This is a genomic window from Streptomyces sp. NPDC006235 (assembly GCF_040613735.1).
Taxonomy (GTDB): domain Bacteria; phylum Actinomycetota; class Actinomycetes; order Streptomycetales; family Streptomycetaceae; genus Streptomyces.
In genome coordinates this window covers 56905-113323 of sequence record NZ_JBEXSR010000012.1, presented here as the reverse complement: position 1 = coordinate 113323, position 56419 = coordinate 56905, and the positions used below count along the sequence as shown (strand labels likewise).

The 56419-nt window shown below is 68.9% G+C and carries 56 protein-coding genes and 1 pseudogene (2 of these 57 running past the window's edge); 32 read left to right on the top strand and 25 right to left on the bottom strand.

From position 1 onward, the window contains the following. Positions 1 to 96: the 5' end (the start) of a hypothetical protein gene (locus ABZ192_RS17040; RefSeq protein WP_356925280.1), read on the bottom strand. It extends 570 nt beyond the left edge of the window; 96 of the gene's 666 nt are visible here — the first part of the coding sequence; the start codon lies at positions 94 to 96; its stop codon lies beyond the left edge, outside the window. Between the two features lie 108 nt (positions 97 to 204). Between ABZ192_RS17040 and ABZ192_RS17035 the strand changes: the two genes are divergently transcribed. Together ABZ192_RS17035 and ABZ192_RS17030 are read left to right on the top strand one after the other, a co-directional pair. Further along, positions 205 to 2556: a PQQ-binding-like beta-propeller repeat protein gene (locus ABZ192_RS17035; protein ID WP_356925279.1), complete on the top strand. Its 2352-nt coding sequence runs from the start codon at positions 205 to 207 to the stop codon at positions 2554 to 2556. 98 nt (positions 2557 to 2654) lie between these two features. Next, on the top strand, positions 2655 to 7136 hold the full coding sequence (locus ABZ192_RS17030) for an FtsK/SpoIIIE domain-containing protein (RefSeq protein ID WP_356925339.1): 4482 nt from the start codon (positions 2655 to 2657) through the stop codon (positions 7134 to 7136). Between the two features lie 93 nt (positions 7137 to 7229). Here the strand turns inward: ABZ192_RS17030 and ABZ192_RS17025 are convergent, their stop codons facing one another. Together ABZ192_RS17025 and ABZ192_RS17020 are read right to left on the bottom strand one after the other, a co-directional pair. Further along, positions 7230 to 7775: a hypothetical protein gene (locus ABZ192_RS17025; protein ID WP_356925278.1), complete on the bottom strand. Its 546-nt coding sequence runs from the start codon at positions 7773 to 7775 to the stop codon at positions 7230 to 7232. Between the two features lie 140 nt (positions 7776 to 7915). Further along, positions 7916 to 8176 (bottom strand): WXG100 family type VII secretion target, encoded by a 261-nt coding sequence (locus ABZ192_RS17020; protein ID WP_031141039.1) that lies wholly within the window; start codon positions 8174 to 8176, stop codon positions 7916 to 7918. Between the two features lie 204 nt (positions 8177 to 8380). On the opposite strand from ABZ192_RS17020, the gene ABZ192_RS17015 reads away from it, so the two are divergent. The 3 genes from ABZ192_RS17015 (at position 8381) to ABZ192_RS17005 (ending at position 10139) form a co-directional block, all read left to right on the top strand. Continuing rightward, positions 8381 to 8641: a hypothetical protein gene (locus tag ABZ192_RS17015; protein WP_356925277.1), complete on the top strand. Its 261-nt coding sequence runs from the start codon at positions 8381 to 8383 to the stop codon at positions 8639 to 8641. Between the two features lie 39 nt (positions 8642 to 8680). After that, a complete protein-coding gene (locus ABZ192_RS17010; RefSeq protein WP_356925276.1) occupies positions 8681 to 9520 on the top strand; it encodes a hypothetical protein in 840 nt (279 codons plus the stop codon). A 169-nt stretch (positions 9521 to 9689) separates the two neighbouring features. Next, on the top strand, positions 9690 to 10139 hold the full coding sequence (locus ABZ192_RS17005; protein WP_356925275.1) for a hypothetical protein: 450 nt from the start codon (positions 9690 to 9692) through the stop codon (positions 10137 to 10139). Positions 10140 to 10161: 22 nt separating this feature from the next. Here the strand turns inward: ABZ192_RS17005 and ABZ192_RS17000 are convergent, their stop codons facing one another. From ABZ192_RS17000 to ABZ192_RS16960, 9 genes are all read right to left on the bottom strand, one after another. Next, positions 10162 to 11598 (bottom strand): PE-PGRS family protein, encoded by a 1437-nt coding sequence (locus tag ABZ192_RS17000; protein ID WP_356925274.1) that lies wholly within the window; start codon positions 11596 to 11598, stop codon positions 10162 to 10164. Between the two features lie 176 nt (positions 11599 to 11774). Beyond that, on the bottom strand, positions 11775 to 12452 hold the full coding sequence (locus ABZ192_RS16995; protein WP_356925273.1) for a hypothetical protein: 678 nt from the start codon (positions 12450 to 12452) through the stop codon (positions 11775 to 11777). A 287-nt stretch (positions 12453 to 12739) separates the two neighbouring features. Continuing rightward, positions 12740 to 13342, bottom strand: a complete 603-nt coding sequence (locus ABZ192_RS16990) for a hypothetical protein (protein WP_356925271.1) — start codon at positions 13340 to 13342, stop codon at positions 12740 to 12742. A gap of 74 nt (positions 13343 to 13416) precedes the next feature. Further along, the gene (locus tag ABZ192_RS16985; RefSeq protein WP_356925270.1) at positions 13417 to 14808 is read right to left on the bottom strand and encodes a PE-PGRS family protein; all 1392 of its coding nucleotides are present in this window, start codon (positions 14806 to 14808) and stop codon (positions 13417 to 13419) included. A gap of 125 nt (positions 14809 to 14933) precedes the next feature. Then, on the bottom strand, positions 14934 to 15719 hold the full coding sequence (locus tag ABZ192_RS16980) for a hypothetical protein (RefSeq protein WP_356925269.1): 786 nt from the start codon (positions 15717 to 15719) through the stop codon (positions 14934 to 14936). After that, a complete protein-coding gene (locus ABZ192_RS16975) occupies positions 15700 to 16008 on the bottom strand; it encodes a hypothetical protein (RefSeq protein ID WP_356925268.1) in 309 nt (102 codons plus the stop codon). The genes ABZ192_RS16980 and ABZ192_RS16975 overlap by 20 nt, the downstream gene beginning before the upstream one ends. A gap of 64 nt (positions 16009 to 16072) precedes the next feature. Further along, entirely contained in the window at positions 16073 to 17566 is a 1494-nt protein-coding gene (locus ABZ192_RS16970; RefSeq protein ID WP_356925267.1) for a C2 family cysteine protease, read from the bottom strand. Further along, positions 17566 to 17916: a hypothetical protein gene (locus ABZ192_RS16965; RefSeq protein WP_356925266.1), complete on the bottom strand. Its 351-nt coding sequence runs from the start codon at positions 17914 to 17916 to the stop codon at positions 17566 to 17568. The genes ABZ192_RS16970 and ABZ192_RS16965 overlap by 1 nt, the downstream gene beginning before the upstream one ends. A gap of 286 nt (positions 17917 to 18202) precedes the next feature. After that, complete coding sequence (locus tag ABZ192_RS16960; RefSeq protein ID WP_356925265.1) at positions 18203 to 18334, bottom strand: hypothetical protein; 132 nt, start codon at positions 18332 to 18334, stop codon at positions 18203 to 18205. 209 nt (positions 18335 to 18543) lie between these two features. On the opposite strand from ABZ192_RS16960, the gene ABZ192_RS16955 reads away from it, so the two are divergent. The 8 genes from ABZ192_RS16955 to ABZ192_RS16920 all read left to right on the top strand — a co-directional run bounded on the left by ABZ192_RS16955 (position 18544) and on the right by ABZ192_RS16920 (position 25155). Continuing rightward, positions 18544 to 18930, top strand: a complete 387-nt coding sequence (locus ABZ192_RS16955; RefSeq protein WP_356925264.1) for a hypothetical protein — start codon at positions 18544 to 18546, stop codon at positions 18928 to 18930. A gap of 184 nt (positions 18931 to 19114) precedes the next feature. Further along, complete coding sequence (locus ABZ192_RS16950; protein ID WP_356925263.1) at positions 19115 to 19690, top strand: hypothetical protein; 576 nt, start codon at positions 19115 to 19117, stop codon at positions 19688 to 19690. A 125-nt stretch (positions 19691 to 19815) separates the two neighbouring features. After that, the gene (locus ABZ192_RS16945) at positions 19816 to 20604 is read left to right on the top strand and encodes a hypothetical protein (protein WP_356925262.1); all 789 of its coding nucleotides are present in this window, start codon (positions 19816 to 19818) and stop codon (positions 20602 to 20604) included. A 120-nt stretch (positions 20605 to 20724) separates the two neighbouring features. Continuing rightward, positions 20725 to 21981 carry a mucin-2 gene (locus ABZ192_RS16940; protein WP_356925261.1) on the top strand — a complete coding sequence of 419 codons (1257 nt, stop codon included), beginning with the start codon at positions 20725 to 20727 and terminating at the stop codon, positions 21979 to 21981. A 33-nt stretch (positions 21982 to 22014) separates the two neighbouring features. Further along, a complete protein-coding gene (locus ABZ192_RS16935) occupies positions 22015 to 22611 on the top strand; it encodes a hypothetical protein (RefSeq protein ID WP_356925260.1) in 597 nt (198 codons plus the stop codon). A gap of 179 nt (positions 22612 to 22790) precedes the next feature. Further along, on the top strand, positions 22791 to 23453 hold the full coding sequence (locus ABZ192_RS16930) for a hypothetical protein (RefSeq protein ID WP_356925259.1): 663 nt from the start codon (positions 22791 to 22793) through the stop codon (positions 23451 to 23453). Between the two features lie 53 nt (positions 23454 to 23506). Further along, entirely contained in the window at positions 23507 to 24493 is a 987-nt protein-coding gene (locus ABZ192_RS16925; protein WP_356925258.1) for a hypothetical protein, read from the top strand. A 377-nt stretch (positions 24494 to 24870) separates the two neighbouring features. Then, positions 24871 to 25155: a hypothetical protein gene (locus ABZ192_RS16920; RefSeq protein WP_356925257.1), complete on the top strand. Its 285-nt coding sequence runs from the start codon at positions 24871 to 24873 to the stop codon at positions 25153 to 25155. Positions 25156 to 25247: 92 nt separating this feature from the next. Here the strand turns inward: ABZ192_RS16920 and ABZ192_RS16915 are convergent, their stop codons facing one another. Both ABZ192_RS16915 and ABZ192_RS16910 read right to left on the bottom strand, forming a co-directional pair. After that, entirely contained in the window at positions 25248 to 25709 is a 462-nt protein-coding gene (locus tag ABZ192_RS16915; RefSeq protein WP_356925256.1) for a hypothetical protein, read from the bottom strand. Positions 25710 to 25759: 50 nt separating this feature from the next. Next, the gene (locus ABZ192_RS16910; protein ID WP_356925255.1) at positions 25760 to 26119 is read right to left on the bottom strand and encodes a hypothetical protein; all 360 of its coding nucleotides are present in this window, start codon (positions 26117 to 26119) and stop codon (positions 25760 to 25762) included. A 363-nt stretch (positions 26120 to 26482) separates the two neighbouring features. Between ABZ192_RS16910 and ABZ192_RS16905 the strand changes: the two genes are divergently transcribed. Together ABZ192_RS16905 and ABZ192_RS16900 are read left to right on the top strand one after the other, a co-directional pair. After that, the gene (locus tag ABZ192_RS16905; protein WP_356925254.1) at positions 26483 to 28408 is read left to right on the top strand and encodes a glycosyltransferase; all 1926 of its coding nucleotides are present in this window, start codon (positions 26483 to 26485) and stop codon (positions 28406 to 28408) included. A 27-nt stretch (positions 28409 to 28435) separates the two neighbouring features. Continuing rightward, positions 28436 to 29620: an LCP family protein gene (locus tag ABZ192_RS16900; protein WP_356925253.1), complete on the top strand. Its 1185-nt coding sequence runs from the start codon at positions 28436 to 28438 to the stop codon at positions 29618 to 29620. On the opposite strand, the gene ABZ192_RS16895 is transcribed toward ABZ192_RS16900, so the two are convergent. The 3 genes from ABZ192_RS16895 to ABZ192_RS16885 all read right to left on the bottom strand — a co-directional run bounded on the left by ABZ192_RS16895 (position 29621) and on the right by ABZ192_RS16885 (position 33776). Next, positions 29621 to 30871, bottom strand: coding sequence for a hypothetical protein (locus ABZ192_RS16895; protein WP_356925252.1), 1251 nt, complete (start codon positions 30869 to 30871; stop codon positions 29621 to 29623). Continuing rightward, on the bottom strand, positions 30861 to 32915 hold the full coding sequence (locus ABZ192_RS16890) for a hypothetical protein (protein WP_356925250.1): 2055 nt from the start codon (positions 32913 to 32915) through the stop codon (positions 30861 to 30863). The genes ABZ192_RS16895 and ABZ192_RS16890 overlap by 11 nt, the downstream gene beginning before the upstream one ends. 159 nt (positions 32916 to 33074) lie before the next feature. After that, positions 33075 to 33776, bottom strand: a complete 702-nt coding sequence (locus tag ABZ192_RS16885; protein ID WP_356925249.1) for a hypothetical protein — start codon at positions 33774 to 33776, stop codon at positions 33075 to 33077. Positions 33777 to 34215: 439 nt separating this feature from the next. Here ABZ192_RS16885 and ABZ192_RS16880 point away from each other — a divergent pair, with 439 nt between their 5' ends. The 10 genes from ABZ192_RS16880 (at position 34216) to ABZ192_RS16835 (ending at position 41503) form a co-directional block, all read left to right on the top strand. Next, a complete protein-coding gene (locus ABZ192_RS16880; protein ID WP_356925248.1) occupies positions 34216 to 34938 on the top strand; it encodes a hypothetical protein in 723 nt (240 codons plus the stop codon). Positions 34939 to 34955: 17 nt separating this feature from the next. Then, complete coding sequence (locus ABZ192_RS16875) at positions 34956 to 35858, top strand: hypothetical protein (protein WP_356925247.1); 903 nt, start codon at positions 34956 to 34958, stop codon at positions 35856 to 35858. After that, complete coding sequence (locus ABZ192_RS16870; protein ID WP_356925246.1) at positions 35855 to 37162, top strand: ATPase, T2SS/T4P/T4SS family; 1308 nt, start codon at positions 35855 to 35857, stop codon at positions 37160 to 37162. The genes ABZ192_RS16875 and ABZ192_RS16870 overlap by 4 nt, the downstream gene beginning before the upstream one ends. Positions 37163 to 37208: 46 nt before the next feature. Beyond that, positions 37209 to 38159: a type II secretion system F family protein gene (locus tag ABZ192_RS16865; protein ID WP_356925338.1), complete on the top strand. Its 951-nt coding sequence runs from the start codon at positions 37209 to 37211 to the stop codon at positions 38157 to 38159. Beyond that, on the top strand, positions 38156 to 39079 hold the full coding sequence (locus ABZ192_RS16860) for a type II secretion system F family protein (protein WP_356925245.1): 924 nt from the start codon (positions 38156 to 38158) through the stop codon (positions 39077 to 39079). Before ABZ192_RS16865 ends, ABZ192_RS16860 begins: the two co-directional genes overlap by 4 nt. A 93-nt stretch (positions 39080 to 39172) precedes the next feature. Continuing rightward, complete coding sequence (locus tag ABZ192_RS16855) at positions 39173 to 39424, top strand: hypothetical protein (RefSeq protein ID WP_020272654.1); 252 nt, start codon at positions 39173 to 39175, stop codon at positions 39422 to 39424. Positions 39425 to 39488: 64 nt separating this feature from the next. Next, a complete protein-coding gene (locus tag ABZ192_RS16850; RefSeq protein WP_356925244.1) occupies positions 39489 to 39947 on the top strand; it encodes a TadE family protein in 459 nt (152 codons plus the stop codon). Beyond that, positions 39947 to 40381, top strand: a complete 435-nt coding sequence (locus tag ABZ192_RS16845; RefSeq protein ID WP_356925243.1) for a TadE/TadG family type IV pilus assembly protein — start codon at positions 39947 to 39949, stop codon at positions 40379 to 40381. Before ABZ192_RS16850 ends, ABZ192_RS16845 begins: the two co-directional genes overlap by 1 nt. Further along, entirely contained in the window at positions 40378 to 40848 is a 471-nt protein-coding gene (locus ABZ192_RS16840; protein ID WP_356925242.1) for a pilus assembly protein TadG-related protein, read from the top strand. Before ABZ192_RS16845 ends, ABZ192_RS16840 begins: the two co-directional genes overlap by 4 nt. Positions 40849 to 41275: 427 nt before the next feature. Beyond that, positions 41276 to 41503 carry a hypothetical protein gene (locus ABZ192_RS16835; protein WP_356925241.1) on the top strand — a complete coding sequence of 76 codons (228 nt, stop codon included), beginning with the start codon at positions 41276 to 41278 and terminating at the stop codon, positions 41501 to 41503. Positions 41504 to 41553: 50 nt separating this feature from the next. On the opposite strand, the pseudogene ABZ192_RS16830 reads toward ABZ192_RS16835, so the two are convergent. The 4 genes and pseudogenes from ABZ192_RS16830 to ABZ192_RS16815 form a co-directional block, all read right to left on the bottom strand. After that, a pseudogene (locus ABZ192_RS16830) lies at positions 41554 to 41858 on the bottom strand (hypothetical protein). A gap of 112 nt (positions 41859 to 41970) precedes the next feature. After that, positions 41971 to 42621: a hypothetical protein gene (locus tag ABZ192_RS16825; RefSeq protein WP_356925240.1), complete on the bottom strand. Its 651-nt coding sequence runs from the start codon at positions 42619 to 42621 to the stop codon at positions 41971 to 41973. A gap of 59 nt (positions 42622 to 42680) precedes the next feature. Continuing rightward, positions 42681 to 43562 (bottom strand): hypothetical protein, encoded by an 882-nt coding sequence (locus ABZ192_RS16820; RefSeq protein ID WP_356925239.1) that lies wholly within the window; start codon positions 43560 to 43562, stop codon positions 42681 to 42683. 221 nt (positions 43563 to 43783) lie between these two features. After that, positions 43784 to 44440 carry a hypothetical protein gene (locus tag ABZ192_RS16815; RefSeq protein WP_356925238.1) on the bottom strand — a complete coding sequence of 219 codons (657 nt, stop codon included), beginning with the start codon at positions 44438 to 44440 and terminating at the stop codon, positions 43784 to 43786. 152 nt (positions 44441 to 44592) lie between these two features. Between ABZ192_RS16815 and ABZ192_RS16810 the strand changes: the two genes are divergently transcribed. From ABZ192_RS16810 to ABZ192_RS16790, 5 genes are all read left to right on the top strand, one after another. Next, positions 44593 to 45240, top strand: coding sequence for a hypothetical protein (locus ABZ192_RS16810; protein WP_356925237.1), 648 nt, complete (start codon positions 44593 to 44595; stop codon positions 45238 to 45240). A gap of 624 nt (positions 45241 to 45864) precedes the next feature. Further along, positions 45865 to 48861, top strand: coding sequence for a BTAD domain-containing putative transcriptional regulator (locus tag ABZ192_RS16805; protein ID WP_356925236.1), 2997 nt, complete (start codon positions 45865 to 45867; stop codon positions 48859 to 48861). Beyond that, positions 48858 to 49595, top strand: coding sequence for an A24 family peptidase (locus ABZ192_RS16800; protein WP_356925235.1), 738 nt, complete (start codon positions 48858 to 48860; stop codon positions 49593 to 49595). Before ABZ192_RS16805 ends, ABZ192_RS16800 begins: the two co-directional genes overlap by 4 nt. Before the next feature lie 70 nt (positions 49596 to 49665). Next, complete coding sequence (mqnC, locus tag ABZ192_RS16795) at positions 49666 to 50865, top strand: cyclic dehypoxanthinyl futalosine synthase (protein ID WP_356925234.1); 1200 nt, start codon at positions 49666 to 49668, stop codon at positions 50863 to 50865. Positions 50866 to 50883: 18 nt separating this feature from the next. After that, positions 50884 to 51330, top strand: a complete 447-nt coding sequence (locus ABZ192_RS16790) for a hypothetical protein (protein WP_356925233.1) — start codon at positions 50884 to 50886, stop codon at positions 51328 to 51330. Positions 51331 to 51349: 19 nt separating this feature from the next. Here ABZ192_RS16790 and ABZ192_RS16785 read toward each other — a convergent pair whose 3' ends face one another. Continuing rightward, complete coding sequence (locus ABZ192_RS16785; protein WP_356925232.1) at positions 51350 to 52387, bottom strand: chitinase; 1038 nt, start codon at positions 52385 to 52387, stop codon at positions 51350 to 51352. Positions 52388 to 52546: 159 nt separating this feature from the next. Here ABZ192_RS16785 and ABZ192_RS16780 point away from each other — a divergent pair, with 159 nt between their 5' ends. Further along, a complete protein-coding gene (locus ABZ192_RS16780; RefSeq protein ID WP_356925231.1) occupies positions 52547 to 53242 on the top strand; it encodes a demethylmenaquinone methyltransferase in 696 nt (231 codons plus the stop codon). 3 nt (positions 53243 to 53245) lie between these two features. Here ABZ192_RS16780 and ABZ192_RS16775 read toward each other — a convergent pair whose 3' ends face one another. Then, entirely contained in the window at positions 53246 to 53557 is a 312-nt protein-coding gene (locus ABZ192_RS16775; protein ID WP_356925230.1) for a PASTA domain-containing protein, read from the bottom strand. A 236-nt stretch (positions 53558 to 53793) separates the two neighbouring features. Here ABZ192_RS16775 and ABZ192_RS16770 point away from each other — a divergent pair, with 236 nt between their 5' ends. Continuing rightward, positions 53794 to 55077, top strand: coding sequence for a geranylgeranyl reductase family protein (locus ABZ192_RS16770; RefSeq protein ID WP_356925229.1), 1284 nt, complete (start codon positions 53794 to 53796; stop codon positions 55075 to 55077). Between the two features lie 66 nt (positions 55078 to 55143). On the opposite strand, the gene def is transcribed toward ABZ192_RS16770, so the two are convergent. Both def and ABZ192_RS16760 read right to left on the bottom strand, forming a co-directional pair. Beyond that, positions 55144 to 55770 (bottom strand): peptide deformylase, encoded by a 627-nt coding sequence (gene def / locus ABZ192_RS16765; protein WP_356925228.1) that lies wholly within the window; start codon positions 55768 to 55770, stop codon positions 55144 to 55146. A gap of 263 nt (positions 55771 to 56033) precedes the next feature. Continuing rightward, positions 56034 to 56419, bottom strand: the end of a protein-coding gene (locus tag ABZ192_RS16760; protein WP_356925227.1) for a C40 family peptidase. The gene runs 454 nt beyond the window's last position; 386 of the gene's 840 nt are visible here — the last part of the coding sequence; the start codon falls outside the window, past its right edge — the gene reads right to left on this strand; its stop codon occupies positions 56034 to 56036.

Genomic DNA, 56419 nt, shown 5'->3' with positions numbered 1-56419 from the left:
CGGCCGCCCGGCGGCGGGTCGGCCGCGCCGATGCTCGTACCGCAGGGCGGCCTTGACCGCCTTCCTCCGCTTCGGCTTCGCCGAACTTCCGCTCATGGCCCCTGACTCTCACCTTGCTCAAGCGGTCACTACTGTGTCTGCGATAGCGAACACCATGAGATGCGATGAGCACACCACAACGCGTGACACGGGGAAGGCCCACAAATGGAGACGCTGCAGCCGGACGATCCGACGGAGTTGGGCACCTACCGTCTCCTGCGAAGACTCGGCGCCGGCGGCATGGGTCGCGTCTACCTGGCCCGTTCGCCCGGTGGCCGTACCGTCGCCGTGAAGGTCGTACGGCCGGACCTGGCAGCGGATGGCGACTTCCGTGACCGCTTCCGGCACGAGGTCGAGATTGCCAAGGCCGTCTCCGGCCGCTTCACCGCCCCTGTCGTGGACGCCGCCCCGGACGCGCCGTTGCCGTGGCTGGCGACGTCGTACGTGCTCGGTCCGGATCTCACGGACGTGGTCGCCGTGCACGGTGCACTGCCGGAGCGGACCGTGCGGGCACTGGCCGCGGGCCTTGCCGCTGCCCTCCAGGAGGTTCATGCGGCGGGACTGATCCACCGGGACCTGAAACCGTCGAACGTCCTGCTGGCGGCAGACGGCCCGCGCGTCATCGACTTCGGAATCGCGCGTGCGGTGGACGGAAACCGTATGACACAGACGGGAGTCGTGGTCGGCTCACCCGGTTACATGTCACCGGAGCAGGCGCTCGGTCAGGATGTCGGTGCGGCGAGCGATGTCTTCTCGCTGGGTGCCGTGCTCGCGTTTGCGGCGACCGGCAGGGGCACGTTCGGTCACGGAGCCGTCTCGCACGCCTCGTTGCTCTATCAGGTCGTGCACGGCGAGCCCGACCTGGAGGGCGTACCGCAGCAACTGCTGGGCCTGGTGCGCGCTTGTCTCGCGAAGGATCCCGCGCATCGCCCGGCGCCGTCGGAGATCGTCACGGCACTCGCACCACAGGGTGTCGAAGGTGTCCTCAGCGACTGGCTCCCGTCGGCGGTGGCATCGACGATCGCCACGCATGCGGCCGGAATCCTGGACTTGGAGGCACCGCAGCAGCCCCAGGCTCCGGCCGCTGCGTCCTTCGGGCCCGCACCGGCGATGGCGGGTGGGACCGCTGCGCCGGCGAGCACACGAACGCCGGGGTACGGGTACCCGCCGGCCTCTGGACAGGCCGGCACCCCTGCGGCTGCCTACGGCACCCCGATGCCCGGGTACGCCACACCGCCGGGTGACGCGCAGACCCCGGGACACGGGGCGACCACGCCGGCCTTCGCCACCGCCTCCACCGCTCCCTCCCGCCGCCGCGTCCTTGGCCTTGCGCTCGGCGGTGCCGCCGCCGTGGCTGCGGCGGGCGGGGCCGCCACTTGGTGGCTCGGCCAGGACGGTGCCCCCTCCGGCACGGCGACCGGCACGAGTGGCGTCGGTGGTTCCGCGCAGCCGGTCGAGGAGAACTTCACCACCCCGCCGGCCGGAGTCGCCCCCCAGCCTCTGTGGCACGAGCAGGCGGCGGAGGACAGCACCACCACGGACGTACCGCTCCTCATTCATGACGGCCTGCTCCTGGTCAGCGGCGACCCCCTGGTGGCATACGACGTGAAGACCGGGAAGGCCCGTTGGTCGAAGCCCGACGTCTGTGCTCCCGGCTCCCAGCTCCTGTTCCGTGACGGCAAGGTGTTCCTGACCGATGGCGGCGCCGAGGGAGTCCTCGTCGCGCGTGATGTGAAGACCGGCCAGGAGGTGTGGCGCAGCCGCCTCGGCAAGCAACTCGGCATCGAGGGCACCATCGCCATCGACGACAAGAACGTGTACGTCACGGTGACCGACTACGCCCGCGCCGCGAGCGCCACCGAGTACCGCACTGCGGTCGCCGCGGTCAGCCACAGCACCGGCAGAAAGGTGTGGCTGCAGCACCGCGACTGGGGCACGAAGGACTACGACGTCCAGGGCACCGTCTCCGGCAAGTACCTCGTCTACACGGACTCCAACTACAACCTCACCGTGCGCGACACCGCGACCGGTGACCAGCTGTGGACCCAGAAGATCGGCGACGACTGGGCCTGGCAGCCGACGGTCGCGAACGGCCTCGTCTTTCTTCCCGGTGAGGAGCTCACGGCGGTCGACGCGGAGACAGGCAGTACACGGTGGACGCTCTCACCCAAGGGACGCCGTGGCTTCAACAACCCCGCCGTCATCGACGGAGTGCTGTATGTCAGCGACTACGACCGCGGCGTATGGGCCGTCGACGTCAAGAGCGTCAAGCGGCTCTGGCTGTGTGAGGACCAGGATCGCGGCGGGCCCGAGAGCTTCGTGAGAGTCGGCACGACGCTGTACTGCGCCTCCGGGCCCCTGTCGGGGGGTGTGATCGCCCTTGCGGCCAAGAGCGGCAAGGTGCGTTGGACCTGGACCGACGACAAGGACTCCGGCGCTCCGTGGCAGATGGCCCACGCCGGAAACCGGCTGTTGGTGACGAACGGGCCGGAGATATACGCCATGCCGGCAGTCTGACGCCGGGGCGCTGGGGAGCCAATCCGGGGACTGCCATAGTCTCCGTTAGCTGAAGTTAACGAACGTGGCCAGAGGGGCCGACGGGGAGGATGACCACCATGCGGATGCTGGTCACGGTCGTACGCGAAGGCGGTGAGCCGGAGGACGTCGTCATCACAGCAGATGACACCGCCACGGCAGGCGATGTCGCGGAGGTACTGGCGCAGGCCGTCGGACAAGGCGTCGCCCCGCATGGCGGTGGGAGGGGGAACGTCGTCGCCATGCCCGGCACCTCACTGGCTTCGCTGCCCGGCTACGGGACAGCGGTGACCGGAGCGCCGGCGCTGTGGGCCGATGGCGTGCTGTGCGACCCGGCGGCACCGGCGGCCGGCGTCCTGCGGGACGGCATGCGCGTCTCCGTAGAAGGCTCGATAGGCCCGCTACTGCGCAAGGGCGAGCCCGTCGGACAGTACGAGTTGCGGGTGACCGGCGGCCCCGGTTCCGGGCGGGTGGTCCGGATGGGTGTCGGCGCGGCCACGGCGGGATCGGCGCCCACCTGTTCGTTGCCGTTGCCGGATTCCTCACTGCCGCCGGTCGCCCTCCGGCTGACGATCGACCTCCAGGGCAACGTCGTGCTCACGCCGGAGGCCGGCGCCTACATCAGGCTGAACGACGACCCGGTGGCGGCCGGGACTCCTTGGCCGCTCGGCGGTGTCGTACGGGTCGGCGACTCGCTGCTCGTGCTCGACAAGGTGGCCGAGCCGGACGCGCACCTGTCTCCGATGAGCGAGGGCGGTCTCGCCTACAACCGCCCTCCTCGGCTGTCGCCGCTGCGGCCTCGGCGGCGGCTGGCCGTGCCGGTGCCCCCCACCAAGGGAGACCGCGCGCGTTTCCAGTTCATCATGGCCTTCATGCCCATGCTGTTCGGGCTGGCCATGTACTTCTTCACCAAGCAGATCTACATGCTGCTGTTCTGTCTGATGAGCCCGCTCATGATGCTGGGCCAGTGGATCAGTGAGAACCGCGAGGGCAAGAAGAAGCACAAGACGTCCCTCAAGCAGTACAAGAAGGACCTCGCGGCCTATGAGGCCGAACTCGTCAACCTCAGCAAGGAAGAACAGCGCGCCCGGCGCGAGGACAACCCCGACCCGGCCGAGGTCCTCCTCTACGCGACCGGCCCCCGCCGCCGTCTGTGGGAGCGCCGCCTCACCGACCCGGACGCGATGCAACTGCGCATCGGGGTCGGCGCTCTGCCTTCCGACGTGGAACTCGTCTTCGCACGCGGCGGCTCGTCGCACGACGAGGAGCCCCCTGAGCCCCCGCTCCTTCCGGATGTCCCGGTCACCCTGCCCTTTGCCCGGCTCGGCGTGGTCGGTATCGCGGGCGACCGCGCCCGCGCCCTCGCCACCGCGCGCTGGCTGAGCGTGCAGGCCGCCGTGCTGCACAGCCCCCGAGATCTGTCACTGGTGTCACTGGCTGCGACACCCGCCGCCGGCGCCGAGTGGCACTGGGCACACTGGCTGCCCCACACCAACCCCGACGAGGGACAGGACTGCGTCGCTCTGGTCGGCTTCGACTCGGAGGGCATCAGCCGCCGAGTCAACGAACTTCTCAACGAGCTGGCTCGACGCAAGGCGGCCCGCGAGCAGCACAACATGACAGGCCAGCTGTATCCGGACGCCAACGTGCTCCTGATACTCGACGGGGCACGGTTGCTGCGGCGCGTACCCGGCGTCCCCCAACTCCTGGCGGAGGGCCCGCAGTACGGGATCTTCGCCCTCTGCATCGACGAGGACGAGCGGCTGCTTCCCGAGGAGTGCAAGGCTGTCGTGGCGTGGTCGCCCGACGCGGCCCACCACGTCCGGGTGCGCGGCTACGGCCTGGAGGCCGTCGGTGACGTCCTCGCCGACCAGGTGCCTTACGAGTGGTGTGAACTCCTGGCCCGGTCTCTCGCCCCCATCCGGGATGTCAGTCGTGACGACGCGGATTCCGCTCTGCCCACCTCGGCCCGACTGCTGAACCTGCTGAACATGCCCAACCCGGCGGGCGTCGACGTGGAGCGCATCTGGCAGGCCGGTGGTTCGACGACATCCGCACCCATTGGTATCGCCGCCGACGGCGTATTCGTCCTGGACATCCGCCGCGACGGGCCGCATGCCCTGGTCGCCGGTACGACGGGTGCCGGTAAGTCCGAGCTCTTGCAGACGATCATCGCCTCGCTGGCGGTGGCGAATCGCCCCGACGCCCTGAACTACGTCCTCATCGACTACAAGGGCGGCAGTGCCTTCATGGACTGCGCCCGCCTGCCGCACACCGTCGGCATGGTCAGCGACCTCGACGCCCACTTGACCGAGCGGGCCCTCGCGTCGCTCGCCGCCGAGCTGCATCGCCGGGAGCGGATCCTCTTCGACGCCGCCGCCAAGGACATCGAGGACTACAACGACACCCGCAAGCTCCGCCCCGAACTGGAGCCGATGCCCCGGCTCGTCCTGGTCATCGACGAGTTCGCGTCCCTGGTCGCGGAATTGCCCGACTTCATCGCGGGACTGGTCGACATCGCACGCCGAGGCCGCTCTCTCGGCGTGCACCTGATCCTCGCGACGCAGCGTCCCGCGGGTGTGGTGAGCGCCGACATCCGGGCCAACACCAACCTCCGCATCGCCCTGCGGGTGACCGACGCCGCCGAGTCGATGGACGTCATCGACGCACCCGACTCGGGCGCGATTTCGAAGTCGACGCCAGGCCGTATGTACGTCCGTTCCGGAGCCCAGTCGCTCGTAGGCGTGCAGTCGGCCCGTATCGGTGGCCGTCGCCCGGCCACGGGGCAGACGGGGCCGAAGGCCACGCTCGTGCCCTTGCCCTGGAACGCCTACGCTCGCCCGCTGCCCAAGCGGGAAGAAGCCGAGGACGACGGCACGATGGTCACCGACCTGGCCGTCCTCGTGGACGCGGTGCGCGACGGTGCGGAGCGGATGGGCTTCGGCGAACAGCGCAGCCCGTGGCTTCCGCCACTGGCGGAGTCCGTCACGCTGGACGAACTGTCCACTTACGGTGGCGCACCGGCCACCACGCCCGCCGACGACGTGGCTCCCATCCCGTACGGCCTGATCGACCTGCCGGCGAAGCAGACTCGCATGCCGGTGTCCTTGGACCTGGTGCACGGTGAGCACACCCTGCTGCTCGGTGGCGCTCGTTCCGGCCGTTCGACCGCACTGCGCACGCTCGCCGGCTCGCTGGCCCGCAACACATCCCCGCACGATGTGCACGTCTATGCCATCGACTGCGGCTCCAACGCACTACTGCCCCTGGTGCGTGTGCCGCACGTCGGCGCCGTCGTGACCCGCGATGAGCCGGACCGGGTGCGCAGGCTGATCCAGCGCCTCCAGGTGGAGATCGCCCGCCGTCAGCAACTACTGGCGATGGAGGGCGCCTCGAGCGCGGCGGAGCAGCGCGCGGGAGCCTCCCCGGAGGAGCGCCTTCCCTGGATGGTTCTGCTCCTGGACAGTTGGGAAGGTTTCGCGTCGACCTTCGAGAACTACAACTACGGCCAGTTGCTGGAAGCGGCCCAGAGGCTCTTCCGTGAGGGATCCGCAGCGGGACTGAAGGTCGTCATGACGGCCGACCGCAGTGGTCTGAGCGGTCACGTCTCCTCGGCCTTCGCCGACCGACTCGTCATGCGCTTCGCCGACCCGAACGACTATTCAACGGCCGGTCTCCAGGCCCGCGAGGTCCCGAAGAACATGCCGCCCGGGCGCGCCCTTCGTATCACGGACACGGGCGTAAACGAGACACAGATCGGTTTGCTGGCGCCGGACCCGGCCGGCCAGGCCCAGGTCCGCGCGCTCCGCGAGATCGCGGAGGAGGCGCGAACGCGCTACGGCCGCGTCCCGGCGGGCCGCCGCCCCCTGCGCGTGGACGCTCTGCCGACGCGCATCACAGCGTCGGAGGCGATGGCCCTGGACCCGGACTTCGTGCCGCCGTCGCCGCTGTGGGCCTTGGTCGCCGTGGGAGGCGACGAACTCCACCCCATCGGCATCGACTTGGAGGAGAACGGACCCGGATTTGTCATTGCCGGCCCACCGAAGTCCGGCCGTTCGACGGCACTGCTGTGCGCCGCCGAGTCTCTTCTACGAGCAGGCACCCGCCTGGTGGTCGTGACACCTCGCCGGTCCCCGCTGCGGGAGCTCGAGGGCCGAGAAGGGGTACTCGGCGTGCTCAACGCGGAGAGCTCGGGTGACGACCTGGAAGAGCTCCAGGACCAACTCGACGGGCGTCCGTACGTCGTCGTGGTCGACGACGCCGAACTCCTCTATGACGCGCCGCTGGACGAGCCTCTGGAAGGTGTCATCCGCAAGGGAGCCGATGGCGGCGTGGGCCTGCTCGCCGCCGGCACGACGGACTCACTGTCCAGCCAGTACCGAGGCTTCGCAGTCGAGGCCCGCAAGTCCCGCAACGGCATGCTGCTGACACCGCAAAGCACGTCGGACGGCGAACTGTTCGGCATCCGGCTGCCTGCGAACAGTGGGGGCGGGGCAGCCGGCAGTGGGTTGTTCGTGGCTGGGGGGGCGTTCGTGCCGGTTCAGGCTGTGATGAACGGGTAAATCGTGAGGGGCTCCCGCTCACTGAGCGGGAGCCCCCCCTCGGCGCTGCTTGGGTGTCACTGAGACTAGGACTCCGTGTTGCGAACGCTCTTGTCACTTGGTTTCTCGCCACGTGCGAAGAATCCAGAGACGACGCCAGATCACTGCCGTGGTGAGGCCGAGGCAAATGACCGCCAGAGCCGAAGCGCCGTAGCCTGGCAGGTTTGCCGGCGGGTCCTCTACCCAACCCTGAGTGAGGATCCGGGAGGGGACCTCGGGATCGTACGTGACGATCATGGAAGCGTCAGTTTGCGTTTCGGGAAGCATCCCGGCGTACTCCGAGAGCTTGACCTCGGTGCCTGCCTCGGGGCCGCTCACGAGACGGACCTTGACGTACTTCGGCTTCGAGTCGACACCAACGACAGTGGAAGCGGCACTCACCCCGCGGGAACGCAGGTCCTGAACCAAGGAATGTGACGGGAGGAAGAAGGCAAGAGCCATCCCGGCACACAACAGAAACAGGCCGGACCCGGCAAGAATCACGCGGAGTTGCGGGAGCGGTGGCCGCGGTTTCCATCCAGCCGCTCCGGCGGCCGCTTTGCGTGCCGCTTCCACATGAGGTGGAAGCTGATACCGGCCCGTGTGGCGGTTGCTGCTCACCTTGGCCATAGTCATCGCAGGGACGCGGACGCCGTAGCTTTGTTCTTCTGCTCAAATGCCGCCGGGGGCACCCCGTACGAGGATCGATGACCTCGAAGGAATGCCCCGGCAGGCTGTGGCATCGGCGCGGCCGCGTCGGCTCAGGTGGCGCGCTCGATGTTGTCGGCGCTGGTGTTGGCCGACTTGCTTGCTTCGTTCAGCGTGTCGACCCACTTGTCGAACGTCGGCTTGATGTCGTGCCAGTCGTTCCGGAAGCGGTCGGCCTTGGGACCCTTCCAATAACCCGAGCTGTGGCTGGTGGCAGACTCCAGCGCCTTGATGAGGCCCTGGAGGTCGGTGGCCTTCTTGCCGAAGAGCTTGGACAGCTCCCGAAGCTGAGTGAGATCTGCACCGCGATCCATGGCGTTCCTCCCCGTGTCACATACGTCAACGGACTATCCGTTTGCAACAAGGGACGCTACCGCACCACACGTAGTTGCAGTCCAGCGCCTTGGGACATGGGAGTCTCGTGTGAACAAGTGGTGTTGGCCTGGGTCGGGAGCCCGACGAAGGTCTACACGGAGCCCCAGTATGCTGAGGCTCCAGGGACAGCGGGGGAGGCTGCTATGGCAAATCCTGACATTCAGGAACTCAACCAGCGGGCCGGCCAGCTGAGGTCGCTGGCCGACCACATTGACTCACTTGTCGATGCCGCCAAGAAACACAGCACCATCGGGATGAAGACCTGGTCGGGCCCCAACGCGGACGACGTGCGCGGGCGGCTCAAGGGCTGGCAGACGACGTGCGGCACGGTCGCCAAGGCGCTGCGCGACGAAGCGCACAAGTGCGCGCAGGACGCCAAGGATCTGAAGGACGAGAAGAAGTAGCGGGCGCTGCCCCCGCTACGGCGAGAGGAACCTGTACCAGTGCCCTCGTACGACAGCTCCCGGGCCCGTTTCCGGCTGGCCGACCGCCACATCGCTGTGTTCGCACACCTCCTGGACGGTGAGACGCCGCCTGAGGAGCTGTGGGAGTCGCTGGTCGAGCTCCAGCGCATCGGCCTGGTCGGCGAGGAGGGAGAACTGGCTCCGGTTCTCCGCGAGCCGCTCGGCGCCCTGGCCGACCCGATGGTCATGATCCATGTGGAGATCACGGGCGAGCACGGCGTGGTCAACCACGGTGTGGTCGTGGGCCAGGAGGCCGTGATCTCACACGACGGCTGGCCGGGCGAGGAAGAGTCCGAGTACGTCTCCATCGAGCCGAACACCCTCGTGTGGGAACTGGCCCGCAAGGTCAACCTGCATCGCGGCGAAAAGCCGGTGGAAGGCGCTCCCGAGGTGCGAGTCGAGACGACCATGGGCGCTTTGGACGCCGCGTTCGTCACTCTTGATGAGCCTGGCGCCGACGAGGACACGACCCGCGACCTCGTTCGCAAGGCACTCATCGAGGCGGACCCCAAGCTAAAGGACCCGGTCCTGGGCCAATTCCTCGACTTGGTCGTCTCCTTGAACGCCACTTGGCGCATCACCACCGCCTGGGACGGCGAACACGAGGGCCAGCGCTCCACCATGGTCCGCGCGCTGTCCGTCTGGGACTGCGGCCCTCTCGGCTACTGGATCCGCGAGCAGCCCGAAGAACCCATCATGCCGGGCCAGGTTGGCCCGGACAGCGCGCTTGTTCTGGTGAAGTCCGACTCCGCCGAGGTGTGGGAGAAACTGACGGATCTGTTGCCGGACAAGGAAGAACTGCTGATTGCGGCCGAGTGATACCGGAGTCTCGGGCAGGACCGAGGCGCATCCGCGTGCGAGCCGACAGGAACTGCGGCGTCGGCTCGGCACGCTGGGGGTCCTCGTCTTTCTGCCCCTGGCGCTGACCGGCTGTGCGTGGCTGGCTCAGCACCAAGGTCCACTGATGTTGACGGGTGCGATCCTGGCAATGCTCTCGCTGGTAGTTGCCTGGGCCATGTGTGGTGCCGGACCGGGTGCGTGCGTAGCAGTCTTCGGGTTTGCCTTCATGCTCTTTGTGGGGCCGGCCATGGGTGACTACCTCCTCAACGACCGTGGCGTGCGACACGGCGCAGTGATCGGCGACGTCAGCAGGTACTGGAAGAAACACGGGGACGGCCGGGCCTGCACGGTCGTGACAACTGATACCGGCAGGCCCGACGCCTACGAAGTGGACGACCCCGACGGCTGTGACGACGACCTAAGGGAAGGGCAGAACGTAACTCTGGTGGTCGATCCGGAAGGCTGGCTGAAGCCACGGCTGAGCAGTCACGTCAATGGCGTTGCGCCATACCTGGTCTGGACGTCCGCAGGGCTGCTCACCGCGACAGAGAGTCTTGTACTGTACGGGCGGCTTCGGCGGCGGGGGCTGCGGGTTTAGCCCTCAGTCCCTGAGCGGGACGTCAAAACCAGTTCATCGGGTTCGCCTTGGACTTGGCGATGCTCTTCCCCAGGTCTTTCGCCTTGTCACCGACCCAGTCGGCCGCCTTGCCCGCGCCCTCCTTGATGTCGTCCCAGTGCTGGACGACCTTCGCGCCGCCGTAGATGAGGCCCGTCCCCACTGCGAGACCGATGGTGACCGGATTGGGGGCGACCATGGCCGCCGTGAGGGAGGCGTTGAAGCCGACCTCGGCGACATCGGCGACGTACGCGGCGCCCTTCTTTTTGAAGGCGTCGACGGGGTTGCCTTGAGAAATCACGTTTGCGGCACTGAAGCCGGTCGACATGACACCGCCCACGATGCCGGCGCCGCGCAGGAACCCGGCAGTCTTCGCGGCGGCCCCGAGGCCAGTGCGCAGGGCCCCTGCGCCTCGTGCGGCATTTGTAGCCTCCGCCACGGAGTTGGCGAACCGCTGGCTGTTCGCGGCCTTGGTGAACACTTTGATCAGGCTCGCGTTGCCAGCGCGGGCGACAGCCTGACCGGAGTGTGTGAAACCGCCGTACATCTTGGCCGCCTGGTCGGAACCGACCAGAAAGTCGATGACGCCGTTGGCGCGGAGCGTGTTCATCAAGGGCGTGGCGCGCACCCAGTTGTAGCCCTGGCCAATCAGATCTCCGCGAATGCCGCTGGTGAGAGGGATGCGGGAGAGGCTCTGATAAGTGGTGCTCCTGCCGAAGAGCGAACCGAGCTGACCGGGAAGCCAACTGCCCGGCGCGCTCAGCGAACGGAGCTTCGGGGTCCACTTGATCAGGCCGTTGCCCGCGGACCGTATAAGTCCGCTCTCGGAGCCTCGCAGGACCACGCCCAGTCGCGTCTTCCAGCTCCGAAGGGCGCCCGCCTTCAGCGAGTTACCGAGCAGCACCTTGGTCAGAGACGTGCCCTGAAGGGTGACGACGGCCGTGGCGGCGGTCACCGAGCCCCAGTCGCCGTACAGGCCGATCATGGAGGCGATGGTCTCTTCGTGCGGCTGCAGCCCGGGGATCTGGGCTATGGCGTGAGCCTCCAGCCGCTGGATCCAGTCCGCCAGCGACTCGTCGGGCTGTCGCTTGAACCTGTAGGCGTTCGGATCATCGCTGGCCGCGACGGAGTTGGCGAGGAGGAGAGCGTCGGGGCCGAGACCCTTGCTCCTGTACTTCTCGATCTCCTTGGGGCTGAACCCAGCCCACATGAGTCCGGCTTGGGGGTCACCGCTTTCCAACCGGGCGAAGACGGCCCGCTTGCGCAAATCCGGTGCCGTGTCCTTGGCCCAGCCGCGCAGGGGCTTCAGTGAAGTCAACTTGCTCGTGACACCCAGCCTGGAGGCTCTGGTGAATGCTTCATCCAGTCTGTCCTGCACCCCGCCGCGCCCGTCGAGCAGCTTCGCGAGCTGGTCCAGGTCGTCCGGATTGACCGTTCTCATGCCCACGTTTCATATCCCCAGAGCGTGTGTGCCGGAACCACACCGGTCAAGGCTGTGGAGTCGCTGCTCCAGGGTAGGAACGAGGTTTCCCGCAAGATCGTTCGATCACCATCTCTTTACTGTATGCAAACGCACTCTTAAGAGAAGCCCTGACTCGGCACGCTCTTCGGCTGTGCTCAGCCGGTACGCAGGAGCGCATATGCGAAGACGAGGCGCCGGTCCAGCCACGCCGCGCGGACCAGGAACCTGCGGTCGCCCTCGGAGGTCAGGACGAGTTCGTCGTCGGCCTTCCACTCGAGGACTCGCGACTTGGCCGGCTGGTCACCGCCCTCCGCCCCCATGTCGGCGACGGCTTGGACGACGCCCAGCAGCATCTTGCCCGCGCCTCGCTGGACCATCTCCTTGGGGCCGCCCTTCGCCCACTCCGCGCTGGTCACGATCTCGGGGTGCCCTGGCTGGGCGATGCGCCAGGTCGGCTTCAAGGCGTGCTTCAGCGGAGCGATGCGCTGAATCGTCCCGATGACCTGCCCCTGCGCGTCACGCACCGCGTAGTGGCGCCGGCCCTCGATGTCCTGTGGCTCGTCGAGGGAGCAGAGCAGCCTGCCGCCTTCCACGTCCTCGTACAGCCGCCGATCCGCCGCAGTCGACGACTGCGGCGGAAAGAAGGCACAGGGCGCGTTGACGCGTTGGCCACCGGAGCCCTGCGGAACCCTGAAGGCGCGGACGCCGAGCACGGCTCGCTTGCGCTGCCCCGTGGCGGGCCGTTCCTCGTCGGTGATGGCGAACTCCCAGGCGTCCGTCCAGGGGACGACGTGAATGGGAGGTTCGTCGACGTGCCTGCTCTTGCCGAACACGGTGCCTCTCCGGGTGACTTTGAGGATGGGTTCCGACCATAACCCCGGCTGGTGAGGTCAGGTCCCGGACGGCCGGGCATCCGGAGGCCGAGGTCGAGCTGCACACTCCAGTGCGCTACGCGCTTGTCCGCTTCATCCATATGACGTCGTCGGACAACTCGGACGCCTGGGACAAGACGCCCGCGAGCTCAATCGCGTCACCTGTCCGTAGGTCCTCGCAACCGGCCACCCTGATTCCCGAATAACTCGCGCCGATTCCGCCGGTCCCCCTCTGATTTGAGCGTTCGCTACTCCGCCGTGTCCGAGAATCTTTGCATCAGGGCGAATGGGGACGACATCACGGCGCCGCCCAGGGTGAGGACATCGGTGTCCACCTCCTCCAGCACGATGGCGATCGCCAGGTCCACGGCGTCGACCGGGCCGGTGGCTGTGCCCGCCCGGACGGTCCCGGTCGACGGGATGTACTGACCGGGCTCGATGGTGACCCGGACACCCTCTCTCTCCAGAACATTCGCCGCGCCCAGGCCCTCCACGGAGTAGACGTACTCCCGGCCCTCGTATGCGATGCGCAACGCCCGGTCTTCCTTTCGCAGGGCCCGCGCGTTGAACCGCAGCTCCGCGTTCCTGCCGTCAAGGGTCAGCTCGGCCTTGAACAGCGAAGGCTGTCCCGACCTGCGCTTCCCGCGGAAGGTCGTCTCCGGGAAGGCGGGACCGCTCAGCCGAGCGGTGTCCATTCCCTTTTCGAGCGGCCGATAGAGCGGGCAGCGCTCCACTGTGAAGGATCCGAAGTGCCCCACCTCTCCCTTGATTCCGGCCTTGGGCAGCTCTTTCTTGGAGCTGACTCTGTACGGCGTCAGCTCGAACTTCAGGGACTCAGTACTCGTTTCCATGGCGACACCTGCTCATTTCATGCGGACGTTTTTCCTGGAGCTCTGAATCTCGCTGCCCTGCGGCCCCCGTGTTGCTAGTCGAACGGGTTGAGTGCACTGCCCAGCTTCTTGGCGCCGCCGGCGATGTCGTTCCCGATGTCGCTCGCCTTGTCGCCCACCCAGTCAGCTGCCTTGCCGGCACCTTCCGTGATGTCGTCCCAGTGCTCGACGACCTTCAGTCCTCCGTAGACGATGCCGGTCCCTACGGCGAGACCGACCGTGACCGGATTGGGTGCGACCATCGCCGCGGTCAAGGAGGCGTTGAACCCGGCCTCCGCGTAATTGGCCAGGTAGCCGGCCTTGCTCTTCTTCCACTCCTTCGCGTGGTCCATGGTGGCGATGTTGGCCACGGAGAATACCGTCGCGCCCGCCGAACCGACGATGCCCGCCCCTCGCCACAGCCCCGCGGTCTTCGCTGCCGCGCGGAACCCGCCGGCCTTCCCGACTTTCCACAGGCTGGCCTGCCCTGCGCGGGTGACTTGCTGCCCGGAGTGGGTCAGCCCGCCGTACATGCGCGCCATGTCGTCCGACCCGGCGAAGAAGTTGATGGCCTGGTTGGGAGTGAATCCCAGCAGTTTGGAATTCATGAAGCCGCGTGCTCGCAGCTTGTCCCACCCGTCGCCCCAACGGTCGCTCAGCCAACCAGAACTGAAGGGCACGTTGGCAACTCTTTGGTACGTCTGGCTCCGAGAGGCCATGTTGCCAAGCTGTCCGGGAAGCCAGCTCCCGGGGGCGGACAAGGAGCGTATCGGTGGGTTGTAGTTTCCCAGCTTCCCGCCCGCCCAACGCAGGATGCGGTTGTTGCCGGGCGCGGACCACCGTTCCGACAGGGCATCCTTCATCGGCCCCAGCCTGCCGGTCTTCACCGCATTACCCAACAGCACCTTGGTCCCCGAGAAGCCGCTCGCCGCGACAACCTGCGTTGCGGCCGCAACGTTGAACACGTCCGCTCCGAACTTGATCATCTCGGTGAGGGTCTCTTCATGCGGCTCCAGACCAGGGACCTTCGAGAGTGCATGCGCCTCCAGCCGTGCGACCCAGTCGCCGAGCTTCTCACCCGGCTGCCGTGACAATTCCTTCGCATTCGGGTCGTCACTCGCTGCCACCGAATTGGCTAGCAGCAGCGTCTCCGGCTTGATCCCTTCGCCTTTGTATTGCTCCAGGTCCTTTGGCGTGAACCCAGCCCACAACAGTCCGGCGATCGGGTCGCCGTTCTCCAGGCGCAGGATGACGGCGCGCTTACGCAGATCCCGGGCCTCGCTCTGAGTCCACGATCTCATCGGTTTCAGGGGCGACAGATGCCCGCTCACCCCTAGCCGGGCGGCGCGGGTGAAGGCCTCGTCAAGGCGGTCCTCCAAGCCACCCCGCCCGTCCAGGAGTTTCGCCAACTGCTCCAGGTCTTCGGGATTCGCCGCCCGAAACGACATTCCTGCCCCCGTCCCTCAACAGCCCATGGTCTTTGCCGCTGCGGCTCAGAATAGGCTGTCAGGGCGGGGCGCGGCTGCTGGATGAGCATCGAGCCGGGCCGAACGCAGACGGTGTAATCCCGCCCCTACGCGCTCGTCCGCGTCAGCCGTACGGCCTGCTCCGTGAGCTGCGACACCTTGAACAGCACCCCCGCGAACTCCACCGAGTCGCCGACGCGAACGTTCTTGTAGACGGCGACCGGAATCGCGGCGCAGTTCGCGCCTAGGCCGGCCGTGCCCGCCGTGGTGTCGATGTACGACACGGTGAGGGACAGACCGATGGGGAACTGCTGTACGCCGCTGTTGCCGAGCAGGGAGAGCGTCTGGCCCTTGGCCGGGAAACCCTTCGCGGCAGCGGCCAGGACACTGCGGTTCGTGGTGAAGCATAGGCCGTTGTCCGCGGAGCCCCCCGCTGATTGAAGGGACTTGGGCGCGGCGGCGAGCGCGGCCTTGTCCTTGGCATCCTTCGGTTTCAGGACGACACGGTAGGAGCAGATCTGCCGCACGCTGTAGGCGTGGCCGGAGAGGGTGACCTGCCCCCCGGGTTTGACGGTCCACTGCTGCTGGCCCGACTCGTAGCGAGCCCCGTCGCGCAGTGTCGCCGTACGCGTCGTGCCGTCGGCGTCCGCGGTGGCGTACTGCACACCTCCGCCGCCGGGCAGCCGGAAGCCGCCTCCGCGCAGTACGTGCACACCGTCCGCCGGCGCATCGCCGAGGCACACCGGGCCCTTGTCCTTCGCCGCCGCCAGCGAGGTCGCGGGCGAGGCCGTCGGATCGCCGCCGCCTCCGCCGGACGACGATCCGCAACCGGTCAGCGCCAGCAGGGTCAGGGCGGCGCCTGCGATGCCGTACTTACTCGCCGGCCTGAGCACCGGTCTCCTCCTTGTCGCCGTCGGTCACGCGCTCCAGCACGATGCGGGTGCGGTAGTCGACCTCTGCCACCCGCCACACGCCACCGGTGATCTCCACCACGTCACCCGGGGTCAGTTCGTCGTACTCCGCGACCGGTCGGCCCTCGCAGCCGATCTGGATCCGGCCGTGCACCGCCGGCTGGGCGAAGATCGTGGCAACGATGCGGTGGGTGCGGCCCTCGTGCTCGATCGTGTACGGGACGTGGTAGCGGAGGACCCAACGACCGTCGAATTCGAAGGGATACTTCACCTGCGGACGTTCGGACACTCCACTCATCACCTACCGGACATCGAGTGACACATCGAGGGAAAGCTCAGGGGACATCGAACGCCTCTGGTCCCTGGAAGTACTTGTTGAACTGCTCCTGCGTCACGGTAATCGACGGATAGTTGGACACGCCCCAGGGGTTCCCGAGGATGACCTTGCCATCGTCGGTGAAGCCGCGGACGTAGTACGCGTGATTGCTGTGGTAGGTGTTGCCCCATTCCTGCGGGTGGTTCTTGTCCAGGCTCTCGTCGTCCGGGGTGGAGACGGTGACGACCTTCCCGGCGTCGAATGCCTTCTTCAGCGACTCGATGTTCTTGTCGTCGTGCTCGCCGATGCCCAGGAAGCCGCCCGTTTTCAGGTCCTGGCCCTCCTGGCCGGTCAGGTACGGAGCGGACTTCTTCGGGTCGTCCCCCTCGATCCCGCCGTAGCCGCGCTCGCCGTCGCCGTCGTCCGAGTAGACCATCGCGAAGGCCTTCTCGTAGTACGCCGGCCAGGTCTCGCCGTTGCCGTACGTGGTGATGGGGTTGCCGTTCTGGTCACTGGGCAGGTCCGCGGTCATGGTGACCCACTGGTGGTTGCCCTCCTTGTCCCAGACGCGGACGCTGACCGTGCCGTTCGGGTTCTGCTTGATGCCTTCCTGGATGAACGCGGGGTTCTTCTGGGCGAGGCCGGCCAGCGAGGCCACGTACCAGCAGTCGCCGAACTGGTTCTGGTTGACGTCGTCGGCCGAGACGCCGTCGTTGAACAGCGGGTCGCTCGGCAGCGCCCAGTGGATGCCGTTGTTGGTCTGGCCGTTCTGGCTGTTGCCGCCGCTCTCGTACGCATCCGTGTTGGTGAACGTCGGTTGCACTCCGGGGAAGGCAGCCGTGAACTTGCCCACGTTCTCCGGGCTGACCTTGGACAGCATCAGGCTGAGCGTGTTCCGGCGCTTGTCCTCGGGCAGGCCGTTCTCGTCGAACGGGTTCCAGCCGGAGTCGTCGGTGTTGGTGATCAGCTGGTTGTAGAAGGCCAGGTCCTTGGGGGACGCCTTTGCCGTGAGCGCGTCCAGCTCGGCGGACGTCAGCCCGTCCAGCTCGCCGGAGATCTTCTCCAGGTCGTCGCGGTTGCCGTCGGTGCCGAAGTCCTTGCCCTGGAGCTCCTGCAGATGACGCAGGGCGTCGTCGATCTTCTTCGCGTCGGGTGACTTCTCGTCGAGGAAGACGCTGTTGTCGCTGACGGGATATCCCTGCTTCGCCAGCTCCGCCAGCCCCTCCAACTGCCTGATACGGCGCTTCATCGACGTCTGCATGTCGCCGAGCTCTCCGCCGAGGGAGCCGGGCAGATGCCGACGCCCGAAGAACGACGGCATCGGGACCACGTCACCGACCAGACCCTGGAGGTCGGGATCACGCGACGCGCTCTGTCCCGGCGGGAGGTTCTGCTGGGCCGAGGTCAGGACGGCGCCCAGCTGGCTGTGCAGCTTCCCGGAGTTCTGGGCGAGAGAGTCGAGATCGTTGGCGAGCGCCGTCAGCTGCGCCGCGTCGAATCCCCTGAAGGCCATCAGTTACCGCCCGTTCCGGCCTTGGCCTTGTCCTTGGCCTGCCGGTCCAGTTCGTCCGCCTGGTTCTCCCACCGGGTGGCGTCCGCCAGCAGCGCCGTACCCATGCTGTTGAGCGTGCGCTGCCGTTGCTGGAGCTGGGCGGTGCACTCGTCGGCGAACGGGCCCTGCCAGATTGCGCCCTCGTCACCGCCGGTACGGAAGGCGGAGGTGCGCGGGGTGGCCTTCTTCACCGCGTTGTCGAGATACGGACCGAGCCGACGAGCCAGGGCCCGAGCCTCCCGCGCACACTCCCGCAGCCGCTCCGCCCGCTTCTTCAACTCGGCGGCCTCGTCGCCGGGCGTGGGCCCCACGTTTGCTTCCTCCCCGTTGGCTGGCACCGCCTGCCGTTTCTGGTGACCCGGTCTACGGCATGGCTGGGGAAGCATACGAGGGGCGTGTTCGTGGCGTGGGTGGCGGCCGAAATCTCCCCGACCATCACGCAGGCACCACAATTCCCACGTGCCCAATTCGCATGGATCCCGCATCCCTTACGCCGCCCCGGCTCCGCGCGGGCTAACCAGTGTCCGTGCAGGGCGGCTTCGGGGTGGTGCGCGAGCTGAAGTAACTCACCCGCCGGGACAATCAAGCCATCCGCGCTCACCAGCCCCAGGTCTTGGAGATCGTCGGCGTCGGACCGGACAGTGCGGCCGCCCTGCGCCTTTCTACGTCGCCCGCGAGGGTGTAGGAAACGATGAACGTCTGGGCGTCGGCCCACACGCCTGGCTCCACGGGAGGTTCCTCCGAGCTCTGCCTCCGCATGTCGCATTCGTCTCCGTGGCCGCACTGCGCACCCGATGAGCCGACTCTCTCGTGTGCCCGCACGGGCTGGCCCGCGGCCTCGGTGGGCCGGTCGCACGGATACACCCGCTGTGCAGGAGGTACCTGATGACGATCTATGGTTGATGCCCAGCATCAGGGACACATCATCAGGAGATGCGATGCGGAAGTACCGAGTCGCTCGTGGCGCCCTTGCGGTGGCCGGCGCTGTCACCCTTGTCCTCGCGACGACGGGCAGTGCCAGTGCGGCCGACACCACGCTGCCACTGAAGCGCAGCGGGCACACCATCGGCACTATGACCCACCTTGATCCCGACCCCGACACCTTTCGCGTGTGCGACACGCGGGCCGACGGGCACGGTGTGACCGGGAAGCTCTACATGTACATGGCCGGGTGGCAGTTGAAGGAGACGAAGGGGGACGGTGGCGACGCCGGTTGCGGTTCCTTCGACTACAACGTCGTTCCATACGCTGCCAAGTACCTGATGAAGCTGTGCTGGAACGGCCCCGGCGGGGCCTGTGTCCAGAAGGAGTTCACCGAGGACTGAGCCGGCCCAAGGTGACAGGCAGCGTCGATGATCTTTGCATTGCCGTCCCGTGTCGGGGTGGCCTGGAGGTTCTGGGCTCACGGCGGAGCGGTAGACGCCAGGCTCGTGAGCGGATTCGTTCGAGCTCCAGCGTGGTGAGACCTCGGCGAGGGGCAGCGTGACGGGAACGGAAGGCGTCAGGCGCATGAGCGGGGTTACGTTCGAGCTGCAGCGTGCGGCATCCGTCAAGGGGCGCCGTGGTGAGGTTCTTTCGTGGGTTGGGGACGTCGCTGGTCTCGGGCGCATTGAGCTCATGTATCCCACGGAGTACAGCGATTACCCCTCGGAGTATCGCGAAGTGGCAGTGAGCGGGGAAAGATTCCCGCTCACGACGTACCTCGGACTCGGCTTCCTGGAGCGACCGCTGCTGGCCGACGGGGAACTTCAGGTCGACTGGGAGCCGGCAGTGCTTTCCAGGAATGTGTGGCTGCCTGGCCGGAATGTGCGTTCCCTGAGGATTCAAGTCAAGGGGCGGGCGTACGCGTATGCCCAGCGGGGCGGGAGGCGCAGCCATGAGCTGATACGCCCTGGGGCCGCCGTACACATGAGGCGTTCCAGCTGGACGAAACCGCGAACCATCTCAGGAACCTGCCTGGGCGAGGCGGATGCACTCGACATCAGCGTCGCACTCGTCCTTGAAGGAGTGTACACGTGGAACCTTTCGACCTTCGGCGCGCTCGTGTCGCTGCCCGGCCGCTTCATCAACCGGTGCGCCTCGTGATGCCCGGCCCGACTTTCTCTCGTCATCGATTCACGCTGTCCGACTTCAAGTAGTTTCATTTATTCGATTCTTAGTGAGATTCTTCAAGATCTCTGACGCCAGGGGGATACAACAGAATGCCCGCCATGGATGCAGCCCGACGCCGACTGCGCCTCTCCGACTCCCATGTCAGCGTGCTCGGGCTTCTCGTGGAAGAAGAGCAGATTCCCGAGGAACTGTTCCAGGCTCGGGCCGAGTTGCGGGAGGCGGGGATCCTTGAAGCAGATGACAAGATCGCGGCCGACCTCTATCCACTTGTCACGACGCTCATGGAACCGCGGGTCATTGCCCAGGTGGAGATGAGCCGCCCCCAGGGGGTTACTCAAAGTGGAGCAATCATCGGCAACGACTTCATCTTCACGCACGAGAACTGGCCCGGTGAGGCGGAGTCGGAGTACGTTCCTGCGGAGCCCGAGACGCTCGTGTGGGCCCTTGCCAGGATGGTCGATCTGCATCGGGACTTCACCGACGGGGTCGACTCCGACGAGGTGATCATTTCGACCATGGGCGCGTTCGACGATCTTGTCGCCCGGATGGAATCGGGGCAGTACGAGAGGCCTGAGGTCGCGGCCGAAGGCACGGACGCTCCGCTTCGGTTGGCAGAGGTACTGTCCCAACTCAACTGCATGTGGCGCATGACCGTGGCCTGGCAAGGGGCAGGTGCGCCGGGGAATGGGCTGGCAGTATCGGCGCTCGCGGTCTGGGACTGCGGGGTCGAGGGATATTGGCTGCGGGAGTTGCCCGCCGAGCCGGTGGCCGACGGACAGGTGGATCACAGCAGCGAGTTGAGAGTGCGGCGCACCTCGGCCAAGGAACTGTGGCAGCTGATCACGGACCTGCTGCCGGACGGGTCGCAACTCGCGTCCGCGCAGTAGCCCCAACCTGACGGCCGAGGCATATGTGCATGACCGCGGTATCTGGCGGTACGTCACTGTTCTGCCCTGCGCCTTCCGGACCAGTCCCTGCACGGCGCAGCACATGATCACGGGGAAAGAATGAGTAACAGTTCCAAGCGCATGGCCAATCCGCAGGACATGGAATACCTGGCCAAGCTGTTCGACGGCAGAGGCCAACTACGGGACAAACTGGACGAGGCCTTTACCCGCGCGTCCCGCCTGGGCGTGACCGACAGGCTGGCAGTCCTCAAACCCATGCGGAACTGGGCCGATGACACAGCGGTCGATCTTCGGCGCCGTGCGGCCATTCTGCGTGCTGACAAGGGTGATCCCAAAGCCGCTGCGTTGTACGCGGGGTTCACGCCGGAGGAGTTGAAGGGCGCGCACCTTCCACCCGACGCCATGCTGATCGCGAACGCCTCCGTTGCGAACGGTGACAAGTTCGATACCAAGTGGCTGGAGCGGCAGAAGGGCGAGACGCTCTCGGACTGGATTCAGCGCATCAAGGGTGATGCCGTCGCCAAGGTCACAGACGACAAGAACCTCGGGGAAGTTGTCGGGGATTACATCGACCTGACGGCAATGGTCTCCACGGTTCCGGGCGCCTTCAAGATGACGGCCGTGGGTACCACTCAGCTGATCTCGTACTTCAAGAGCCTCAAGACTCCCGGCCAGGTCAAATTCCTGAAGGCGCCTGGCACTACGCTCGCTCAGCTCTTGAAGGGACAGGCGACATCTCGATTTATTCCTGCACGTATCAAAGCCCTGGCTGCAACGATTGGGGCACGTACTCCTGCGCCGATCCTTGACGTGCTGACCGGAAAGGACAGTCTCGCGGCCTTTTCGGGGAGGCAATGGGCTTGGGAGGCGAATCTGCTCAAGGTCGGCAAGAACGCCGGTGCTGTGAGCAGGGCGACCGGTGCGAGCCGACTGGGTGCCTTCGCCTCCGGAGCCGGGACAGCGATGCGTACGGCCGGCTGGTGGCGTGCTGCCGGCGTCGGCGGCAGCGCGGTGTCCACGGTGATCGGCGCTGTCGACCTTGTACAGGAAGGAAACCCTGTCGAGGCCTTTAAACGGGACAAGGCCGGATATGTGGCGAAGGCTTCCGGTGTGGCCTTCAACGCTTCCATGACGATGGCCATGGTCGCGCCCACCCCCCTCACGATCGGCGCTGCCGTGGTCACGGGTGCCGTCTATGGTGTCGCAACCATCGTTGATAACTGGGAGACCGTCAAGAAGTTCCCGGGGAAGGTCGCGGACGCGGGGGCCTGGGCAGGGAAGAAGATCAGTGAGGGGGCCGGGAAACTTGCCGACGGCGCGAAGGCGCTGGGCAGTGCGCTCAATCCCTTTGATTGATCCTTCGTTGGTGGGAGAGGTTAGGGTCGGAGAATGTCCCAATTTTCATTCGAGCTTGAGCGCTTCACGAATACTGTGACGTCGATGAATCAACGTCACGTGAACTGCTGGCGAGGTGACGTCGGCGGGCTGGGCCCAGTTGAACTCGTCGTTCCTGCCTTGGAGGTCGTTCCTGTCAGCGAACGTGCCGAGTACGAAGGCGCCATGGTGACCGGTCAGAACATCCCGATGTCCTCCTTCAAAGCTCTCCGGTACGGCGGGCGGCCTCGCGTGGCCGAAGGGAAAATGAGCGTGGCAGGGCAGCACGTGTCCTTCACCCGGAATACCTTGCGGATGAGTAGAGGGGCCCGGGCTCTGAAGATCTGGGCCGTGGGACGGGAGTACCGGTACCGGGAGGAAGGGAACCGGCGGCATCACGTGTTGGAGCGCCCAGAGTCCCGTGTCGTCATGACCCGTTCCAGTGCGTCAGATCCGGAGATCATTTCCGGCACGGCTCACGGGGCTGTGGATTCTGTTGACATCAGTATCGCGATCCTGTTCGAGGGTGTGTACACGCGTAACCTGTCGTTTCGAGGTGCGCTGATCTCGGCTCCGGGAAGGTTCATGGATTCAGTGTCCAAGCTCTCTTGATTTCTTACAGGCCTTCAAAGCGTGGTTCCAGTGGGGCTGACGCCCCTTGATCTCTGCTTGAGGCGGCCGAGCTGTTCGCCCGAGTGGGAGCAACAGCCCTCGGGGCGCTTGGAGCGGCGCCTGCCCCTCATGGGATCATCCGTTGTCACGCCGACCATCTACCTCTGAGGACGAGCGCCATGCTGACCACGCGCCGGAGGGTGGCTGCGGCCGCCCTCCTTGCTGCTGTCACCTTCTCCGCGGCTGGTTGCAGCAGCGATTCGGATGACGGATCGAGCAGCGACAAGATTGCGGGCGCCGGTGAGGGGGAGACGGGGTCGCCGACGCCGTCCGCCTCTGTATCGGCCGAGAAGAACGCGCCGACGTTCGACTTGCCGTCGGACGTCAAAGCGGCGGTCGAGAACGAGCCGACCGGGGACGCCACGAAGGACGCGATCCTGCGTGACGTGGCGTACTCGGCTCAAGCCCGCCTGGAGGCCTTCGGTAAGGGGACCGGCCAGACGGCGAATATGAATCGCTACTTCGCGGCGTCGGCCCTCACCTACTGGAGTGATCGGATCGCGACGGTGAAGAAGGACGGTCTCACCGTCACAGGCGACTACCGGTACTTCGGCTTCGAAGTCACGGACGTGGCGAACGACAAGACCGCAGCAGTCCGTTACTGCGAGGACCAGAGCAAGGGGTACAGCAAGGAGATCAGCACGAACAAGGTGCTGCGTACCCAACCGAGCGACAAGGACTTCATTCTGTACACGCTTCAGGCCGCGAAGGACTCGAGCGGTGACTGGCAGGTGCAAAAGCAGAGTTGGAAGAAGGGGGACGCGTCGTGCGTTCGCGGGTAGGTGCACGCACTGTTCATCACGCTCTTGGTTGGGCCGCCGCTGCTGGGCTGCTCATGGCGCTGAGTCTCAGCTATCCGGCGTACGCAGGCGATATCCAGGTTGGCGGCGACGACGGCACCACTGAGTCCGACCGGCCGGGCGCCGGGTCTGGCACGGATGCCGGCGCCGACTCAGCCAAGGGCTCCATCGGAGCCCACATCCGCATCAACCAGAGCACCCCCGCGTCGAGCGGCTCCACGGCCACGGCCACCTCCTCGGACGCCAACTGGGAACCCCCGGTGTGCTGGTACGAGCCCATGTACACGCCGGAGGAGTACGAGAAGTTCATCAAGTCCGCGTACGGCGGAGCGGGTGAGCCCGCTGCGAGTTACGCCAGGAAGCGGGAGAAGCAGAACTACCACAAGGATGACGAAGGCCTGTGGTGGCAGGTGCAGTTCCCCGATGACACCTACGACAAGGCCTGCCCCGTCACCACGGACAACTGGGAGATCTGGGTTCCTCCGGCCGACCCACAGCCGGACCCCAACAAGGTGACTCCCGAGATCCTCTCCGAGCTGGCCTTCAACTCGACCAAGTTGCCCACTCCGCCAGTGGAGTTGCAACCGCGTGCGGACCGGCTGCTCGTGAACCTGGGTACGCGGGTGGCGTTCAAGGGTGATCTTGACCGCGTCTGGACGACCGCGAGCCTGGACTACAAGGGCGTTCAGCTCGCCGCGACCACCGTTGCCACTCCCGTGGCGCTCAAGGTGGACGCGGGTACCGCCGACGCCGATCCGCAGAGCTGTACCTATGACCTGGTCAAGGGCAAGGACGGCTACACGGCCGACAGCGGGGACTCCGGCTGCAACGTGACGTACCTCCGATCGTCCGGGGCCGGCACCTACCCCTTCAAGGCGTCCATCACCTGGAAGGTGACGTGGACCGCCTCGGCCGACCCGGATGGCCCGCCCCAGCAGCCGGGGCTGCCTGACGGACTGTCCACGTTGGAGCAGGACGTGACGGTCAAGGAGGCCCAGGCCGTGAACCGCGCGGGGTCGTGAACAGCATGGCTGGGACTGGCCCCTCTTCGGGCAGGGCGGAGTGGGCAACGAGGCTGGTGGCGAGCCGACGTGGTTCGGTGGTTCGTGTGCAGTCTCGTGTGTGCCGGCGGCTCGCTGGGCCTCGCGTGGCTCGGGCCGGTGGTGCCGTTGTGGACTCCGGTTCGAGGGGCGGCCCTGCTGCTCGCGTGGCTGGTGCTGCCGCTGGCATCGGTTCTCGTACCGCTTCTGCTGTTGCGGAGGGTTCCGCGCAAGCAGCGGAAGGTCGCCTGGCAGCTGGTCGTTCCCGTCGTCGCGGGAGTGGCCCTGGGCATGTTCGGTAACGGGCCGGTGATCAGGTCGCCCTGGCGGAGCGGGGCGAGTGGGCCGACGCTGTGGTCGTGCGCAAGGACGGCGCCAAGACCAACCACTGTGATCTGCGGAGGGCCGGCGGCCGCGAGATCTCACCCTCGCTCTCAGAGGGCGACGGGTGCAGGGACTGGGTGGGGGTGGGCGACAAGCTGCGTGTTCGGTACGACCCCGCAGGCGTCGCCGGCCCGACCACCGACGTGGAGCGCAGCTCGAACGCCGGGCTGCTCGCGGTCCTCTTCGGTCTCGCGGTCGTGATGGGTACGTGGGGTGGCGTGCGGCAGAGCCGGTGGGACAGGGAGTACGTCCCGGCGTGAGGGGCGCCCACGCGCTCAGTACAGCGCCCCCTTCGGCACCTCGATCTGCCTGTACTCCACCCACCGCCCCAGCCGTTCGCCGCGTGCCGCCATCACGAACAGGGCGAACGGGCCGGCGGACCGATGAGGGCCACGGCCCACATCTGCAGGAGCCAACCCAGTCGGGACACGCACAGGCAGCAGGCCAGCATCGCCGCTGCCGTGCGGGTGAATGACTTCGCGTCGTCGGTCATCCCGCGGCGGCTGTCCGCCGAGCTCGTGAGCATGGCGCCGGCGCGCATGCCCAGCGCGGCGCCCGCCAGCAGGCCCCAGAGGAGGCCGCCCGGCAGGAACATCGCCGGCAAGCCGTCGCGGGGGAAGCTGAAGTGGAAGCCGGAGATCAGGCCCGTGACCGCGCCGATGAACGCGCAGCAGAGCACGGTGACGGCAGCCAGTTGGTCCCGGATCTGCGCGGCCGGCGGGCTGTCGCCGTCACGTATCCGACGGAAAGCCCGCCCGAGCCCACCACGAACAGCGGCGTGCCGATCACCATCATGGGCGCCGCGCCGAACCAACCGTCGTTCTTGCCGGGCGCGTCGGCAGCGCGAAAAACGCCCTGTACGTGCTACGCCACCCCCGCGGTCACCACGACGAACAGCCAGTACCCGGCGATCAGCGCCCAGCCCGCGCCGATCCTGGCACGTCGTGCGAGTGCCAGTGGGGTGTGGAGGAGGCCTGCTACAGGGATGGCGATCAAGGCCCACATGAAGATGAAAGCCTCTGAGGCGCGATCCGTGGCCCGGACCCTCTCGAAGAGGTCCGGGGAGGGCGGGAGGCCGAATCGGTCCGGGGACGACGTCAGCAGGAGTGTCGTGACCAGGGCGGCCACTCCCGCTGTGACGCCCGTCGCGATCCGCGCGGCCTTGTCCCGCCGGGCCGGTGTCCCGCTCGCCGTTCCGCCCGTCGCCGTGGCGGCAGACTTCATTCGTTCCCTCTCCCGTGAAGCTCGCCGTTCTCCCCATACGGCCAGACCTCCGAAACTACACTCGCGCCCCATGCGTAACTCCCGCAGCACGAAGACGTCCGCTTCATCCGGTGCGTTCTCCGGAAGGGCAGGGAGAAGACGGCCCGCGGGAGTCCGTGACCGGCCCGGACCCGGGGGCGGTGACGGACCCTGACCCCCGCCAGTTCCAAAGCCCGAGGCCGGCACAAGCAGTCCCGCGACCCCCGCGCCCACTGGCTGTTACTCGCCCTCACCCTCCCCCTCGTCTTCGCCCTCCTGCTCTTCGAGGGCTGGACCCAGCACGAGGTCGACGCCGCGAAGACGCGGTCGCCCTGTGCCTCGCCCGTGCCGGACGCCGTCGCCGAGGGCGGGCCCGTGATCGGGATCAACCGGGACGGGATCCGGTCCGGCTCGATGCCCCCGCGGACCGTCGCGCTCACCTTCGACGGCGGGCCCGACCCCGTCTGGACCCCGCGGCTGCTGGAGCTGCTCCGCAGGAACAACGCGCGCGCCACGTTCTTCCTGCATGGCGCGCAGGCCGCCCGGCACCCGGAACTCGTCCGACGTATCCGTGCCGAGGGGCATGAGATCGGGTCCAACACCTACACCGGGGCCGTGCTCGGCGAGTCGTCCGCTCCCCGCTTCCGGTCCGAGCTCGAACTGACCCAGAGCGCACTCGCCGGAGCCACGGGACTGCGCACCAATCTGCTGCGGATGCCGCGGACCACCACCCCCGAGACCCTGTGCGGCCGTGAGTGGCAGGCGGCGCGGCGGGCCACCGGGTACGGGTACGTGCTCGTCGCCGCCGACAAGGGGGCACGCAAGCCGGCGCAGGGGATCGTGCGGCAGCTCAGTCAGACGGAGAGCGCCTATCTGGAGGCGCGCAGGCTCCTGAACAACCCGACCGTCGACCGGTTCACCACCGTGTCGGACGGGCTCCGGCTCGTTCCGTACACGGCGCCTTCCCTCGTCGAGCGGTGGCTGGGCCGGGGGCTCATCCAGGTCACGAGCCTCGGGCAGGTCTTCTCCACCGCCATGATCTGGATCCTCGGCGTCGCCGGTGGGCTCGGTGTGCTGCGGCTGTTGCTGCTCGCCCTGTTCGCCCGGGCCCATGTGCGACGGCTGGAGCGGTTCCGGACCGGGGCGCCCTGGATGCGGGACACCACGGGGCCGGTGACCGTGCTCGTCCCGGCGTACAACGAGGAGGCCGGGATCGGGTCGACCCTGCGGTCGCTGCTCGACTCCACCCATGACCGGCTCCAGATCATCGTCATCGACGACGGGTCGAGCGACCGGACCGCCGACATCGCCGAGAACATGGGGGATCCGCGGGTGGAGGTCGTACGGCAGCCCAACTCCGGCAAGGCCGCCGCCCTCAACACCGGGCTCGCGCACGCGCGGTACGACATCGTCGTGATGGTCGACGCCGACACCGTCTTCGAACCCGACGCCGTCGAGCGGATCGTCCAGCCGCTCGCGCATCCTGCCGTGGGGGCCGTCAGCGGCAACACCAAGGTCGGCAACCGGCGCAGTCTGCTGGCCCGTTGGCAGCATCTGGAGTACGTCTTCGGGTTCAACCTCGACCGGCGGATGTTCGAGGTGCTGGAGTGCATGCCGACCGTCCCGGGTGCCATCGGGGCGTTCCGCCGGGACGCGGTGATCGGCGTCGGCGGGGTCAGCGAGGACACCCTCGCCGAGGACACCGACCTGACGATGGCCCTGTGGCGGGCCGGCTGGCGGGTGCTGTACGAGGAGTCCGCCGTCGCCTGGACCGAAGTGCCCACCAGCGTCAGGCAGTTGTGGCGGCAGCGGTACCGGTGGTGCTACGGCACCCTGCAGGCGATGTGGAAGCATCGCGGGGCCCTCTTCGCCATGGGGCCCGCCGGGCGGTTCGGGCGGCGTGGGCTGACCTACCTCGCGCTCTTCCAGGTCGCCCTGCCGCTGCTCGCGCCCGTCATCGACGTCTACGCCCTGTACGGGGTGCTGTTCCGCGATCCGTGGGAGTCGGCCGCGGTGTGGTTCGCGTTCCTCGGCGTGCAGATCGTCTGCTCCGGCTACGCGCTGAGACTCGACGGCGAGCCGGTCCGGGCCCTGTGGTCGATGCCGTTCCAGATCGTCGTCTACCGGCAGTTGATGTATCTCGTCGTCATCCAGTCGCTCGTCGCGCTGCTGCTCGGCAGCCGGCTGCGGTGGCAGCGGATGAAGCGGTCCGGGACAGCCGCTGAACAGATCGGCGGGCCCGTTCCGTATAGGAGCGTGCCCATGCGTTGACCGCCACCGAACCAGGGGGAAGGGCCGATGAACGACTGGACCGACCCCCCGGGAGACCACCGGACGGCGGGGCGGGACCCGAGAAGGGTCCCGCCCCCGTCCCTCCTGGCACCCCCGCCGTCGACCCGCACGGCCCCCCTGCCCGGCATGCCCTCGCCGGCCGCGCCGGGCCGCTACGACAGCAGCGGCCACGAGCGCGGGCGGCGGGGCGGCGGCAGCAGGAACCCCCGGCGCCGCGCCGGAAAGGGCCGCCGGTTCGTGCGGTCCGCGGCCGTGCTGTCGTCCGTCCTGCTGCTCGCGGGTGCGGGTACGTACGTCTGGGCCGACACCCGGCTCAACCAGGAGGTCGATCTTGGAACGCTTCAAGGCCGGGCGCAGCCCGGGCAGGGCACCAACTACCTGGTCGTCGGCTCCGACAGCCGCGAGGGACTGTCGCAGCAGGACCGGAAGGACCTGAACACCGGCTCGACCGACGGCCGCCGTACCGACTCGCTGATCCTGCTGCACACCGGGGCGAACGGCACCACCATGCTCAGTCTCCCGCGCGACTCCTGGGTGACCCTGCCGCCCTACGTCGATCCCGACACCGGCCGCAGCTACCGGGCCGAGCGGGACAAACTGAACGCGGCGTTCTCCCTGGGCGGCCCCGACCTGCTGGTGCGGACCGTGGAACGCAACACCGGCGTGCACATCGACCACTACGCGGAGATCGGCTTCGCCGGGTTCGTGGGCGTGGTGGACGCGGTCGGCGGCGTGGACCTGTGCCTGGACAAGCCCGTACGGGACAAGGACTCCGGCGCCGACCTGCCCGCCGGCTGCCAGACCCTCGACGGCGCCGAGGCGCTGGCCTTCGTGCGGCAGCGCAAGCAGGAGGCGCAGGGGGACCTGGGCCGCACCCGCAACCAGCAGAAGTTCCTCGCCGCCCTCGCCCGCAAGGCGGCCACCCCGTCCACGCTCGCCGACCCGTCCAAGTCCTTCCCGACCCTGCGCGCCGGACTCGACACGCTCATCGTGGACGAGGACACCGAGCTGCCCGACCTCATGTCGCTGTTCGAGGGCCTGCGCAAAGCCGCGTCCGGCGGGGGCCGGCAGCTCAACGTGCCCGTGGCCGACCCGGACCTGCGGACGTCCAAGGGCAGCGCGGTGAAGTGGGACGACCGGCGTGCCCGCGCCCTGTTCGCGGCGCTGCGGGAGGACCGGCCGACCGGCTGATCAACGAGTTGCGGTGCGGCGGGTGTTGAAACCGTCCAGAGGCGACATCAGTGAGCCGTACCCCGTCGCCGCCCACGCGCTTCGCCCGGCCGGCAGCTCGAAGTAGGGCACGGTACGGCCGTCCTCGTCCGTGTCGGTGAGCACCTCGGGCGCCCTGCGGGCCTGCAGCGCGTCCGCGCACTTATGGCACACCGCCACGTCGAGCCGGTCGCGTCGGCCGAGTTGGCGCCAGCCGGTGCGGAGGGCGGCGCGGCCGTGCCGGGGGTCGAAGAAGCAGAGGGGGAGGCCCTGGGAGCCGGCGAGGGCGTCGCGGCCCTCCTGCGCCAGGGCCAGGACGCCCGCCAGGTCCGACGGGCCCCGGGCCTCGTCGAGGACCGTGCCGGCGGCGGCGTAGGCATCGAGGGCGCGCTGGAGATCGGGTGTCGTGGTGGCGTCGGCGGCCTGGGTCGCCTCGCCGAGTGCCAGCACCTCCGCCTCGGCCCGGCGCCGCAGCCTCGCCTCGTCGGCTGCCCGGGCCGTCGCGAACACGAGCTGGGGCACGGCCGAGGGGGTCCTGCGGGAACGGACCAGGGCGCGGGTCGCGAGGACGGTCAGGGCCAGGGCGGGCACGGCGATGAGCGGCCAGAGCCACCACCCCCCGGTGCCGTCCGAAGACGACTCGGACGCCGGTGACCCGGAGGCCTGCGCATCGGGTGCTGCCGAGCCGTCCAGCTCCTTGATCGCCTCCTCGTACCGCTGCCGGCCCTTGCCCTCCGCCACCAGGTCCACTGCCTTCGCGGTCAAGTCCGCCAGCCCCGCGTTCCGCATCTCGTCCAGGAATCCGGCCGCGGCCACGGCATCATGCGCCTGATGGGTGTCGGCGGGCCACTCGTAGCCCTCCAGGGAGTCGGGGAAGTCGCTGTCCGTCGTGATGACGATGAGTTCGCGCTGGTCCTGGAGCCGGTCACGGACGATTCCGGCCAGGACACCGGAGTCGCCGTCGAAGGCGTCGCCCTTGGTGAGCGGCGTGAGAACGACCTTGATGGGCAGGCCCGTGCTGCGGATCCGGTCCGCCAACTGCCGTTGTCGGGACGGTGGTACGGCATCGGTGTAGGCGTCGTCGACGTAGACGGGGGAGGTGCGCAACGCGCTCGCGATGCGCTGCCCGGCGCTCGGGCCGTCGCCGTCGGACGCCCGGGCGCCGGGCGTGGTGAGCGCCGCCAGCAGCAGCGCCGCGAGGACGGTGATCAGGCGCTTGACGTCAGTGGACACCTGCGGTCTCCCTCACCTTGTCGACGAGCCGGGCGATTCCGTGGGGCAGGGCGGTCAGCGGTCCGTCGGTCACGTCGTAGTACGGCAGACGGTTGCCGCCCGAGGACGGGTCGGGCAGCTTCAGCAAACTGCCCGGGATGCCGCTCGGGTCGGCGATGGCCGTGTTGCGGCAGAACTCGCAGACGGGGAGCAGGCGGCGGGCGACACCCTCGGTCGAGACGCGGACGTGGTGGCGGCTGACGCCGGGCCCGTGCAGGGGGTTGACGCCGCAGCACAGGTCCGTCGTGTCGCCGGCGAGCGCGGCACGGCCCGCTCGAGCGAGCACGATGACCGCGACCAGGGTCGCGGGGTCGGTGCCCGGCTCCCTGACGCGGCCGAGGTCGCCGTCGACGAGGAGCAGCGCCGCGTCGAGGTGGTCCCAGGCGCGACCGCGTTCGTCCCGGCGGGCGAATTCCTCGGTCAGGGCGGTGAGTTCGGCGTAGGCGGTACGCCGGAGGTAGGACACCGAGGGCTCGGTCGGGGCCGTGAGGGGCAGGCGGTGGGTCGGCTCGGGGGCGGGAGAGCGCCACCGCAGCAGGCCGCCGAAACCCCACGTCAGTCCGGCCACCACACCGGACAGCAGGAGAGCCAGGAAGGCGCCCACGAACAGGCCGGGCCAGAAGTCGGTGGCGAACAGGGGAGGGAGGGTGTTCTCGTCGGCGGCCCTCGGGGCGGGGGCCGGGGCGGACTCGGATTGCGGCCGGTCAGTGCGTGGGGTCTTGTCGATGAAGGTCATGAGCTTGTCGAGGCGCTCGCCGAGGAGGTGGTCGTCGGCCTCGTCCGCCCTGCTGTCGCCCAACGTGACGGAGTCCGGCAGGCCGAAGGAGAGGCGGGTGGAGTCCAGCCGCAGGCCGTGGTTGTAGACGTCGATCGTGCCGTCGTCCGGATCGGCGACGACGTACACCCCGTCCTCGCCCACCTTGGCGTGCACCGCCGCGGCGAACAGCCCCGAGTCGCCGGCCGACTCGCTCTCCGGCGTCTGCGGCACGAGGGAGACGTACACCGGGCCGCCGCCGTCGGAGCGCCGGAAGTCCCGGATCCGGTCGTGCAGCCGGTCGAGTTGGCGGGAGTCGAGTACGCGAGGGCTCTCCGGGTCCGCATAGACCGGGTCCTGCTTCAGTCCCGACGCGACGCGTTCCACACGGGCGGTCAGATCGGTGGGGGTGGGCGGCTCCGCCGCGCTCGACTTGGTCTGGTCGAAGACGACGGGAGCGGTGAGGGCGATCGCCGTGGCGGTGAGGACGGCCGCGCCGGGCACGACCCACCGGGGGACGCGCCGCTCCGCCCCGGAACGCCGACGGCGGCGCCGCACGTACCAGGCCCCCAGCACGATCAGCAGCGGTACGCCGGTCAGCAGGCTCCCCGTGAGGAACGACTGGTTGCGGCGGTCGGACGGGCCGATGTACATCTCGGCGGGCTCGTCGTCCTGGTACTTCTGGCGAGCGGCCTCCGCACGGGCGGTGGCCTTCTCCTCGCCCTGCGCTATGACGTCGACGAAGCGCTCGAAGCCGCGCAACGGGCCCGCGTCGTAGGGAAGTTCGTACAGGGCGACGGTGGCGGCGGCGTCCGCGGGGGCGCGGACGCCGTAAGCCGTGGCCTGAGCGAGATCCGTCCCCTCGAACAGGACGTACAGCCCATCACGCCCGAGCCGGTCGTGCACCGCGCCGAGCAGCTGCTTGCCGTCCGTGCTGCTCTGCATGGGCAGGACCAGGACGTAGGTCGGGACGCCGGTCTTCTTCGCGAGCCTGGCGAAGTCGGGGGCGGTGGACCGGGGGACCTCGCGGGGGAGTTGGTCGGTGACGTGGACCGGGTTCTCGCGGAGGCGGTCGGCGAGGTAGGCGGCCTGGGTGGCGGGGATCGTGTCCGCTGCTCGGGCCGGGGTGGCGGTTGCGAAGACGGCCGTCAGCGCCCAGAGGGCGAGAAACAGCCAGAGGACACGGGTCCCGCCACCGCTTCTCGCCCAGGTCTGTCCTGCGTAGGACCCGTTTGCCGTGACTGCCCTCACCGGTGTGGCCCCCCGCGGTCCGATCACTGTCCGCGCGGCACTCTACTCGGGGCTTCGCGAGTGCTACAGGTCGGCTGGTCGCGACGTCGCCCGGCCTCGGGGGCGCCAGGGGGGAGGCGAGGGACTGGTACTGGTGGCCGAGGACTCGTACCGGCGGCTTCAGCCCAGCTTCGCGTTCTGCGCCTCCACTACGTTCGTGGGGATCTTGGCGTCGCTGGGCCGGATGCCGTCGGCGATGGCGAAGCCGTTCGCCGAGAAGTAGACGGCGAGCACGTCACCGTGGCGGACGGCTTCGGTGTGCAGAGTGTGGGTGACACCCCGGAACGTCATCGTCGACCGGAAGGCGACCGCACCACTCGTCATGCCCTTCTCGGCGGTGACCGAGTCGTAGGCCGAGGTGTTCTTGCCCGCCTTGGCGGTGAAACCGTCGCCGCACGCGGACACGGCCTTCGCCAAACCGGTCAACACCGACTCGGCCTTGGCCGCCGGCTCGTACGAAGTGAGAGTGATGGACGTGATCTCCTTGCCGTAACCAGCCCCGGCACTGCGCGTGAGGTCGGCCTGCGGTTCACCGAGCGGCAGTTGGTTCATCGCGTAGGCCAGCGGGGTGCAACCGGGCTTGTCGACCGTGACCTCGTCCGAGGACTTGGCGAAGGCGTACTCGGCTTCGGGCTTCGACACGTTGTAGCCGGGCAGGTCGTCCTTCGTCACCATGACCTTCGCCAGTCGCTGCGCCGGGGTGACCGGCTTGGCCTTCGGCGCCGACGGCGAACTGGCGGGCGCGTCCTCGCTGCCCGAGCAGGCGGTCAGTGCGGAGGCCAAGGCCAAGAGGGAGACGGCTGCCAGGGTGGCGCGCTGCATGGGGGGACTCCTCATGGGGGGGGGACCGAGACGAGGTCGCCGCCGCACTTTACTTAACCCACTGTCCGCTCCCGACGGGCCCATGAAGTGTTGTGAGTGAATCGTGCAGGCATGATGGCCGGGAGGTGTTGACCGCTCCAGGGCAGGTGCGCACCCACTGTCGCGGCGAGTTCGCTGCAGCACACCCGACCTGATGGTTCGACCCTTGTCGTAACGGGCGTTTACCTGCCGGAAGTTGCAGATGGATAACGGTGTGGGTGGTGAGTTCTCTGAGTTCGGACGCGCCTTGAGGGGCTTATGTGCGGCTGATACGGTGCCATGGCTTGACACTCACTTCGGCGCTGGCTATTCGGCCAGCTCAGGCACCAATCCAACGGGCCGAGAAGTGCGAAGTGTCCTATTTGGTAAATAACTTCTTGGGTGTACGGGGAGCGGTTGCGTGAAGATCCAAGAGCGTACGGGGGCGGGCGCCGGTCGTTCCGCCGCTCCGGCTCAGCCGTCGGTCGGTGACCGGCTTCCCACACCACCTCGCGAGCGCAAACCGGCGCTGGCGGCGCTCGCCGTGCTGCTCATCCTGGTGGGTGCGCTGGGTGCGACGATGCTCGTGCTCCAGGCCGGTGACCGGATCGAGGTCGTCAAGGTGACGGACGACATCCAGGCCGGGGAGTCCGTCGGTGACAACGTGACCTCGGTGATGGTCGCGGCCGACGACAGCATCAACTACATCAAGTGGTCGCAGCTGGGCACGCTGAAAACCCTCAAGGCCAAGTCCACGATCTACAAGGACACGGTCGTGATGGGCCAGATGTTCGCCAAGAAGGCCAGCCTCCCCGCCGGCAAGGCCGCCGTCGGCCTCGCCCTCAAGGAGGGCCAGTACCCGTCCGACATCAAGGCCGGTGACGTCGTCTCCGCCTACCGCGTCGGCACCAGCGGCGCCGGCTCGAACAGCTCCGACGACAACACCGGTTCGAGCGGCACCTCGTCCTCCGGCGGCGGCATCGTCGACAACGCGCGTGTGAACGCCGTCAACGACGACAGCGACGCCACCGTGAGCACGGGCAACCTCTCGCTCACCCTCCTCGTCGACCAGGCCGACGCGGCCGCGCTCGCCTCCGCGGCGGCCGCGGGCGAGGTCGCCATCGTGCACGTCCCCGGCAACTAGAAGGCGGCACCCGACCCATGGCGCTCATCGCTCTCGCCGCCGACAAGGGTTCCCCCGGCGTCACCACCGCGGCCGTCGCCCTCGCGGCGGTCTGGCCGCGGCGCGTCCTGCTCGCCGAGACGGACCCGGCGGGCGGTGACCTCGTCTACCGCAGTGCCGCCGCGCACGGCGGACCGCTCAACCCCAACACCGGCATGCTGTCCATCGCCGCCACCGCGCGCCGCGGACTCGTACCGGACCAGCTCTGGGACCACGTACAGCCGCTCAGTGGGGGACTGGAGGTGCTCGTCGGGCTCGGCATCGCCGAGCAGGCCGCCGGGCTCGCGGGGCTGTGGCCCACCCTCGGGCACGCCTTCGCCTCCCTCGCCGACTCCCCGAACGCCGCCGCCGACGTCATCGCCGACTGCGGACGCATCAGCGGGGACACCCCTGCCGTCGAGCTGTTGCCGCACGCCTCCCTCGTGCTGCTGCTCTCCCGTACCGAGCCGGAGGCGATCGCACGGGTGCGTGACCGTGCCGCGGCGCTCGCCGGCAAGCTGCACGGCGGACCGCGCGGTGCCGCGAGCCTCGCCAACCCGGTGATCGGCGTCGTCCTGATCGCCGACACCGGCAACGCCGGCAAGCTCGCCTCGCAGGTCAACGACATGCTCGTGCACGCCCAGACCGGCGCCCGCGTGGTCGGCACCATCGCCGACGACCCGGCCGGTGCCGACCAGCTGGCCGGCCGCAGGCGCGGCCGTCTCGACAAGTCGCTGCTGATCCGCTCGGCCCGCAAGGTCGCCGCCGACCTCTACCAGCAGTACGGCGCCGCCTGGGCCGCCTCCGCCCAGGCGAACCAGGCCCACCACGTTCAGCAGGCCCACCACGTCCAGCACGACCACCCGGGCCAGATGCAGGGCCACGCGGGGGCCGGCGCATGACCGCTGTCGACCACCAGTTGGTCAAGCGGTTCCGCCAGGACGCCGGCGACCGCATCGCCGAGCAGCGCCGACAGGACCAGCTCAACAACGTCACTCCGATGTCCACGGAGGACGAACGGCAGTACGCCCGCGCCGTCATAGCCCAGATCCTGGAGGAGTACGCCCGCGCCGAGATCAACGCGGGCCGTACGCCGCTGGACGCCGAGACCGAGGAGCAGTACGCGGCCGCCGTGCACGCGGCACTCTTCGGCGTCGGCCGGCTCCAGCCCCTGCTGGACAACCCCGAGGTCGAGAACATCGACATCAACGGCTGCGACCAGGTGTTCGTCGGCTACGCCGACGGGCGCGAGGTCAAGGGCGACCCCGTCGCCGAGACCGACGAGGAGCTCATCGAGCTCATCCAGGTCCTCGGCGCCTACTCGGGTCTGTCCTCCCGCCCCTTCGACTCCGCCAACCCGCAGCTCGACCTGCGGCTGCCCGACGGTTCGCGTCTGTCGGCCGTCATGGACGTGGCGCGGCGCCCCGCGCTGTCCATCCGCCGCGCGCGCATGGGCAAGGTCTTCATCTCGGACCTCGTCGGCAACGGCACGCTCACCCCCGAGGTGGCCCACTTCCTGGCCTGCGCGGTCCGCGCCCGCAAGAACATCATGATCGCCGGGGCCACCAACGCCGGTAAGACGACGCTGCTGCGCGCCCTCGCCAACGAGATCCCGCCGCAGGAGCGCCTCATCACCGTCGAGCGGGCCCTGGAGCTCGGGCTCGACACCTTCCCCGACCTGCACCCCAACGTCGTCGCCTTCGAGGAGCGCCTGCCCAACTCCGAGGGCCAGGGCGCCATCTCCATGGCGGAACTGGTGCGCCGCTCGCTGCGTATGAACCCCTCCCGCGTCATCGTCGGTGAGGTCCTCGGCGACGAGATCGTCACCATGCTCAACGCCATGTCGCAGGGCAACGACGGCTCGCTGTCCACGATCCACGCCAACAGCTCCAGCGAGGTGTTCAACCGTATCTCCACCTACGCGCTGCAGGCTTCCGAGCGGCTGCCCATCGAGGCCAGCCAGTTGCTGATCGCGGGCGCGGTGAACTTCGTCGTCTTCATCCAGCGGCGCAACGACTTCGGCAACGGCGGCCGCCTCCAGCGCATGGTCACCTCCGTCCGCGAGGTCAACGGCGTCGACGGACGCGTCCTGTCCAGCGAGGTGTTCGCGGAGGCCCCCGACGGCCGGGTCGTGCCGCACGCCCCCCTTGCCTGCCTGGAGGAACTGATGGCACACGGCTACCGGCCGTCCGGGACCTGGGGGTGAGCCGGGGATGAACACGACTCTCGCAGCCATCGGCTCCCTCGGTTCCATGGGCGGCCTGTTCTCCACCACCGTCCTGTACTCGATAGGAAGCGGCGTCGCCGTCGGCGGCGGCCTCGCCCTCCTCCTCGTCGCCGTACGCGGACTGCCCGTCAAGCCCGACCACGAGAAGCAGAAGGCCGCCGAGCGGGCGAGCGAACTCATCCGCTTCGCCGGCCAGCGCGGCTCGCTCGCCGCCATCGTCGGACTGGTCGTCCTCGTCCTCACCCGCTGGGCGGTCGCCGGCATCGCGGCCGGCGTCCTCGTCTTCTTCTGGAACCGCCTGTTCGGCGGCGCCGGCGAGGAACGCGCCGCCATGCGCCGCGTGGAGGCCCTGGCCTCCTGGACCGAGTCCCTGCGTGACACCATCGCCGGCGCCGTCGGTCTGGAGCAGGCCATCCCGGCCTCCGCCCGCGCCGCCGCCCCGGTCCTGCGGCCCCACCTCGACGCCCTCGTCGACCGCCTGCGCGCCCGCACCCCCTTGCCCGAGGCGCTCCAGCACCTCGCCGACGAGATCGACGACGCCTCCGCCGACATCATCGTCGCGGCCCTGATCCTCAACGCCCGCCTGCGCGGACCCGGTCTGCGCCAGGTGCTGGGCGCGCTCGCCAAGTCGGCCCGCGAGGAAGTGGACATGCGGCAGCGGGTGATGGCGCAGCGCGCCTCGACCCGCCGGTCCGTGCAGATCGTCGTGGCGGTCTCGATCGCCTTCGTCCTCGGCCTGTCCATCTTCAACCGTGACTTCGTGGAGCCGTACGGCACCGCCGTCGGCCAGCTCGTCCTGGCCTGCGTCTGCGGCCTGTTCGCGCTCGGCTTCTGGTGGCTGCGCAAGCTGTCCACCATCGAGACGCCCGAACGCTTCCTGGTCCGCGACGAGGCAGCCGTCCAGTTCGTGCGTCCCAGGACGCCGTCGCAGCAGCAGCCCCAGCAGCTGCCGCAGGAAGAGGGGGCACGCCGGTGAACCTCACGATGCCGCTCGTCGTCGGCGCCGTCATCGGCCTGGGCCTCTACGCCCTCGTACGCGCCCTCATGCCCAGCAAGCGCAGCCCGATCTCACAGGTCGCGCGGATCGACGCGATGCGGGCCCGCGGCTCGGCCTACGAGTCGGCCCGCACCGAGCGGGAGAAGGGGCGCTTCGGCGCGCTGCGGGCCGAAGTCGGCCTGCGCGTCTCAGAGTTCTACCTCCAGCAGGGCTGGGAGCAGCGCTCGCTGCGCGCGGACCTGGCGGTCCTGGAGCGCAGCTGGGAGAAGTTCCTGGCGACGAAGGTGCTGCTGGGGGTGGCCGGCCTGTTCTTCGGCCCGTTCCTGTTCGCCATCGTCTACACGCTCGGTGTCGGCCGGAGCCCGATCATCCCGGTGTGGCTGGCGCTGCTCTTCGCGGTGATCTTCTTCTTCCTGCCCGACCTGGAAGTACGGCGGGACGCGGCCCAGAAGCGGCGCGACCTCAGGCGCGTGATCGGCGCGTACCTCGACCTGGTGTCGATGAGCCTGGCCGGCGGACGCGGTCTGCCCGAGGCCCTGATGGCGGCGGCCGAGATCTCCGACGGCTGGGCCAACCAGCGCATCCGCAACGCCCTCTCGGACGCCCGCATCACCGGCATCAGCCAGTGGCAGGCGCTCGGGGCACTCGGCGAGGAGATCGGCGTGGAGGAACTCAAGGACCTCTCCGCCTCCCTGGCCCTGGTCGCGGACGACGGTGCGAAGGTGCGCGAGTCCCTCGCGTCCCGGGCCGAGACCATGCGGCACCGCGAACTCGCGGAGATCGAGGGCAGCGCGGGTGAGAAGTCCCAGTCGATGCTCGTGGCGCAGCTGCTGCTGTGCGCCGGGTTCCTGGTGTTCCTGATCTTTCCGGCGGCGATGCGGGTGTTCCAGGTGCAGTGAGCCGTGCCGTGAGCCACTCAGTGAGCTGACCTTCACAACTCCAGAACTTCCCGGACTGATTCGACCGGACTGATTTCGAAAGGACAAGTCGTCATGATCGGACGCAACTTCCACACGGGCATCCCGGCCGTGGACTTCCTGGTCACCTTCCTCCAGGCCCGTACCGAGCGCGCCCGCTCCGGCGAGCTGGACCGCGGCGCCTCCGCGGTCGAGTGGGTCATCATCTCGGCGGTCGTCGTGGCGATCGTCGGTGTCGTGGCCGCCATCATCAACGCCGCGCTGAGCGAGGGCGCCAACAAGGTCGGCGACTGCATCAAGGGCGCGGACGCGGGCAAGACCTGCTGATCCGTCACAGGGACGGTCGCAGGGCAGTCACAGGGACAGTCGACGGACAACGGGGTTCACGGGGATGCCGGCAGACGTGAGCAGACGGATACGCCGCAGGGTGCGGGCCGCGCGGAGAGCGGCAGCCGCCCGCGGTGACTCCGGCATGACCGCGATCGAGTTCGTGCTGCTCACTCCCGTACTGTTCTTCATGATCTTCGCGACCGTGCAGTTCGCCCTGTACTTCTTCGCGGACCACGTCGCCCAGGCGGCGGCCCAGGCGGGAGCGCGCAAGGCGCGTGCCACGGCCGACGAACAGCCGGGCGCGTGGCGGGGCGAGGCCCAGGACGTGGTGGACAGCTACATCCGCCAGCTGGGTCCGCAACTGGTGCTGGGGCCGGACGTGAAGATGCTCCAGCCGGACCAGAACACGGTCGGTGTGGAGATCGAGGCGCGGGTGCCGACGGTGTTCCCGGGGCTGGACCTGACGGTGCACGCGCAGTCGGCCGGCCCGGTGGAGCGGTTCGTACAGGAGGAGAACTGATGATTCCGTCTCCTCCTGCGCCGTGGACGGACAGCCGGCGGGCGGACGACCGGGGCCTGTCCACGATCGAGGTCGTGATCCTCGCCCCGGTGATGATCCTGTTCATCCTCGTCCTGGTGGCCTTCGGCCAACTCGTCGACGGCCGCGGCGCGCTCGACGGAGCGGCCCGGGACGCGGCCCGCGCGGGCTCGATCCAGAAGGACCACGCCACCGCCATGGCCGAGGCCGAGAAGGCCGCCGCGGCCAATCTGACGGACGTCTGCTCCGGCCCCGTGTCGGTCGTCCAGACGAGCAAGGGCTTCGAGCCCGACACCATCTTCACGGTCGAGGTGAGCTGCCAGGTGCGGGGTCTCGCCACGCTCGGCCTCGACGTCCCGACGACGCTGTCGGCGAGCTTCAGCTCCCCGCTCGACCCCTTCCGGAGGTCGGCGTGAGACACCTCCCGGCCTGCGGGCGGTCGTGGTGGGCGGCCCGTCGCGCACACCTGGACGACCGGGGCTCCGGTGCCGGTGCGGTCATCATCTTCGCGCTGGTCTTCCTCTCCCTCTCCGCGTTCGTGATCGACGGCGGCCTGTCCATCTCCAAGCGGGAACGGGCGGCCGACATCGCGGAACAGGCGGCCCGCTACGCCGCCCAGGACATCGACCGCGAAGCCCTCTACGACAACGAGGGCGGCCCCGCCCCGATCAACTTCGAGAACTGCAACGCCCGCGTGAAGACCTTCGCCCGTGAGATGGACATGACGGGCGCGGACATCGCGGCGACCCACTGCGTGACGGCGGACGCCCAGCAGGTGCAGGTCGAGGTGCAGCTCACCTACTCCCCGGTCTTCACGGGGATGTTCTACGGCGGCGACGTGGTGGTCCACGGGCAGGCGGTGGCGGAGAACGAGGTCGGCTGATGTCTGCCGCGCCCGTTTCCCGCCCCTCCCGGCTCCGCTGAGCACTGACAACGGAGCATTGAGGCGGCCGCGGCGCCCCGACCACGGCGGTGGCGCTGCTGCTGCGATGCAGGAGATCCAGTCGGTGAACCGCTGATCCGGAACATTCGACGGATCTGCACACCGTTCACCGCGAGGCCGTGAGAAAGCACAGCGGGAGCCGAGTACTACTGGCTCACCCCACCCCGCATTGCACTCCGATACCGCCCAGTGGCAGAACATGTGAAGACGACGGGTATTTCGGTGACCGAAGGGTCACATTCATGACTTCGGCAACCGAATTCCGTCGTACCTCTATAACCACTGACTGGCCGACCCTTCTCCCCACGTGCTTTGATCAGTCGCACCCCAGCACTTCGAATTTTTGAAACGAAGGGAACCGCCTTCCATGGCCTTCACCCCGCAGATCGAGACCGCCCACATGTCCGACGCCGAGCTGGACACCATCGCCGGCGGCCAGGCGGGCGGCACCGCGGGTGCCGGCGCCGCGGCCGGTCTCTACGTCGAGACGACGGCCGCCGGTGTCACCACCGGTGTCGGCGGCGGCGTGGGCCTCGCCGTCGCGCCCGAGGGCATCGCGGCGGACCTGCACCTCAACACCGCGGTCGCTTCCTGACCGCAGGCACACGAAAGGCCCCGGATCTCCGGATCCGGGGCCTTTTCACGTCAGCGGATAGCGGATAGCGGGTTGCGGGCCTTACTTACTCCGCCCCCGCCCCCTTCACCGCCTTTCCCGCCCCGCTTGTCCTCCGTCTTCATCGCATCGTTGACCTGCTTGGCGAGCTCGTCGTCAAGCTTCTTGAACTCACGGACGACGGCATCGGACATACTTGCCAGCGCATCGAGCTGCTGCGTGATGTCCTCGCGCGCTTCTTGGTGTGATTCAGACGTGTCTTGATGGAACGAAGCCGGCGCCCGTAGCTCTCCAGCTCGGTCAGCGGGAGCGCGAGGTCGCTCTTGCCCTTGGCCATGTGAAGTCCCCCAGCAGGTTCAGACGGCTCAGATGAAACGGAACGTACGCATCACAGCGTCAAAGATGACCGCACTGACAGCCCGCATCGGGGTTTCGACCGGCGGGGATGGTCACCTGGAGCATGCCCCTCGCTCGGAGTGCACCGACGCGTTCTGCCACACGCCCTGTTCGTTCTTCGCCAGGGAGACCGAGTAAAGGACGTAAGGGTCCGTGCCTGCCGGGTTTCCCTCGACCTTGCCAGTCTTGCGGTTCCTGGTCATCGCCGCGCTCTCGTCCGTGCAGTAACTGAGCGATGCTCCCTTGCCGTTCTCGGCCAGGTTGACCTTGGGATTGAAGGCGGGCAGCTTGCCGATGACGGTGACGTTCTTGTCCGTGTAGGACTTGATCCACTCCTTGGTCAGCCCGCGAACCCCTTCTGTGTCGTAAAAGGCGACGGCCTCGCTGTCGGGGTCGTTCTCGATGATCGCCGCGTACCCGGCCCGGACTTCCTCCTTGCCGTCGTTGAGCACGGCCTGCTCGACGGGATCGCTGCTCGTCCAGTTCTCGAAGGTGAGCTGGAAGCTGCTCGGGATGGTGATGTCAGGGCGTTCGGGCCCGGATGGCGTCGATGCCGATGCCGGAGTCGAGGGGCTCGATCCTGAACCAGCGCCCTTGATGCCGTCCGACGACTCGTCGTCTCCGCCTCCGCCACATGCGGTCAGCAGAAGCACCGTCGATGCGGTGAACGCGGCAGCTGTGGTGGTCAGAGTGCGGCGGGCCACGGTTTCTCCCCCGAGGTTCGACGTGTGCGACAGGCGATTGCGAATGACGTGGGAACGCGTCAGTGGTTGATCGACTGGATCTCCTGGACGTTCATGTCCTGGGTGGTCTCGAAGGTGCCGTCGGGGAGGTCGCCGTTTTCGCCGCCTGTGCCCTCCCATGAGATCTGCCAGGTGATGCTGGCCTTCAGCTCGTACGGGGTGCCGTTGGTGGCGCGGAGGTAGCGGATGCCGCAGGGTGGGGTCTTGTCGGCGTCGCCCTTGGTGTAGGGCGTGCCGATGGAGCCGTCCTCGTTGATCTCGCAGTCGCCGGAGGCGGGGAAGGTCTCGGCGTCGTCCGTGCCCGGTTCCAGGTGCAGGGCGACCGGCTTGGCGGTCGTCTCGGCCCACAGGCCCGTGTCGGGGAGCTCGGCGCGGACCTTGACCTCCTTGAAGGTGCCCTTGTCCAGCCACACCCAAGTGGGCAGATTCACCGTGGATTTGGCCGTCGGCTTGAGCTCGACCTTGGTCCGGGGCACCTCGATCTTGTCGTAGGCGTACGCCGCGAGCGTCTCAGGAGTCGGCGCGTGCTCGTCGTCCGGGATCGTGCCGGCGTCCTGCCAAAACATGATCCGGCCGCAGTCCCAGGCCTTGATGTCGTTCTCGTGCCCCTTGCGGACGACACTGCGCCAGAACATGCCCTTCTTGCCGGAGTTGTAGTTCTTGTACCCCTCGGCGGTGCTGGTGGTGGGTGACTTGAGATCGAAGTTCTCCTCCGGTTCACCCTTGTCGTAGTGATCGACGAAGATGCCCGAGCTCCACCACTCGTGGGCATTGACGGCGCCCATTCCGCCGTTCTTCTGCAAGTCCTCGACCGCGGATTTGAGCCCGTCCGGAGTGAAGACCGGCTCATACCAGCAGACCGGGGGTTCCCAATTGGGGTCGACGGACGTCAGCTCGTCCATGGAACCCTGTTCGGTTCGGCCGTCAGGGTGGCTGACCTGGATGCGAGATTGCGAGACGGACGCCAGCAGAGTGCGCCCGTTGGAGTCACCGGAGGGCTTCTCAGCAGGCTGACTGGGCGTCGTGGGCGCGGGTACTTCGTCAGCGAATGCCGGGCCCGACGAGCACAAGAGCACGGTGGCGGTCAGCGCGGCCGTCCATGCTGCGCCTCGTCCGGTCCCCGTCACTGCTGACACTCCTTGGCCTTTCCCGCAACCTCGATCTGCTGTGCCTGCCAGATGCCGGGGGAGTCGGCCGAGGGCTGCATCAAGATGCGGTACTTCAGGAAACTGTCGAGGCTTTCCTTCGTGTAATGGATCTTGTCGGTCTTGACGTCCTTGCTGTAGGACTTGGCCTGGTTACGGCAGAAGGTGACGAGGACGGCTTTCCCGTCCTCGGACTTGCTCGTGGCGGCGTCGTAGTACTGGTCCTCACCTGTCGGGGTCCAGCCGCCCTTCACCCACGCCTCGATCTGCGACTTGGCGTACTTGGCGGCTCCGGCTCGGGAGTAGAACCTGTAAGCCGAGTCGTTCGGGTCCTGAGCGACGATGGCGTGCTTCAGCGCCCGGATGAAGTTGGCAGAGTCGTCCAGCGCAGCCGCCTCATCGCTGTCGGACGGCTTGTCGAAGTCGAAGATCATCTTCAGGTCTTTCGGCAGGCCGAGATCGGGGCGGTCCGCATCCGCGGCCCTCGATGGTGAAGCCGACGGACTACTCGCCCCCTGGTCCGCCCCCTCGATGCCGTCCGGAGAATCGTCGCCGCCTCCGCCGCAAGCGGTGAGCAGAAGCGCCGCCGTCGCGGTGAGTGCGGCGGCGGTCGTGGTCAGGGCGCGGCGTGCCACGGTTTGTCTCCCCCGGTGTTCGGTGTATGCGGCAGGGAACGAAGCTATCAGGGGCGGGTAATGGGCCCTTGAGAGGCAGCGGGGGATTGTGTGGGGAAGGCGAGGAGTGTGGCGTAGCGGCTGCTAACGATGCTCACGAGGTAGGTACGGCTATGACGACAGGCTCGCACGTTCCGGAGGGCGTGCTGGCGCGCGAGATCTTCGGGCCGCTCGGCGGGGGCGTGGAAGTCGGGGCCGTGTCGGCGACCGGCACATGGAGCGTCCGTGCGGCTTCCGTCGGCGAGTTGGTGAGCCGTCGGCGTGACGAGGTGGACCGGCTGCTCGAACTGGTCCGTGACATAGGTGGCTTCTCCTCGTCGGCGATGGCCATCGCGGATGAACTGGGCTATCTGCGGGAGCACGAGGTGACGGCACCGTCCTTGCTCCTGTGGTCGGGCGCGGTCGAGGGGATTCCGTCCCGGCTCGACGACCTCGAACGACCGGACATCGTTCGGCGCATGTGCCACATGGCTGCCGACCTGCAGCTGACGTACTTCTTGCAGGCGCTGATCACGGCTGCCGTAGCGGCGGGAGGGGAAGTTCGCCCCGGGGCAGCCGGCATCGCCGAAGCGCTGGCGATCGCGTCCGGCATCGCGGACGCCACGGGACGGAGTGCGCCGGCGCTGGTCTTCAGGATGTGGCGAGTCGCTCGCCTCCCGGACCTGCTCCGACCCGAGGCGGACACGCCCGAGTACGGAAAGGCCGGGTTCCGGGCTTACGACCGGGCGCTCGACGCCCTGCTCCCCGTGGAGGGCCGGTGATCGGCAGAGTCGTCCAGCGCAGCCGCCTCATCGCTTGCGCCGGTGAGCGCGGCTGCGTGCTTCGCGTCGGACGGCTTGTCGAAGTCGAGGACCAGGCGAAGATCCTTCGGCACGCCGACGTCGGGACCGACGCCCCCCTCAGGCGCAGACGCCGAAGCCGACGGACTTTTTGCCCCTGAATCCGGCCCGTTGATGTCCTCCGGCGTTTTGTCGTCACCTCCGCCACAGGCTGTGAGGGGCAGAGCCGCCGCCGTGGTGAGTGCGGCCGCGGTGGTCAGAGCGCGGTGGACCACGGGCGTTCTCCCCCGGTGATGGACCATCGTCGTGCGTGTGTGCGGCTGGGAAGGAAGCCATCAGGGGATTAACGCGCGTCCTGGACAGCCATGGTGGATTGTGTGCGGAACGTGAGGAGTCTGCGTGGCAGTTGCGAAGGACGTCATTCCGTTGGCTCGGCCGCACGGCCGGGTGCATGCGACTGGCGGAGCAAATCGGACGTCAACCCCCTTCCTCCCCCACGCCCTTCGACGACCTCGATGAGAGTCCATAAGATCTCTGTAGGCTCAGCACACTTCTCGGCCCACAGTTCGCCTCACCGCACTCACACACGACCCCAGGACACCCGCCATGCCGCGACGCCGCACCTCCAGCTCGTCAAGCTCGACGGGAAGTACGACGGGAACGACGGCCCCAACGACGGCTCCGAGGAATCGGACGCCGCAGCCGGTGCGGATCCGGCGGCGGTCGTTCGGGGACTTCGTCAAGGCCTTCTTCGCGTTCCTCGCCCTGGCCGTGCTCCTCGTCGGCGTGCCCGGCGCGCTGGCCACGCAGATCGGGTGGCCGTTGCCGAGCGGGGTGCCGAGCCTCGACTGGCTCCAGCAAGAGATCACCGTCGAGACGTTCCTGAACATCCTCACCGTCGTGGTGTGGCTGGCGTGGGCCCAGTTCACCGCCTGCGTGCTCGTGGAGATGAAGGCCGCGCTGTCCGGTGTCGGGGTACCGGGGCGGGTGCCCGGCGCCGGGCCCAGTCAGCTGCTCGCCCGGCAGCTCGTCGCCGCGCTGCTGCTCGTCGGCGCCACCGCGGCCAGCTTCACGCCCGGCCTGTCGCAGCTCGGGCAGGGCGGCTACGACGCCCATCACAAGCCGACCGTCGCCTCGGCCCAGCAGACCCCGGGGTTCTTCGCCCAGCAGCAGGAGCAGGCCGCCGACACCGCGGCCGCCCTCGCCGAGCAGGCCTCGCACGCCGCCTCGCACGCCGACGCCGGCGGCAGCACCGCCAAGCAGGGCGACACGAAGTACTACCGGATCCAGCCGCCCGAGGGGCGCCACCACGACTCCCTGTGGGAGATAGCGGAACGGCACCTCGGTGACGGGCGTCGCTACAAGGAGATCTTCGAGCTCAACAAGGACCGCATCCAGCCGGACGGGTCCAAGCTCTCCGAGGCCAGCCTCATCCGGCCCGGATGGATCATGGAGATGCCGGGCGACGCGCGCGGCGGTGAACTCGTCGAGATGCCCGACGAGGCTCCCCACGTGTCACCGGACGTGCAGCAGCAGATCGCCGACTACGCCCAGACAGGGGACCACGCCCACGGCGGGGGCAGCGGTGCCCAGGGCGGCGGGCACGAGCACGCCGGTGGCGGCGCCACCCAGGTGTCCGTCCCCGAGCAGCAGCGGCCCGCCCCCGACACCGGCCACCAGCAGGCCACCGGCGTCGGCGCCGAGTCCGGCAGCTCCTTCGGTCTGCCCGAGGCCCTGCTCACCGCACCCCTCCTCGCCGCCGGTCTCCTCGGCGCCCTGGGGCGGCGGCGCCGGCAGGCCTTGTGGCAGTCGGCGTTCGGGGCCGTCGGCGGGCGGCGCGGCATGGAGCCGCCCACGCCGAGCGGGGACGCGCAGGACGTCCAGGACGCGCTGCTCGTCGGCGCCGACCCCGAGGGCGTGCGGCTGCTCGACCGGAGCCTGCGCGGTCTCGCCGCCTCCCTCGCCGAGGAGTCGCGGGCGCTGCCGGTCGTGTACGCCGCCTGGCTCAGCAACGGCGACCTGCACCTCCAGCTCGCCCAGCCCGCCGGGAAGCCGCCCGCCCCCTGGCAGCAGGGGCAGGACCAGACCTTCTGGATGCTGGCCCGGACCGACGCCGAGCGCTACGAGGACGTCGACACGGCCGCGCCCTACCCGGGGCTCGTCAGCCTCGGCACCATGGACGACTCGCGGCTGCTGCTCAACCTGGAGGCGGTGCCCGGCATCGTGTCGCTGAGCGGCCGGGAGGCCGACCGGGCCGCCGTCTTCGCGTCCGTCGCCGCCGAGTTGGCGACCAACGGCTGGTCGGACCGCATGACCATCACGCTCGTCGGCTTCGGGCAGGACCTGACGCCTCTCGCTCCGAACCGGATCCGGCACCTCGAGGACGTCGAGGCGCTCGTCGAGACCATGGAGGCCGAGACGCGGCAGCGGCGGGGCGCCCTGGGCGCGGCCGGGCACGACTCCGTCCTCACCGGGCGCACGGGGCCCGCCCAGCACACCCGCTGGGCCCCGCACCTGGTGCTGCTCGCCGCCCAGCCGTCCGCCGAGGACGCCGTCAAGCTCGCCGAACTCGCCGCCGACGCCAGCCGGCTCGGCATCGGCTACCTCGTCGGCACCGAGACCGGCGACCTGCCGGGCGCCGCCTGGGAGATGGAGATCACCGGCCAGGGCAAGTTGCTCGCGCCCCTCCTCGGGCTCGAACTCGACGCCCAGCTGCTGCCCGCCGCCCAGCAGCGGGCCGTCGTGGAGCTGTTCGTCGAAGCGGACCCGGAGAACCGGCCCGAGGGCAGCCCGGCCAACCGGCCGCCGTTCCTCGTCGACATCAGCGAGCAGGGCCGGCCGGCCGTCTACGCGCGGCTCGTCGGGCCGTACGAGATCATCGGCCTCGACACCCCGGACGGGGAGCGCAGCGCCCTGCTGCACGAGGCGCTCGCCCTGCTGCTCCTGCACCGCGAGGGCGTGCACCCGCGCGTGCTGTCCTCGGCGCTGTGGCCGCGCGGCGTCACCGACGACGTGCGCAACGCGCTGCTGGACCGGCTGCGCGACTGGCTCGGCGCCGACCCCGACGGCACTCCACGCCTCGGCACCGACGGCAGCGGCCGGCTCACGCTCGCCAAGTCCGTCGTCTCCGACCTGGACGTGCTGCGGTCCCTCTACCACGAGGCCACGCAGGGCAAGGGCGTCGGCAGCCGGGCCGTGCGCGGGCGGCTGCTCACCGACGCGCTCGTGCTGGTGCGCGGGCCGCTGCTCGCCGACCGGCCCGAGGGCCGCTACCGGTGGCTCACCCACGAGATCGTCGACGCCCAGCTGCCGCTGCTCGTCGCGGACACCGGGCTCGCGCTGTGCGAGTTCCACATGGAGAAGAACCGCGCCGAGAAGGCCATCGAGGCACTCAACGCGGCCCTGCGCACCGCCCCGGCCGACGAGCGCCTGTGGCACGAGCTGCTGCGCGCCACCCACGCCACCGGCGACACGTCCCGGCTGACCTCGCTCGCCACCGATCTCATCGGCCGCAGCGGGGCCCGCGGCCTGCCGCCGCGTACCGAGGCACTGCTCGACGAGCTGCTGCCGACGTGGCGCGACGCGATCGCCGCGGTGGGATGAACACCGGGGTCCTGGTCATCGCCGCCGCGCTGTGGGGCGCGGCGGCGGGCGCGTTCCTGCCGCGCGCGGCCTACCGGTTCTCGGCCCCCTCGGGGGAGCCGTGGCGGGAGCGGTGCCCCGGCGGGCACGCCCTCAAGGGCTGGCTCGGGCGGGCCTCCTGCCCGCAATGTGAGGATCGCGAGGAGGCCGGATACGGGCCGCGTACGACACCCCTGGTGATCGCCACCGCCCTCGTCTGCGCCGCCCTCGCCGCCGCCACCGGCACCCGGCCCGAGCTCGGCGTCTGGCTGCTGCTCGCGCCCGTCGGGGTGCTGCTGACGGCCGTCGACTTCCGGGTGCGGCGGCTGCCCGACCCGCTCACGCTGCCGTTCGCCGCGGCCGCGCTCGTCCTGCTCGGCCTCACCGTGCTCGTGCCCGAGCACGCGGGACAGTGGACGACCGCCCTGCTCGGCTCGCTCGCGCTGGGCGGCGGCTACTTCGTACTGTTCCTCATCAACCCCGCGGGGATGGGCTTCGGCGACGTCAAGCTCGCCCTGGGCGCGGGGGCGGTGCTCGGCTGGTACGGCTGGCCGACGGTGATGCTCGGCACCTTCGCCGGGTTCCTGCTGGGCGCGCTGTACGGCGGCGCCCTCGTCGTCGCGCGGCGGGCCGGGCGCAAGACGGCCATCCCCTTCGGGCCGTTCCTGATCTCCGGCGCCTTCCTCGGACTCCTGGCCGGGGCCTACGCGGCCTGACGTCCAGCGGCCCGAACGGCTGGCGTACGCTGGGCTGGTCCGTCCACAACCCTTACGAAAGGGACGCCCGGTGACCGAGAAGGCCGACCTTCAGCCCATCCTCGACCGTGCAGCCGCCGGTGGGCGGATCACTCCCGACGAGGCGCTCGCGCTGTACCGGGACGCCCCGCTGCACGCGCTGGGCGCCGCCGCCGACGCCGTACGCCGCCGCAGGTACGCCGGCACCGAGCACATCGCGACGTACATCATCGAGCGCAACATCAACTACACGAACGTCTGCGTCACGGCGTGCCGCTTCTGCGCCTTCTACGCCGCCCCCAAGGACACCGCCAAGGGCTGGACCCGCGACCTGGACGACATCCTGCGCCGGTGCGCCGAGACGGTCGAGCTGGGCGGCACCCAGATCATGTTCCAGGGCGGACACCACCCGGACTACGGCGTCGAGTACTACGAGAAGCACTTCGCGGCCATCAAGAAGGAGTTCCCGCAGCTGGTCATCCACAGCCTGGGGGCGTCCGAGGTCGAGCACATGGCCCGGATCTCCAAGGTGAGCGTCGAGGAGGCCATCCGGCGTATCCATGCCGCCGGGCTCGACTCCTTCGCCGGTGCCGGTGCCGAACTGCTGCCGGAGCGGCCCCGCAAGGCCATCGCCCCGCTGAAGGAGTCCGGCGAGCGCTGGCTGGAGATCATGGAGATCGCGCACAACCTGGGCGTGGAGTCCACCTCCACCATGCTCATGGGCACCGGCGAGACCAACGCCGAGCGCATCGAGCACCTGCGGATGATCCGGGACGTCCAGGACCGCACGGGCGGCTTCCGCGCCTTCATCCCGTACACGTACCAGCCGGAGAACAACCACCTGAAGGGCCGGACGCAGGCGACCCTCTTCGAGTACCTGCGGATGATCGCGATCGCCCGGCTGTTCATGGACAACATCGCCCACATCCAGGGCTCGTGGCTGACCACGGGCAAGGAGGTCGGGCAGCTCTCCCTGCACTACGGCGCCGACGACCTCGGCTCGATCATGCTGGAGGAGAACGTCGTCTCCTCCGCGGGCGCCAAGCACCGGTCCAACCGGATGGAGATCATCGACCTGATCCGCAAGGCAGGGCGGGTGCCCGCGCAGAGGTCGACCACGTACGAGCACCTCGTCGTGCACGACGACCCGGCGAACGACCCCGTCGACGACCGCGTGGTCTCGCACATCTCGTCCACGGCCATCGAGGGCGGCACGGCTCACCCCGAGCTAAAGCTGCTCGCCTCCAACTGAGCGGCGCCGGAGAGGTAGTTGGAAACCATTCACACGGCCGACGCCGTCCGCGTCACCTGGGACTCCGAGCCCGTCAAGGGCGGTGCCGTGGCCGTCGGACGGGACCGGATCGGTGCCGTCGGCAAACTCGACGACGTACGTGAGGCGTTCCCCCGCGCTCGGGTCCGCAGGTGGCCCGGGACCCTCGGCCCCGCCCGGGTCCACGAGGGCCCGCTCCCGGATGCCCCGAGCCCGCGCGAACGCGTCCACGAGGTGCTGAAGCTCGGCGCGGTCGCGGTCCTGGAGGAGTACGTCGACTCGCCGGAACTGCGGTCCGCCGCCGATCGCAACGACGTCGTCGTGCTGCCGCGTGCGCGCAGCACGGCGATCGTCCCGACCGGCCGCGCCGACCTCGCCGTCTTCGACGACGCGGGGGAGTGCGTCGCGACGGTGTGCGCGGGACGGCTCGTACACCGGCGGCGCTGATCAGCGCCCAGGTGTTCCGTCAGCCCGCGAACGCCTCCCCGAACGCCCCCGGACTCTGCCTCACCCCACTGCAATCGGTCGCCGGCCGGGCCGGCTTCGAGTCGTCCGCGCACTGCCGGTCCCGCGCGGCCGACCACATGGACACCCACCCGATGCCCTTCTCCTCGGCGAAGGCACGGACCTCGGCCGCGTCGGCGAGCGTGAAGGTCTCGCCGTCGACGTCGTTGACGCCGATCATCGAGGTGAGCGCCATGCCCTGCCAGGCCGCCGCGTCCGAGGTGCCGAAGACCTTCTTCAGCTGGGTGTGCGCGGCCCTGGCGGCCGCCCGGGCGTAGCCGCCCATGTCGCCGTCGAACGACGTGCCGTAGTTCATCGTCATCAGGTTGACTGTGGTGACCTGGACGCCGTTGTCGTCGGCGGAGCCGAGCAGCGCCAGGCTGTCCTCGCCCAGGCCCGAGGGCATGACCGGGAGCGTGAACGAGACCTCCAGATCCGTACGTTCCTTCTGGAGCAGCGCGATCGCCTTCGAACGCAGGGCGACGGAAGCGGAGTCGGCCAGCTCGTCGCCCTCGACGTCGAAGTCGGCCCGGGTGGCACCGGCCGCGTCGAGGGCCGCGCCGTACGCCGCCGCCAGTTCCGTCGCGCTGTCGCACACGGCCGCCAGTTCCTTGCCGGAGGCGCCGCCGAAGGAGACCCGGACCTGGCCGCCGTTCTTCGTCAGCCGCGCTATGCGGGACTTCACCGCGGAGTCGCCGATCGCGCGGCCGCCGTCCCAGCGCGGGGTGCAGTCGTCGCCGGCGGCCAGGACGAAGGCCAGGTTGTACGTCGTCGGGGAGCCGGCGGACTCGGTGCCGGCGGCATCCGTGGCGCTGACGTACGGGGCGTAGGCGGTGCCGGCCCTGGCAGGGGGCGAGGTGCCGGGGGCGGCTGTCGCCGAGGGGGCCGGGCGTGCCCGGTCGACCGGTTCGGCCGGTTCGGCCTGTTCGGAGCACCCCGTGGTGACCAGGGCGATCAGGCAGCCCAGACCGACCGCCGCAGGCTTCCGGTAACTCCTCATGACGTGTGCTCCCGTTCTCGTGAGACCTCAGAGGTACACACCCAGTACGTTTCCCGGCAGCGAACGTCTCCGGGGGCGGGGAGCACCGTGTCACGGCCGAAGCCGCGCCTTTTCCCGGGCGCGCCTTTTCCCGGGCGGGCGTACTGCAACAATGGGCCCGTGACCCGCGCATCCCTGGACAAGCAGCCGCACGAAGTCGCCTCGATGTTCGACGACGTGGCGGAACGGTACGACCTGACCAACGACGTGCTGTCCCTCGGCCAGGACCGGCGATGGCGCAAGGAGGTCGCCAAGGCGGTCGACGCGCGCCCCGCCCAGAAGATCCTCGACCTGGCGGCGGGCACGGGCACGTCCTCGCTGCCCTTCGCCCGCACCGGCGCCTACGTCGTCCCGTGCGACTTCTCCCAGGGCATGCTCCGGGTCGGCAAGCAGCGGCAGCCCTGGCTGCCCTACACCGCCGGGGACGCGACCCGGCTCCCCTTCAAGGACGACACCTTCGACGCCGTCACCATCTCCTTCGGACTGCGCAACGTGCAGGACACGGACGCCGCCCTGCGCGAGATGTACCGGGTGACCCGGCCCGGCGGACGGGTCGTGATCTGCGAGTTCTCGCACCCGACCTGGGCGCCGTTCCGTACCGTCTACACCGAGTACCTGATGCGCGCCCTGCCGCCGGTGGCGCGGGCCGTGTCCTCCAGCCCCGACGCCTACGTCTACCTCGCCGAGTCCATCCGGGCCTGGCCCGACCAGCCCGCGCTGGCCGAGCGGCTGGGCAAGGCCGGCTGGTCGCGGGTGGCCTGGCGCAATCTCAGCGGTGGCATCGTCGCCCTGCACCGGGGCTTCAAGGAGAGCTGATCCCTACGGGGAGATGAGGGCCATGTCCGGGTCGCCGGGTTCGTCCAGCTCGCGCTGGAGCCCGCCCCTGGGTGGCCTCGGGATCCGCGGCTCGTGCACGCCCCCGCCGCCTTCGCCGGGGCCGAAGTCGAACCACACGTAGACCATCGAGTCCCGCGGCACCTCGGCACCGGGCTGCGGGTACTGGCGTACGACGTAGTCGACGACGGCGCGCGTGAGGTCGGGCCGGTCCGGTGCGGCGAGCAGCAGGCCCTGCGCCCGGGCCGACTCCCGCGCGTCCACGGCCATCAGGCCCACCAGACGCGGCACACGCACTTCGGGTGTTTTGCGGGATGTGTGCACAGATGTCACCCCCAGCGGTAGAGGAAGGGTAACTCCCGCTCCGCACCTGCCGGAAGCGACAGGTGTCTTTCTGTGACACTCGACTACGCAGCGTCATCGATCGCGTGGCGGCGTGCCAGCCCTTCAGCGGGGTGATCAAGAGCGCTGAATAGACTGCCCCTGTCCAGTGCCGGTCGGCACGCAGATTCGAACCTTGGGGAGATCCCGCCGTGACCGAGCCCCTCTCCGAAAACACCGCCGATGTCATCGTCGTCGGCGCGGGGCCAGCCGGCTCCACCACCGCGTACCACCTCGCCAAGGCCGGACTCGACGTACTGCTCCTGGAGAAGACCGAGTTCCCGCGCGAGAAGGTCTGCGGCGACGGCCTCACCCCCCGCGCCGTCAAGCAGCTGGTGGCGATGGGCATCGACATCTCGGAGGAAGCCGGCTGGCTGCGCAACAAGGGACTGCGCATCATCGGCGGCGGGGTGCGGCTCCAGCTCGACTGGCCGGACCTCGCCTCCTTCCCCGACTACGGCCTCGTCCGCAAGCGTGACGACTTCGACGAGCAGCTCGCCCGGCAGGCCCAGAAGGCGGGCGCCCGGCTCTTCGAGCGCTGCAACGTGGGCGCGCCGATCCTGGACGACCGCACGGGCCGTATCACCGGCGTGCACGCCAAGCTCGGCGAGGAGAAGCGCGAGGTCACCTTCCGCGCCCCGCTCGTGGTGGCCGCCGACGGCAACTCCACGCGCCTGTCCCTCGCGATGGGCCTGCACCGCCGCGAGGACCGCCCGATGGGCGTGGCCGTACGGACGTACTTCACCAGCCCGCGCCACGAGGACGACTACCTGGAGTCCTGGCTGGAACTGTGGGACCGCCGCGGCCCCGTGGACCGTCTCCTGCCCGGCTACGGCTGGATCTTCGGCATGGGCGACGGCACGTCCAACGTCGGTCTCGGCGTCCTCAACACCTCCGACTCCTTCAAGGAGCTGGACTGGCGCGAGGTCCTGAAGGCCTGGTGCGCGTCCATGCCCGAGGACTGGGGCTACACCCCCGACAACATGACCGGGCCCATCCGCGGTGCCGCCCTCCCCATGGCCTTCAACCGCCAGCCCCACTACACCAAGGGGCTGTTGCTGGTGGGCGACGCCGGCGGTCTGGTGAACCCCTTCAACGGCGAGGGCATCGCCTACGCCATGGAGTCCGGCCAGATCGCCGCCGACGTCATCGTGCAGGCGCACGCGCGGGCGACGCCGGCCGGCCGTGAGATGGCCCTCCAGCGCTACCCGCGCGTCCTCAAGGACACCTACGGCGGCTACTACACGCTCGGCCGGGCCTTCGTGAAGCTCATCGGCAACCCGAAGGTCATGCAGATCGCGGCCCAGCGCGGTCTCACGCACCCGATGCTGATGAGGTTCACGCTGAAGCTCCTCGCGAACCTCACCGACCCGACCGGCGGCGACGCGATGGACCGCATCATCAACGGCCTGAGCAAGGTGGCGCCGAAGGCCTGACCAGGCATCCGGGCCTTCGGCGCCGAAGGCCCGGTCAGCCGGTCAGCCGGTCAGCCTCTCAGCCGGTCAGCCGCTCAGCGCTGCGATGTTGGCGGCCCGGCGCGCGAACACCGCCTCGCGCCGGTCCGCCATCTGCCGCAGCGCGTCCTTGCGTTCCCGCCTGGACAGCCGGTCCAGGTACACCTGTCCGTTCACATGGTCGGTCTCGTGCGCCAGGCAGCGGGCGAAGTAGCCCGTGCCCTCGATCACGAGCGGTTCGCCGTCCCGGTCGTACCCGCGCACCACGGCCCGGTCCGGACGCGGTACGTCCATCGTGGCGCCGGGCACCGACAGGCATCCCTCGCCCTCGTCGAGCAGCCTGCGGTGCGCGGCGGCCGGCGGCTCCAGCACCGGGTTGACGATGTGCCCGACGTGCCGCACGCCGTCGTCGTCCGGGCAGTCGTACACGAACAGCCGCAGGTCGACCCCGACCTGGTTCGCCGCGAGTCCGGCACCGTCCGCGGTGTACATCGTCAGGAACATGTCGTCGATCAGCGCGGCGAGGTCCGGACCGAACTCGGTGACGTCCCGGCACGGCTTGTGCAGGACCTCCTCGCCGACCTCGGTGATCCGCCGGACCTGCCCGCGCCGGGCCTCGGGCGCGAGCCTCGGGTACGAGTCGACGGGCCGTCCTTGCACGAAGACGCTCGGCATCTGTCTCTCCCTGTCTGCATGAGGATGCTGTGGGGAGTCATCACAGCAGAAGACCCGCAGCGGTCCCAGTGGCAGACCGGCCGTACCCGCAGACGCCTCCTCACGGCCGCCAGGAGAGCCGCCGGGGCCGGCGCCCAGGCCGCAGGGCCCAGCGAGGGCCGCAGCGGCTCCTGCGGCAGCAGGGCGCCTCGCCCTTCCCCCGGACATGCCGGGAGGGCCGCTGCCCCAGAGTGGCAGCGGCCCTCAAGCCCGTATGCGTGCGGTCAGAGGACGCGCACGGCGCCCGACGCCGGGTAGCCCGACAGGTCCTGGATGACGACGCCCTTGGACGGGTTGGCCGCGTCCAGGTACTGGCCGTCGCCGATGTAGACACCCACGTGGTACGCGGAGCCCTTGCCGCCCCAGTACAGGATGTCGCCGACCTGGACGTCGGACAGCGGCACGTCCGTGCCCGCCATCGACTGGTCCTGCGAGACGCGCGGCAGGTCCACACCCACCTGCTTGTACGCGGCCTGCACGAGGGAGGAGCAGTCCCAGGCGTTGGGACCGGTGGCGCCCATGACGTAGGCGTCACCCACCTGAGCCTTCAGGAAGGCGATGACGGTCGCGACGCTGCCGCTGGAGGGCGCCGACACCGACGTGGAGGCGG

What these genes read in the sequence shown, in the direction of transcription:
- ABZ192_RS17035 (WP_356925279.1), top strand. Translation starts at nt 205, where the DNA reads ATGGAGACGCTGCAGCCGGACGATCCGACGGAGTTGGGCACCTACCGT.
- ABZ192_RS17030 (WP_356925339.1), top strand. Translation starts at nt 2,655, where the DNA reads ATGCGGATGCTGGTCACGGTCGTACGCGAAGGCGGTGAGCCGGAGGAC.
- ABZ192_RS17020 (WP_031141039.1), bottom strand. Translation starts at nt 8,176, where the DNA reads ATGGATCGCGGTGCAGATCTCACTCAGCTTCGGGAGCTGTCCAAGCTC.
- ABZ192_RS17015 (WP_356925277.1), top strand. Translation starts at nt 8,381, where the DNA reads ATGGCAAATCCTGACATTCAGGAACTCAACCAGCGGGCCGGCCAGCTG.
- ABZ192_RS17005 (WP_356925275.1), top strand. Translation starts at nt 9,690, where the DNA reads ATGCTCTCGCTGGTAGTTGCCTGGGCCATGTGTGGTGCCGGACCGGGT.
- ABZ192_RS17000 (WP_356925274.1), bottom strand. Translation starts at nt 11,598, where the DNA reads ATGAGAACGGTCAATCCGGACGACCTGGACCAGCTCGCGAAGCTGCTC.
- ABZ192_RS16990 (WP_356925271.1), bottom strand. Translation starts at nt 13,342, where the DNA reads ATGGAAACGAGTACTGAGTCCCTGAAGTTCGAGCTGACGCCGTACAGA.
- ABZ192_RS16985 (WP_356925270.1), bottom strand. Translation starts at nt 14,808, where the DNA reads ATGTCGTTTCGGGCGGCGAATCCCGAAGACCTGGAGCAGTTGGCGAAA.
- ABZ192_RS16970 (WP_356925267.1), bottom strand. Translation starts at nt 17,566, where the DNA reads ATGGCCTTCAGGGGATTCGACGCGGCGCAGCTGACGGCGCTCGCCAAC.
- ABZ192_RS16955 (WP_356925264.1), top strand. Translation starts at nt 18,544, where the DNA reads ATGCGGAAGTACCGAGTCGCTCGTGGCGCCCTTGCGGTGGCCGGCGCT.
- ABZ192_RS16950 (WP_356925263.1), top strand. Translation starts at nt 19,115, where the DNA reads ATGAGCGGGGTTACGTTCGAGCTGCAGCGTGCGGCATCCGTCAAGGGG.
- ABZ192_RS16945 (WP_356925262.1), top strand. Translation starts at nt 19,816, where the DNA reads ATGGATGCAGCCCGACGCCGACTGCGCCTCTCCGACTCCCATGTCAGC.
- ABZ192_RS16940 (WP_356925261.1), top strand. Translation starts at nt 20,725, where the DNA reads ATGAGTAACAGTTCCAAGCGCATGGCCAATCCGCAGGACATGGAATAC.
- ABZ192_RS16935 (WP_356925260.1), top strand. Translation starts at nt 22,015, where the DNA reads ATGTCCCAATTTTCATTCGAGCTTGAGCGCTTCACGAATACTGTGACG.
- ABZ192_RS16930 (WP_356925259.1), top strand. Translation starts at nt 22,791, where the DNA reads ATGCTGACCACGCGCCGGAGGGTGGCTGCGGCCGCCCTCCTTGCTGCT.
- ABZ192_RS16925 (WP_356925258.1), top strand. Translation starts at nt 23,507, where the DNA reads ATGGCGCTGAGTCTCAGCTATCCGGCGTACGCAGGCGATATCCAGGTT.
- ABZ192_RS16910 (WP_356925255.1), bottom strand. Translation starts at nt 26,119, where the DNA reads ATGAAGTCTGCCGCCACGGCGACGGGCGGAACGGCGAGCGGGACACCG.
- ABZ192_RS16900 (WP_356925253.1), top strand. Translation starts at nt 28,436, where the DNA reads ATGAACGACTGGACCGACCCCCCGGGAGACCACCGGACGGCGGGGCGG.
- ABZ192_RS16885 (WP_356925249.1), bottom strand. Translation starts at nt 33,776, where the DNA reads ATGCAGCGCGCCACCCTGGCAGCCGTCTCCCTCTTGGCCTTGGCCTCC.
- ABZ192_RS16875 (WP_356925247.1), top strand. Translation starts at nt 34,956, where the DNA reads ATGGCGCTCATCGCTCTCGCCGCCGACAAGGGTTCCCCCGGCGTCACC.
- ABZ192_RS16870 (WP_356925246.1), top strand. Translation starts at nt 35,855, where the DNA reads ATGACCGCTGTCGACCACCAGTTGGTCAAGCGGTTCCGCCAGGACGCC.
- ABZ192_RS16865 (WP_356925338.1), top strand. Translation starts at nt 37,209, where the DNA reads ATGGGCGGCCTGTTCTCCACCACCGTCCTGTACTCGATAGGAAGCGGC.
- ABZ192_RS16855 (WP_020272654.1), top strand. Translation starts at nt 39,173, where the DNA reads ATGATCGGACGCAACTTCCACACGGGCATCCCGGCCGTGGACTTCCTG.
- ABZ192_RS16850 (WP_356925244.1), top strand. Translation starts at nt 39,489, where the DNA reads ATGCCGGCAGACGTGAGCAGACGGATACGCCGCAGGGTGCGGGCCGCG.
- ABZ192_RS16845 (WP_356925243.1), top strand. Translation starts at nt 39,947, where the DNA reads ATGATTCCGTCTCCTCCTGCGCCGTGGACGGACAGCCGGCGGGCGGAC.
- ABZ192_RS16835 (WP_356925241.1), top strand. Translation starts at nt 41,276, where the DNA reads ATGGCCTTCACCCCGCAGATCGAGACCGCCCACATGTCCGACGCCGAG.
- ABZ192_RS16820 (WP_356925239.1), bottom strand. Translation starts at nt 43,562, where the DNA reads ATGGACGAGCTGACGTCCGTCGACCCCAATTGGGAACCCCCGGTCTGC.
- ABZ192_RS16810 (WP_356925237.1), top strand. Translation starts at nt 44,593, where the DNA reads ATGACGACAGGCTCGCACGTTCCGGAGGGCGTGCTGGCGCGCGAGATC.
- ABZ192_RS16805 (WP_356925236.1), top strand. Translation starts at nt 45,865, where the DNA reads ATGCCGCGACGCCGCACCTCCAGCTCGTCAAGCTCGACGGGAAGTACG.
- ABZ192_RS16800 (WP_356925235.1), top strand. Translation starts at nt 48,858, where the DNA reads ATGAACACCGGGGTCCTGGTCATCGCCGCCGCGCTGTGGGGCGCGGCG.
- ABZ192_RS16785 (WP_356925232.1), bottom strand. Translation starts at nt 52,387, where the DNA reads ATGAGGAGTTACCGGAAGCCTGCGGCGGTCGGTCTGGGCTGCCTGATC.
- def (WP_356925228.1), bottom strand. Translation starts at nt 55,770, where the DNA reads ATGCCGAGCGTCTTCGTGCAAGGACGGCCCGTCGACTCGTACCCGAGG.